Genomic DNA, 44,222 nt, shown 5'->3' with positions numbered 1-44,222 from the left:
CTACGACCAATTGGTTAAAAGCCAACTGCTCTACCGACTGAGCTAACGACCCAACGCGGAGCGCATGATACTGATTTAATTCAGGAAATCAACACCCCGCGAGAAAATTTTAGGCGTAACGGGTCGGATCTGCCACTCCAGCCGCCACGAAACCGGCCGCACGCAGGCGGCAGCTGTCGCATTTGCCGCAGGCGCGGCCGTCGTCATCGGCCTGGTAGCAGGACACCGTCAACCCGTAATCAACACCATGCTGCAGGCCGATCTGCACGATCTGCGCCTTGGACAATTCCTGCAGCGGCGCCTGGATGCGGAAGCCCTCGCCCTCCACACCCTCGCGGGTCGCCAGATTGGCCATGCGCTCGAAGGCGGAGATGAACTCGGGGCGGCAATCCGGGTAGCCGGAATAATCCACCGCATTGACCCCGATGAAGATGTCATGGGCGCCCAGCACCTCGGCCCAGCCCAGCGCCAGGGAGAGGAACACCGTGTTGCGCGCCGGCACATAGGTCACCGGGATACCTTCGGTGGGCGCCTCCGGCACGGCAATGCTGCTATCGGTCAGGGCCGAGCCACCCATGCCGTTGAGGTTGAGGCCGATCACCTTGTGCTCGACCACGCCCAACTGCTGGGCCACGCGCTCGGCAGCCTGCAGCTCGGCGCGATGGCGCTGGCCGTAATCGAAACTCATGCTGTAGCAGGCGAAGCCCGCCGCCTTGGCCTGGGCCAGGACGGTGGCCGAATCCAGGCCACCGGAAAGGAGTACAACGGCTTTCTTGTCAGTCATTTCAATGCACCCCATCAGTGGCCAGGCTCGTCATTCCAGAGAATCTTGTGCAGCTGCAGCTGGAAACGCACCGGCAGGTTGTCGGCAACGATCCAGTCGGCCAGGGCGCGACTATCCACCTGCTTGTGGCTTGGCGAGAACAGCACCTCACCGGCACGCTCGGCCAGGTGGTATTCGATCAGCTTGGAGACAGCCCAGTCGTAGTCTTCGCGCGAGCAGATGACGAACTTGACCTGATCATTGCCAGTCAGCTCGTTCATGTTGCTGTAGAGATTGCGCGAGACCTCCAGGGAGCCCGGAGTCTTGAGGTCGACCACACGACTGACGCGGCGGTCGGTCGGCGCGATATCCATGGCGCCGCTGGTCTCCAGGGAGACCTGATAGCCGGCGTCGCACAGGCGCTCCAGCAGTGGCACGCAGTTGGGCTGGGCCAATGGCTCGCCACCCGTGACACAGACGTAACGCGGCTTGTAGCCCGCCACCTGCTCGAGGATGGCATCCAGGCTCATGATTTCGCCGCCACTGAAGGCATAGGCGGTGTCGCAGTACTGGCAGCGTAGCGGGCAGCCAGTCAGGCGGACGAACACAGTGGGCAGGCCACTGGTCGAAGTCTCGCCCTGCAACGAGTAAAAAATCTCGGTAATGCGCAGGGTTGTTTGCATATCGGCACCGGGCGTGACGGCGAAACAGGCCATCCGCCTCCGTTGCGGGTGAATCGGGGCGGCGATTCTAAACGAAAAAACAGTGGGAGTGATTTCCGCCGCCGCGCAGGCGACGACACGTCAGCGCCACAAGAAGCAAAAAGCCCGCGACTAGCGCGGGCTTTTCGGTGGAGGGCTACGCCGAGTCAGGGCAGGCGCTGCAGATCGCGCTGCGCCAGCTGGGCGGCCGACGAGCCAGGATACTGGGCGATCAGCTGCTGCAGGATGCCCTTGGCTCGGTCAGTGTTGCCCATGCGCTGTTCGACATCGGCCAGCTTGAACAACGAGTCCGGCACCTTGGCATGGGTCGGATAGCTGGCAGCCACTTGAGCGAAGGCCTTGCCGGCGCCCTGCAGGTTGCCTTGGGCCAGGTTGACCTCACCCAGCCAGTACTGGGCGTTGCCGGCGTACTGACTCTGCGGGAACTTGCGCAGGAAACCTTCGAAAGCCTGGCTGGCCTTGGCGAAGTCCTTGGCCTTGATCAGGTCGAAGGCAGCGTCGTAGTACAGCTTTTCCTTCGCCGGGTCGGCCGGTTCGTTGCTGGCTGCCGGAGCCTGCTGGGCAGGGGCAGCTGGAGTGCCGGCGGCGTTGATCGCGCCATCGGCCGGGGGATTCTGTGCAGGTGCCTGTTGTGCACCGGCGGCACCGCCTTGCAGGCGGCTGTCGAGATCCTGGTAGCGCGCCTGGCTCTCTTGCTTGAGGCGTGCGATCTCGTTCTGCTGCTCTTCAACCTGACCGCGCAGTTGCGCAATGTCCTGTTGCATCTGCTGCAGTTGCATGAACAGTTCGCCCTGCGCCGAAACCGGGGCGGCTGCCCCAGTTCCGGCGTAGGCGCCGCTCGTACCGTAACCGACTGGCGGATAGCTGCTACCGGAGCCGCCATCTACCACGGGAACCTCCGCCACTGCCGCGAGCGGCAGGGCGAAAACCAGAGAGGTCAGGATACGAGGGCACTTACGCATAGCGAATTACTTGCGCAGTTCGACGCGGCGGTTCTGAGCCCAGGAGGACTCGTCGCTGCCGGTAGCAACCGGACGCTCTTCACCGTAGGAAACCAGTTCCAGCTGAGCCGGGGAAACGCCCTGCAGAACCAGGTAGCGCTGAACGGCCTTGGCACGACGCTCGCCCAGAGCCATGTTGTACTCGCGGGTGCCGCGCTCGTCGGTGTGGCCTTCCAGAACGACGCGAGCGCCGTTGCCTTTCAGGTCCTTGGCGTGTACGTCCAGAGCGCGCATGGCTTCCGGCTTCAGGTCGGAGCTGTCGTACTCGAAGTAGAAGGTGGTGATGGCGCGCAGAGCGGCTTCTTCGCTCAGAGCACCGTCAACGCCGCTGCCGCCAGCGTTGTAGCCAGCGTTCGGGTCAACAGCGCCTTCGCCGGAAGCGTCGCCGCCTTTGGACGAGCAACCAACAGCCACGGCCAGAGCCAGGCTCAGAGCGGCAAATTTGCCAAATTTCAGCATTTCCATGGTGTAGCTCCTAATGATTTCTAGGTGTGTTTACAGCAGAAAGTCTTGGTACCGCATCAGTTCAGGAAAGGCGACCAGGAGGGTTCCCGGACATCACCTTGCGCGGTGGGAATCGGGAGCCTGACACGCCCATTGGTGGACACGAGCATTAGCACTCCACGGCCCTGCTGGCGGGTGGCGTAGATTAGCATGGTGCCATTGGGCGCAACAGTGGGCGAGTCGTCCAGGCTGGTCTCGGAAAGGATGCGCAGGCGGCTGGTTACCAGGTCCTGTGCAGCCACCTTGAAGTTGGTGAAGCCGTCCTGACGATGGATCATCACCAGGGTCTTCTCGTCGGCCGACAATTTCGGGTTGGCGTTGTAGTTACCGGTGAAGGTCACACGCTGGGCGCTGCCGCCGGAGATGCTCTGCTTGTAGATCTGCGGCTTGCCGGCGCGGTCGCTGGTGAAGTACAGGGTCTGGCCGTCTTTACCCCAGAACGGCTCGGTCTCGATCGAGCCGGAGTTGGTCACGCGCTGGATCTGGCGCGAGCCCAGGTCCATCACGTAGATCTCCGGATTGCCGTCCTTGGACAGCACGAAGGCCAGGCGATTGCCATCCGGCGAGAAGGCCGGGGCGCCGTTGAGGCCTTCGAAGTTGGTCAGCTGCTCGCGGCGACCAGTGTCGATGTGCTGCATGAAGATGCGCGGGCGACGCTGCTCGAAGGACACGTAGGCAATGCGGCGGCCATCCGGCGCGTAGCGCGGCGACAGGATCGGCTCGCGCGACTGCAGCAGGGTCACACCGCGGGCACCGTCGTAGTCGGAGCGCTGCAGGGTGTAACGGGTGTTGTTCACGCCGAAACGCTCGGCAGTGACATAGAGCATTTTGGTGGAGAAGGCGCCCTTGATACCGGTCAGCTTCTCGAAGGACTGGTCGGCAATGTGGTGCGCCATGTCTCGCAGTTGGTCGGTGGTACCGCCAACGGTGCCAGCCACGACCTGCTGCTGGGTCGCGACGTTGAACAGAGCGAACTGCACCTGCAGGCGCGCGCCATTCGGCACGATGCTGCCGACCATCACGTACTGGGCACCCAGGGCCTGCCAGTCGCGGTAGATGATCTCGGCGGCCGAGGTCGGCAGGCTGATCATGTTCTGCCGCGGGATCGGCTCGTACATGCCGCTGTTGCGCAGGTCATTGCCGATGATGGTGGACAGGTCCTCGGGCAGCACGGTGCCGCCCTGCCAGCCGAAGGGCACCACGGCGATAGGAATGGCGCGATCGCTACCGGTGGTCACCACCAGCGGGTCCGCCGCCTGCACCGAGCCGACCAGCATGGCCAGGCCGAGCAGAGCAATACGAATCAAGGTATTCACAGAGACAAATCCTCCGGTTTGAAAATCATCCGCCGCTGACGGTACATGGCGTTGAAGGTTGCACTATCCAGCTGTTGCATTTCCGGAATACGAACGACGTTCTTCACTGCCGCCACGGCGGAATTGTCGAACGGCGCATCGCCGCTGGAACGGGTGACCGAGGCGTTGACGATGGTGCCATCGGGCAGCATCTGGATCATCACTTCGACACTCATGCCATTGCGCGCCGATGGCGGACGCTGCCACTGCTCACTGACCAGCTTGATGATCAAGTCGTCGAGGCTACCGGCCACCTGATCGCCCACCTCGTCGGCCAGCGCCTGCTGACGCTCGGTGGTATCACCCAGCAACTCCGCCAGCGCCTGCGCCTTTTTGTCTTCGGCGGCCTTGCGTGCGGCTTCCTGGGCCTTTTTCTTCTTCGCAGCCTCGGCAGCCGCCGCTTTCTTCTTGGCGTCTTCCGCAGCTTTCTTCTTCGCCTGCTCGGCCGCTTTCTTGCGAGCCTCCTCGGCGGCAGCCTTTTTCTTCTCTTCTTCGGACTTCTTCTTGGCGATGTCGGCCTGCTTCTTCTGCTCGGCCGCCTTCTTCGCCTCTTCGGCTTTCTTGGCCTCGGCCTGCTTCTTGGCCTCAGCCTGTTTGGCCGCCTCGACTTTCTTTTGTTCCGCCGCTTCCTGCTTCTGCTGCTCTTCCTTCTTGGTCTCGAGCTGCTCCACCTCGTACTGGCGCGCCTTGGTCTTCTGGGCTTCGCCGGCAATCTTCTGATTGGTCTGGGTGGTCGCCTGGCTCTGCGACTTCAGCTGATACAGGGTAGCCTGCACGATGGGACGCGCCGGCGGCAGCTCCGGGGCGAAGTGGAAGCTGACGAACAGCATGGCGAACAGCAGGACGTGGATGGACACCGCCCAGACCGTTGGCCAGAAGTAGCTTTCCGAGGAGGAGCGAACGCTCTTCTGCTGCATCAGGGCGCCTCGGTGATCAGCCCGACGTTGCCCACGCCGGCTTCCTGCAGGCCACCCATCACGGCCATGACCGAGCCGTAGTCCACGGCCTTGTCGCCGCGCACGAAGACCTGGACCTTCTTACCCTGGGCGGCGTTCTGATTCATGATCGCGCCGACCGTCTGCACCAGCGCAGGCAACGCAGTGGCAGTCTCGCTGGCCTTGCCCTGGTCCGGGTCGACTTCCTCGCCCATGTTCCAGTAGTAGGTCTTGTCGGCCTTGATCGAGATGGTCAGCACGCGAGAGTTGTTGTCCTGCGGCAGCGCTTCACTGGAAACCTTGGGCAGGTCGACCTTGACGCCCTGGTTGAGCATCGGCGCGGTCACCATGAAGATCACCAGCAACACCAGCATCACGTCGATGTAAGGCACGACGTTCATCTCGGCGACTGGCTTGCGTCTGTTGCGAATTCTGGCCATGGGCTGAGCCTCAGTCCTCGCTGGTGTGCACTTTGCGGTGCAGGATCGCCTGGAACTCGTCGGCAAAGGTGTAGTAACGGCCGATCAGGCGCTCGCCTTGCGCCGAGAAGCGGTTGTAGGCGATTACTGCAGGAATGGCGGCGAACAAGCCGATGGCGGTAGCGATCAGCGCTTCGGCGATACCCGGAGCCACGGTGGCCAGGGTGGCCTGCTGGACCTGGGCCAGACCGCGGAAGGAGTTCATGATGCCCCACACGGTACCGAACAGACCGATGTACGGGCTGGTGGAACCGACGGTAGCGAGGAACGGCAGGCTGGTTTCCAGTTTTTCCTCTTCACGCGAGATGGCCACGCGCATGGCACGGGCCACGCCATCCATCACCGCATCCGGATCGACGCCCGATTGCTGACGCAGGCGAGAGAACTCCTTGAAGCCGGCACGGAAGATCTGCTCGACGCCGCAGTCCGGGTCCGGGTTGCTGCCAGCCTGGCGATACAGCTTGGACAGATCGATACCCGACCAGAAGCGCTCCTCGAACACCTCGAGGGACTTCTTCGCTGCACGCAGCATGGTGCTGCGCTGGAAGATCATGATCCAGGAGGTGACCGAGGCGGCCACCAGGGCGAGCATGACCAGTTGCACCACCAGACTGGCATTGCTGATCAGGCTCCACATCGACATATGGTCAACGGCGTTGGCTGTTGCTTCCACGCTACTCTCCTACCGATCCTGCTGTGACTGTACCCATGCCCGCCGCGAAGGCTGTACGCAGCGCTTCGGGGATGGCACGGGGTTTCAAATTGTCGGCCCGCACGCAGGCCACCACGAACTGCCCCTCGCAGAGCAGTGCCCCATCCGTTGCCCGCCGTACCTGTTGACGAAAGCGCAGGCTGGCACGGTTTAACTCGATCACCTCGGCGGTGATAAAAAGTTCGTCGTCCAGCTTGGCCGGCGCGTGATAGCGCGCTTCGGCGGAATGCACGACGAACAGGAGGTTCTCGCCCACCAGCTGCGACTGGGCAAAACCCAGATTACGCAGGCACTCGGTACGAGCCCGCTCCATGAATTTGAGGTAATTGACGTAGTAGACGATGCCGCCAGCGTCGGTGTCCTCGTAATACACCCGACACTTGAGGGCAAAAGGCTGGGCCTCGTTTTGCGCGCGCATACTCTAGTGTTTACTCCTGGCCTTGCCAATCCGGGCAAGCCGTTGTTTTGCAACTATTCGTCGCCGCCGAACAGGTCCGCTACCGGGGCATCGCCCAGGCGCTTCGGCAGATTCAGGCCGAAATGCAGGTAGGCATGGCGAGTCACCACCCTCCCCCTCGGCGTGCGCATGATGTAGCCCTGCTGGATCAGGTACGGCTCCAGCACGTCCTCGATGGTACCGCGCTCCTCGCCGATGGCGGCGGCCAGGTTGTCGATGCCTACCGGGCCGCCATCGAACTTGTCGATCATGGCCAGCAGTAGACGGCGGTCCTGGTGGTCGAAGCCACGTTCGTCGACATCCAGCATGTTCAGCGCCTGATCGGCGATCTCTCGACTGATCTGACCGCTGGCGCGCACCTCAGCGAAATCGCGTACGCGGCGCAGCAGGCGGTTGGCGATACGCGGTGTACCACGGGCGCGGCGGGCGATCTCAAAGGCACCTTCCGGGTCGATGGTCAGGCCGAGAATGCCGGCCGAACGGCTGACGATAGTGGCCAGGTCAGCACTGGAGTAGAACTCCAGGCGCTGAACGATACCGAAGCGGTCTCGCAGCGGGTTGGTCAGCATGCCGGCGCGAGTCGTGGCGCCGACCAGGGTGAAGGGCGGCAGGTCGAGCTTGATCGAACGTGCAGCCGGACCTTCGCCGATCATGATGTCGAGCTGGAAGTCCTCCATGGCCGGGTACAGGACTTCCTCGACCACCGGCGACAGGCGATGGATCTCGTCGACGAACAGCACGTCGCCCGGCTCCAGGTTGGTCAGCAGCGCAGCCAGATCACCCGGGCGCTCCAGCACCGGCCCCGAGGTGCTCTTGATCGATACGCCCATTTCCTGAGCGATGATGTTGGCCAGGGTGGTTTTACCCAGACCGGGCGGACCGAAGATCAGGGTGTGGTCGAGGGCTTCCTGGCGATTCTTGGCGGCCTGAATGAACAGCTCCATCTGTTCGCGCACCACCGGCTGACCGATGTACTCGGCCAGCTTGAGCGGGCGAATGGCACGGTCCAGCTGTTCGTCGCGCTCACGGGCGCTGGCGGTGATCAGGCGGTCGGCGTCTATCACTTCTTACACCATTCCTTTCAGGGCACGGCGGATCAGCTCTTCGCTGGACAGCCCTTCTTCCTGTACGACGGCCACGGCCTTGCTGGCCTCCTGCGGCTTGAAGCCGAGCGAGATCAGCGCGCTGACGGCATCGCTCTCCGCGCTTGAGACTGCCACGCCGGCGCGGGGTTCCACTACCAGTGGCGCGATGGACGGCATGGTCTCCCAGGCCTTGAAGCGATCCTTGAGCTCCACCAGCAGGCGCTCGGCGGTCTTCTTGCCGACACCGGGAATCTTCACCAGGGTCGAGGTGTCCTGGGCCTGCACGCAACGCACCAGTTCATCTACTTCCAGGCCGGACATCAGTGCCAGGGCCAGCTTGGGGCCGACGCCGTTGAGCCGGATCAGCTCACGGAACAGCTCTCGCTCGCGCTTCTCGGCGAAGCCATAGAGCAGATGAGCGTCTTCGCGCACCACCAGATGGGTATGCAAGGTCACCGGCTGGCCCACGGACGGCAGGCGGTAGAGGGTGGTCATCGGCACTTCCACTTCGTAGCCGACACCATTGACGTCGAGGATCAGGTGCGGCGGCTGCTTCTCCGCCAGATTGCCCTTGAGGCGTCCGATCACGAATTGGTTTCCTTATGTTTACAGGCGCAGGCGCCCGCTACGACGCTTGGCGCCGAGCAGGTTGTGGGGAATCAGGCTCTGCCGGTGATGGGCATGGCAGAGGGCGATGGCCAGGGCGTCGGAGGCGTCGATCTGCGGCTTCTGCACCAGCTTGAGCAGGTGCATCACCATCATCATTACCTGCTGCTTGTCGGCGCCGCCGGTGCCGGCAATCGCCTGTTTGACCTGGCTGGCGGTGTATTCGTTGACGTCCAGCCCCGCCTCGATGCTGGCGACGATGGCCGCACCGCGGGCCTGGCCAAGCTTGAGCGCGGAGTCGGCATTCTTGGCCATAAACACCTGCTCGATGCCCATGGTCACTGGGCCGTGCTGGCGAATCACCTCGCTGACACCGCGGAACACCACCTGCAGGCGCTCAGCAAGCGAGCCGTCACCGGTGCGTATACAGCCAGAAGCGACGTACTCGCAGCCGCGCCCGGTGTCGCGCACCACGCCATAGCCGGTGATGCGCGAGCCGGGGTCGATGCCAAGGATCAGGGTCATGCAGCGTTGCGCTCCGCAGGCCGTAGCACTGTCTATTTATCCAGCCGCGAGTATACGGAGCGGCGCGCATATAAAAAAGCCGGAAGCGCATGAGCGGCTTCCGGCTTTTTCGTACGACGAGAGCGCAGCGGACGTCAGTCCAGCTGCTCCATGAGCTCGTCGGGGATTTCCGCGTTGTGGTAGACGTTCTGCACGTCGTCCAGGTCCTCAAGCATGTCGATCAGCTTGAGCACCTTCTTGGCGGTTTCCAGGTCGGTGATCGGCGCCATGGTCGAAGGGATCATCGCCACTTCGGCCTCTTCGCCCTTGAAGCCGGCAGCGGTCAGCGCCTCGTTGACCGCGAGGAAGTCGGCGAAGCTGGTGGACACCAGCGCGGAGCCGTCCTCGCCCATCTCCACGTCATCTGCGCCGGCCTCCAGGGCCGCCTCCATCAGGGCATCTTCGCTGACGCCCGGAGCGAAGCTGATCTGCCCCTTGCGCTCGAACATGTAGGCCACCGAACCGTCGGTGCCGAGGTTGCCGCCGCACTTGGTGAAGGCGTGGCGCACGTCGGCGGCGGTGCGGTTGCGGTTGTCGGTCATGGCTTCGATGATGATCGCCACGCCACTCGGCGCATAGCCCTCGTAGCTCAGCTCGATCATGTTGTCGGCTTCGGTGTTGCCGGCGCCACGGGCGATGGCGCGGTCGATCACGTCACGCGACATGTTGGCCGTGAGGGCCTTATCGACCGCCAGACGCAGGCGCGGGTTGTCCGCCGGCACGCCACCGCCATGCTTGGCGGCCACGGTCAGCTCACGAATCAGCTTGGTGAAGATCTTGCCGCGCTTGGCGTCCTGGCGCCCCTTGCGGTGCTTGATGTTGGCCCATTTGGAATGACCGGCCATAACTCACTCCGTTTCTTTCGGTTTTGTAGTGCCTGAAATGCAAGGAGCCTGGCATGCCAGGCTCCTATTGCTACCGCTTACTCAGCCTTGGGCTGTTCGCGCAGGCGGATATGCAGCTCGCGCAGCGCCTTGGCATCGACGATGCCCGGAGCCTGGGTCATGACACAGGCAGCGCTCTGGGTTTTCGGGAAGGCGATCACTTCACGAATCGAGCTGGCGCCGGTCATCAGCATCACCAGGCGATCCAGGCCGAAGGCCAGGCCACCGTGGGGCGGAGCACCGAACTTCAGGGCGTCGAGCAGGAAGCCGAACTTCTCCTGCTGTTCGTCTTCGCTGATGCCGAGCACGCGGAACACGGTCTGCTGCATGGCCTTGTCGTGGATGCGGATGGAGCCGCCACCCAGCTCGGTACCATTGAGCACCATGTCGTAGGCACGCGACAGGGCGGCGGCCGGGTTGGCCTCCAGCTCTTCCGGGGTGCACTTCGGCGCGGTGAACGGGTGGTGCATGGCGGTCAGGCTGCCGTCATCGTTCTCTTCGAACATCGGGAAGTCGACGACCCACAGCGGCGCCCACTCGCAGGTGAGCAGGTTCAGATCGTGGCCGACCTTGATACGCAGGGCGCCCAGGGCGTCGCAGACGACCTTGGCCTTGTCGGCACCGAAGAACACGATGTCGCCATCGACGGCGCCAACGCGGTCGAGGATGACCTTGAGGTTGTCTTCCGGGATGAACTTGACGATCGGCGACTGCAGGCCTTCCACGCCCTTGGCGCGCTCGTTGACCTTGATGTAGGCCAGGCCCTTGGCGCCGTAGTTGCCGACGAACTTGGTGTAGTCGTCGATCTGGCTACGCGGCATGGAGGCGGCACCCGGTACGCGCAAGGCGGCGACGCGGCCTTTCGGGTCGTTGGCCGGGCCGGAGAACACCTTGAACTCGACGCCCTGCAGCTGATCGGCAACGTCCACCAGCTCCAGCGGAATACGCAGGTCCGGCTTGTCGGAACCGAAGCGACGCATGGCTTCGGCCAGAGTCATGTGCGGCAGCTCGCCGAACTCCAGATCCAGCACTTCCTTGAACAGGTTGCGGATCATGGTTTCGGTGATGCCCATGATGTCGCTTTCATCGAGGAAGCTGGTCTCGATGTCGATCTGGGTGAATTCCGGCTGACGGTCGGCACGCAGGTCTTCGTCGCGGAAGCACTTGGCGATCTGGTAGTAACGGTCGAAGCCGGCCACCATCAGCAGCTGCTTGAACAGCTGCGGCGACTGCGGCAGGGCGAAGAAGCTGCCAGCGTGGGTACGGCTCGGCACCAGGTAGTCGCGCGCGCCTTCCGGAGTGGCACGGGTCAGGATCGGGGTTTCGACGTCGAGGAAGCCGTTGTCGTCGAGGTAGCGGCGGATGCTGCTGGTGATGCGCGAACGCAGCTTCAGCTTCTCGGCCATTTCCGGGCGACGCAGGTCGATGAAGCGGTAGCGCAGGCGGGTTTCCTCGCCGACGTCGGTGTATTCGTTGAGCGGGAACGGCGGAGTTTCCGCCTCGTTCAGCACTTCGAGCTCGTAACCCAGCACTTCGATGGCGCCAGACGCCATGTTGGCGTTGCGCGCGCCCTCGGGGCGCAGGCGCACCTTGCCGGTGATCTTCACCACGTACTCGCTGCGTACGCGGTCGGCCTTGGCGAAGGTCTCGGCGCGATCCGGGTCGAACACCACCTGGGCCAGGCCTTCACGGTCACGGATATCGAGGAAGATCACGCCACCATGGTCGCGACGGCGGTGGACCCAGCCGCAAAGGGTGATTTCCTGGCCGTCCAGGCTCTCGTTCAACTGGCCGCAATAGTGGCTGCGCATCATGGTCGTGGTTCGCTTCTCTAGATCAGTCTTGAATTCGCACCCGGCCGGCCCGGGCTCGCCCTGCAGGTAAATAGCAGGCATTTTCTGCAATTTGCAGGGGAAAGCCGACCAATGGCGCCAAGCGCCTGGATCGCTGCACTTCCCGCATCCGCAGACAAGGGGCGGGATTATATAGGGTTAATCGCACCGGTGCAGCCGGGCTTTCTATACTGAGAATCCAGCCCCGCGGAGAGATGCCATGGCCCTGCCCCGCCCCGCCGACGTTCCCAGCGACCTGCTGGAGGAATTCCGCCTCGATACCGCCGAGCACCTGCCGCGGTGCGAGCAACTGCTGATCGAGCTGGAGAGCCACCCGCAGGATGGTTCGCGCCTGCGCGAACTGTTCCGCCTGGTGCACACCATCAAAGGCAGCCTCGGCTATGTGGAGCTGAATCACCTGCTCCCCCTGCCCCAGGCCATGGAAGACGTGCTGGACCGCCTGCGCGAGGGCAGCCTGCAGTTCGACAGCCTGCTCGGCGACATCCTGCTGCTGAGCCTGGACCAGCTACGCAACCTGATAGAAGCAGCCCTGGGCAGAGCCGAGCCCCCCGACCAGAGCCAGATCGCCAGCCAGTGCCAGGCCCTGCAGGCCCTGACCAGCGCCCCCGAAGCGCGGCAGACCGAGATTCGCCGCACCCTGCTCCTGCACCTAGCCCCCGAAACACGCCTGCAGCCGGTCGAAGTGGGGCCAGGGCAGCTGTCCCAGCTACTGGCGGAATACGGTATCGCCGAGAACGCCGACCTGACCTTCTTCGCCGAGCTGATGAGCGCCGGTGAGCATCGCTCCCCCTTCTGGCATGGCCGCGGCCTGCGCCTACTGAGCCTGGCCCTGGGCATGAACGAGACCGCAGGACAGCCGGTGGAGCCCGAACAGCTGGTCGCCGCGGTATGCCTGCACGACCTGGGCATGGCCTTCCTGCCCCTGGACCTGCTGCACAAGGAGGGCGAGCTGAGCCGCGAGGAGCGCAAACAGATGCAGTCGCACCCGCGCCAGGCCTGCGAGCTGCTCAAGCGTATGCCCAACTGGAGCAGCGCCAGCGAGATCATCCTGCAGCACCAGGAACACGCCGATGGAAGCGGCTACCCCAAGGGTCTGCACGAAGACGAGATCCACCCAGGTGCCCTGCTGCTGAACATCGCCGACACCTTCGACGCCCGCACCCACGAGCGCGCCCACCAGACCCTGAGCAAGCGCCCGCGCCTGCGCGCTATCCTCGAAATCAACAACCTGGCCGACCAGCAGTTCAGCGCCTACTGGGTGGAAGTCTTCAATCGCACCCTGCAGCTGCGACCGGAACTAGCACACCGGTGATAGACGGAACCGCAGCGGCACTCATAGTTTCCAAGCATTGCCTTCATTGACATAGATCGGGCAGGACGGCGCATACCCTGTGATAGGCTCCCAACCATCACGGGAGCGCCTAGCCCGGCTACTTTTAAGAGCCTGAAGAGGAGTAACAAGGTATGGAAATCAATATCGGCATCGCCGAACAGGACCGCGCAGCCATCGCCGAAGGCCTGTCGCGCCTGCTGGCCGACACCTACACCCTGTATCTGAAGACCCACAACTTCCATTGGAACGTCACCGGCCCGATGTTCAATACCCTGCACCTGATGTTCGAAGGGCAGTACACCGAGCTGGCCCTGGCCGTTGACGCCATCGCCGAACGTATCCGTGCGCTGGGCTTCCCGGCGCCAGGCACCTACGCGGCCTACGCCCGCCTGTCCTCGATCAAGGAAGAGGAAGGCGTGCCGACCGCGGACGAGATGATCAAACTGCTGGTCCAGGGCCAGGAAGCCGTCGTGCGCACCGCCCGCGGCATCTTCCCGCTGCTGGACAAGGTCAGCGACGAGCCGACCGCCGACCTGCTGACCCAGCGCATGCAGGTACACGAGAAGACCGCCTGGATGCTGCGCAGCCTGCTGGCTGCCTGATCGCACCAGCTATCGGTAACAGAGGCCCGGCTAGTCCGGGCCTTTTGCTAGGCGAAGCCCCCATGACTACTCTATCCTTTGCCTATCTCCTCCATTGCCACAGTGACGTGCATGAGCCAGCCCCCGAAAGCCCCCTCACTTCTCGAGCTCTACCCCGAAGAGACCCGCGAGGCTGCCGATCTGCTCAAACAAGCCGTCCCTCAGATGGTGCGCCACGACATCCCACCGAATCCGGTGCACTACGCGCTCTGGTACACCTACTGCCAGGGTGGCAATCCCGACCTTAATCGGCGCCTGGACAAGATCGTCAAAGACTTCACCAGCTTCCCGCCGGAAACGGCAGTCAAACTGTTCCGCGAATTCGTGATTCGCGGCGAACTGGAAGAGGCGCGTGCTGGCCAGCAGCAGGTGATCACGCTGGTCGACGACATAGAAGTTGACGTACAACGCAGCGTGAGCGGTAGCCAGCACTACCAGACCAGCCTGTCCCAGGGCCTTGCCGCACTGCAGGAGCCGATCGTCGACGACCTGCCTGGCGTACTCAACGATCTACAGCTGAGCACTCAGCAGATGCAGGAGCAGCAGGAGAAGTTTCTCTACCGCCTGCGCTCGGCCCAGTCGGAAATCCAGAACCTGCGCAGCCAGCTGGAACGAGCCCAGGCCGCCGCCACTCTGGACAGCCTGACCCATGTATTCAACCGCCATGCGTTCACCCGCCTGCTGGAACAGGCCCTGACCGGCGACACCAAAGGCCTGGCGCTGGTAATGCTGGATATCGACCACTTCAAGCAGTTCAACGACCAGTACGGACACCCGCTCGGTGATCGCGTGCTGCAGCACGTCGGCCAACTCCTGCGCGAACTGCTCCCGGCTCGCGGCGTGGCTGCGCGCTATGGTGGCGAAGAGTTCTGCGTAATCCTGCAGGACTGCTTCGATCTGGAGACTGCCGGCGAATTCGCCGAGCAGCTGCGCTTGAAGATCCAGGCCCTGCGGGTCAAGGTGCGTAGCACCGACAAGGTACTCGACACCATCACTGCCTCCTTCGGCCTGGCCCTGGCCGAAACCGGAGATAACTTCGAAAGCCTGGTCACTCGGGCCGACGATGCGCTCTATCAGGCCAAACGCAACGGCCGCAACCAGATCCACCCCGCGACCCCAGAACCCGCCCTAACCGCTTGATTTGAGTGGGCATCGCATCCCCTTTGCGGTTAAATAGCCGCGGTGTCGCATTGCTGCGACATAGGCGGTGCACCTCGTCCATTCACCGGACCGGCTCCGCTCCTCGATAGCCATCTCGAACAAGCGAGTTCCTTGACCATGTTGAAGATCGTCCACCTGATCACAGGCGGCGGCGCCCTGCTGCTGTCCTTCGCCCCCAGCCTGCGCAACGATGCCCTGCCGTACCTGCAACAACCCGATGCTATTTATCTGGCCCTGCTTGGCCTGACCAACCTGATCGCCGCGCCTCTTCTGTCGACTCGTCACGATGGTGCGCGCAACCAACTGCAAGCCCTGGTATCGGCGCTGCTGGTATTTGCCTGCGTGCTGCAAGCGCTGATTCTGCTCGCCCCACTGCCGCAGATCGGCAACCAGCCGGCCGTAGCCCTGACTCTCGCCACTCTGCTGGCCGCCACCGTGCTGCACCTGGCCATCAATCTCGGCAAGCGCACCTCACGCGCGATCTATACAGCCCCTCGCGAGAGCGACGACAACCGCGAGAGCGGCACCGTCAAATGGTTCAACACCTCCAAGGGCTTTGGCTTCATTTCGCGCGACAGCGGCGATGACATCTTCGTGCACTTCCGCGCCATCCGCGGCGAAGGCCACCGCATCCTGGTCGAAGGCCAGCGCGTCGAGTTCTCGGTGATGCAGCGCGACAAGGGCCTGCAGGCCGAAGACGTGATAGTCGCCCTGCCCGGTCGCTGATAACCTCGCAAAACAAAAAGCCCGCTTGATGCGGGCTTTTTTATGAGTTCAATAGTGCGGTGGCGGCGCCTCACCTTCGGCAATCCCGAACTGCCCCGCCATGTCTTCCTGTCGCCGCGCCAGGGCAGCGATCTGCAACTGCAAACGATCCAGCGCGAGCTGCTGCTCCACCACTACATCGTTCAGCGTGGCGATCACGTCATCCTGAAACGCCAGACGAGTCTCCAACTCGATGACACGAGACTCCAGATCCATGCTTCAGCCCTCCACGAATTGAAAGTGGCCGCCAAGCACCAGGCGCAGACGCCCGCGAACATCCGCAATCTCTACATCGGAATAGGCCCGAGCCGGGTGCTTGCCCCATACAGGAGCAGGCCAGGCCAGATCCTCACGGCGCCGTACTATCACATGCATGTGCAGCTGGCTCACCACATTACCCAGAGTAGCGACGTTCATCTTGTCGGCAGCGAACACATCCTTGAGAACCTCAGCCAAACGCGTGGTCTCCAGCCAGAGCTGCACCTGGTCGGCTGCATCCAGCTGGAACAGCTCACTCACCGCCTCACACCGAGGCACCAGAATGAACCATGGGTAGTTGGCGTCATTCATCAGCAACAAACGACACAGAGGGAAATCGCCCAGGACCAGCGTGTCCTGCTGCAAGCGGGAATCAAGGCTGAACATCTATATATCCTCCAACCGAACAGGCCGCGCAGCATATCGGTATGAGCCGAGCAATTCACCCACCCACGCTGCGACCAGACCACTGCACCGGAGTACCTCTTCAGGACGCCCACCAAGCACGCCCCAAAATCGAGCAACAGCCGATTTATTTCGCACAAAAACCGATCAACCACCACAGGTTGCACGTTACCTGCGAGTAAATTCCGCCACCACGACAGCTCCCGGTAACACCGTCGCAGACTGCAAGAGTGGAACTACCCCCTGCTGCCTTGCAATCAGCCCTGCGCCAGCCTCTCAGCCAGCACACTCTCAAGCAACGACAAAAGAATTATCGGCTTAACTACGAAAAAATCACTTTGTGCATGGAAGTTGCTTAGAGAGGAGCACCGTCGACATCGGCGCGCCTGAGAATGACTTGCAACGCCCTAAGCGATTGGATTTGCAGTCTTTTTCACAAGCGCCCGAAACGGGAAGATGGGCGGCAAAAATCTACAGAAATGCGACGTCGAAAATGTAAATTTGCGACGCACGCGTGAAGAACTTGTAGAGAATCAATGATATCTGTCGCCAACTTAAGTCCCCGTGCTATAAGTTAGCGCCGACACAAAAAGAAAGAGCCGCCCATACAAAAAGATATCGGGTAGCACAACTCTTCTAAACCAAAGGAGCAATCACAATGCAAGTGATGAAGTGGAGCGCACTGGCTCTGGCCGTGACCGCCGGTACCACCCAACTGGCGTTCGCCAGCGCACAGTCCGAGTCCAAGGGCTTCGTTGAAGACAGCAGCCTGAACCTGCTGCTCCGCAACACCTACTGGAACCGCGACTACAACAAAGGTGAATACGACCGTAACACTTGGGGTCAAGGCTTCATCGGCACCTTCGAGTCCGGCTTCACCCAAGGCACCGTCGGTGTCGGTGTTGACGCTTTCGGCCTACTGGGTCTGAAACTCGACGGCGGCCAAGGCGACATGTTCCCGGGCGAGCGCAAAGACTGGGACGATTCCGTTGGCCAAGCCGGCGCCGCTGTCAAAGTCCGCCTCTCCAACACTGTGATCAAATACGGCGACCAAATGCCGAACCTGCCGGTTCTGGCCTATGACGACTCCCGCCTGCTGCCGCAAAGCTTCACCGGCACCATGATCACCAGCAACGAGATCGAAGGTCTTGAGCTGAACGCTGGTCACTTCACTGCGGAAAGCCCAATGGCCAGCGCCGCTCGTGACGACGGCCGCCTGAAGTCCACCGATGTCGTTGGTGGTAGCTACCAATTCACCGACAACTTCAGCGCCGCCCTGTATTTCTCCGACGTTGAAGACGTCTACAAGAAGAAATATGCCAACGCTAACTGGACCATTCCGCTGGCCGAAGAACAGGCTCTGAACTTCGACTTCAACATCTACAAAACCGATTTCGACAAAGATTTCGTATCTGCCCTCGATACCACTGAAGACCCAGTGACCGGCGATGAAATTCCGGGCGCTCGCGAAAGCCAAGACAACACCATCTGGAGTCTGGCCGGTAAGTACAGCGTTGGTTCCCATGCATTCATCCTGGCCTACCAGCAGAACAGTGGCGACCGCGGCTACAGCTACGACTACGGTGACGGTGGCAGCTCCATCTGGCTTGCCAACTCCTACTACTCCGACTTCAACGCCAAAGACGAGAAATCCTGGCAGGCTAGCTACGAGCTGGACTTCGCCGGCTACGGCGTACCGGGTCTGAGCTGGAAAACCGCTTATGTCTACGGCTACGACATCGACGTAGGCGCTGGCAGCGACGCCAAAGAGCGCGAAATCTTCAACCAGGTCAAGTACACCATTCAGGAAGGCGCTGCCAAGGACCTGTCCTTCAAGGCTCGTAACTCGATCTACCGTACCGACAACCGTTACGGTACCGACCTGAACGAGTGGCGTCTGTTCGTCGAATACCCGCTGGAAATCCTGTAAGGATTTCTTCGAGTACACTCGAAGCAGTAAAAGAAACCCGGCCTAGGCCGGGTTTCTTGTTTTACGCGCAGGGATTTTATTGCGCAAATACCTGCCACATCAGAGTGGCAAGGCATAGGTCCCGGTGACATGCGCCACTAGCTCACCCTCCTCGCCCAGCGAGAAGAGCTGCACCTCGCACACCGCCTGGCGCCGCGACAAGCGCAGGATACGCGCCTCGGCAATCAGATCGACCGGCTTCGGCCGGGCCAGGAAGTTGATGTTGAGATTGGCCGTCAAGGCCATTTCCACCCGACCCAATCGACCCAGCACCACCGCATACATCGCCGCATCGGCGAGTGACATGATGGTCGGACCCGAAACCGTGCCCCCAGGGCGCACCAGCTTGCCCTGAAATGGCACCCGCGCCACCGCCCTCTCCGCATCCAGATGATCGATGCGCAGATCGATATCCTCGGCCATCGGCACTCCAGCGCGAATCAGCGCCTGCACCTGATCAGCGGTCAACTCCGCCATGCTCAACTCCCGGTCCGTCCTGTACGCCACATGGCTGGCACCGTACAATGCCGAGTCATTATTTGCCCTCGCAACCGACATAACGGCCAAACATGCGTACCAGTCAGTACCTGCTCTCGACCCTCAAGGAAACCCCCTCCGACGCCGTGGTGATCAGCCACCAGCTGATGCTGCGCGCCGGCATGATCCGCAAGCTGGCCTCTGGCATGTACACCTGGATGCCCATGGGCCTGCGCGTGCTGCGCAAGGCCGAAGCCGTGGTGCGCCAGGAGATGGTCGCCGCCGGCGCACTCGAAGTGCTGATGCCGGCCGTGCAGCCAGCCGAGCTGTGGCAGGAGTCCGGACGCTGGGAGCAGTACGGCCCCGAGCTGCTGCGCATCAAGGATCGCCATGATCGCGCCTTCTGCCTCGGCCCGACCCACGAGGAAGTGATTACCGATCTGGCCCGCAACGAGCTGAACAGCTACAAGCAGCTGCCGATCAACATGTTCCAGATCCAGACCAAGTTCCGCGACGAGATCCGTCCGCGCTTCGGCCTGATGCGCGGCCGCGAGTTCATCATGAAGGACGCCTACTCCTTCCACCTGGACCAGGCCTCGCTGCAGGAAACCTACGACCGCATGCACCTGGCGTACTGCAACGTGTTCAGCCGCCTGGGCCTGAATTTCCGTCCGGTACAGGCCGACACCGGTTCCATCGGCGGCACCGGCTCCCACGAATTCCACGTGCTGGCCGAGTCTGGTGAAGACGATATCGCCTTCAGCGACACTTCCGACTACGCCGCCAACATCGAGAAGGCCGAAGCCATCCCGCGCGAAACCGCACGCGGCGCCGCCAGCGAGGAGCTGCGTCTGGTCGATACGCCGGATGCCAAGACCATAGACGAGCTGGTCACCCAGTTCGGTCTGGCCATCGAGAAGACCATCAAGACCCTGGTGGTACATGCCGCCGAGGAAGGCAAGCTGATCGCCCTGATCGTTCGCGGCGACCACGAGCTGAACGAGATCAAGGCCGCCAACCACGAGCTGGTCGCCAGCCCGCTGGTGTTCGCCTCCGAAGCCGAGATTCGCGCCGCCATCGGTGCCGGCCCTGGTTCGCTAGGCCCGCTGAACCTGCCGATCGCCTGCGTGATCGACCGCTCGGTGGCGCTGATGAGCGACTTCGGCGCCGGTGCCAACGTCGACGATAAGCACTACTTCGGCCTCAACTGGGAGCGCGACCTGCCGCTGCCGGCCATCGCCGACCTGCGCAACGTGGTTGCCGGTGACCCCAGCCCGGACGGCCAGGGCACTCTGGTGATCAAGCGCGGCATCGAGGTCGGGCACATCTTCCAGCTCGGCACCAAGTACAGTGAGGCTATGGGCTGCAAGGTCCTGGGCGAGAGCGGTAAGCCGGTGACCCTGACCATGGGTTGCTACGGCATCGGCGTTTCCCGCGTGGTGGCCGCCGCCATCGAGCAGAACTGGGACGAACGCGGCATCCTCTGGACCGACGCCCTGGCGCCCTTCCAGATCGCCATCGTGCCGATGAAGTACGAGAACGAAGCAGTGCGCGAGGCGACCGACAAGCTCTACGCCGAGCTGACCGCCGCTGGCTACGAAGTGCTGCTGGATGATCGCGACAAGAAGACCAGCCCCGGCGTGAAATTCGCCGACATGGAGCTGATCGGCATCCCGCATCGCATCGTTGTCAGCGAGCGTGGCCTGACCGAGGGCACCTTCGAGTACAAGAACCGCCGCGAGAGCGACAACCAGCAGGTGGCCAGCGCCGACCTGTCGGCCTTCCTCGCCACGCGCATCAACCGCTGAGCCCCGACCAAGAAGCCCGCATGTTCCAGCGTCATATCCTCCGCACCGGCGCCGCCCTAATCGGCGCCCTCCTTCTGGTCGGCTGCGCCAACCATTTGCCGCAGCGCAGCGAACACGAAGAGCGCTTCGAGCGGCGCCTGCTCGACCATAGCCTGCAGATCGAAGTGGGCGAGCCCCGAGTGTTGGAGCTGCCGCAGCGCCGCGTGCGCATTCAGGAACAGAAGACCTTCGAGGTCACCGAGTTCGAGGTCACCCGTCGCTACGACCGCTACACCCCCTACCAGCCCTGGCGCGAGCTGTATGAAGTGCCGCTGGGCGCGGTAGCGATCGTTGCGGGGGTAGGCGCTAACGTGCTCAACGTGGTCATGCTCGGCCGCCTGCCAGACAGCGTCACCAAGGACTGGATCAGCTACGGCTTCGCCGGCATCAACCCGGCAATGAACGTCGAGTCCAACGGGCGCTCCCAGCAGAACCTGGCAACTATCGAAGAGACTCAGCGCGACCGACGCATGGAATACTCCAGCCTGCCCTGGGCCGAGCGCCCGGTGCTGGTCAAGGCCGGCCAGGACAGCCACGAGCTGACCACCGACCGCAACGGTATCCTGCGCCTCAACCTGCTCGACGGCCCCTTCGCCGACCACGACGCCAGCAAGGTCGGCGCCCTGGTGCTCAGCGTGGAAGACCCTCAGGACAGCGCCCGCGCCGAAGCCACCCTGCTGGTCAGCCGCGACCTGCGCGGCAAGCTGCGTGAAGCCCATGCACTGATCTACGACGACCTTGAGGACGACGAAGTCAGCCAGTGGGTCTATCGGGTCAAGCGCCTTTCCGACCTGGGCCTGGAAGAAGAAGCCAGCGAACTGGAACAGAGCCTGATCGAGCTGACGCGCAACGATCCGGAACTGCAGGAAGAGTTTCTCAAGAGCCTGATGAAGGACGCCGGTCGCCTGGCCGCAGACCCCGGCGAAGACTGATCAGCGCCGAATCACGAAGCCGGTGACGCCTTGCACCGGCTGCGACTCCAGCTCCAGCGCATCGACCCGCGCCCGCTCCGGGCCCGACTCCAGCCAGGCTGCCAGTTCGCGTACCGCGACCTCATCGCCCTCGACCAGCACCTCGACCCGGCCATCGGCCAGGTTGCGCACCCAGCCATTCAGATCGAGACGCTCAGCCTCTTCCAGAGTGTGCTGGCGAAAGCTCACGCCCTGCACCTTGCCGCTGACGAAGCCGTGCAAACAGATCGGCATATTCCTTACTCCTCAGCCTGCCAGTGAGCCAGGCGTGCCTGCAGGCCGGCGGCAGTCTGCTCGCCAACCAGGCGTTCGCGCAGACGGCCGCTGGCATCGATGATGTAGGTGACCGGCAACACATCGTTGCGCGGTAGTTCCAGCCGTGGCGCCGGGTCCTGCGCCAACACGGTGAAGCGGATATCGAAGGCGGCGGCAGCCTTGCTGAGCTGCTCGCCCTGCAGGGCGTCGAAATTCACGCCGAGCACGCGCGCGCCCGTGCCCTGCAGCTCAGCTTCGAGCCGATTGAGTTGCGGAATCTCGGTACGGCAGGGCTTGCACCACTCGGCCCAGTAATTGACCACCAACCACTGGTCTTCCAGCTGCTCAGCCGTTACCTTTCTCCCATGCTGATCGACGCCCCAGTCTTCGGCGCAGCCGGCCAGGAGAAGCCCGGCGCAGAGTCCCATCACCATCTGGAGTGGCCTTCCCATGCAATCGCTCCTCGTGCACGCGGGGTTGATATGACGCTGGATGCCCTGCGCCTGGAAGTGCCGGACATCCTCGACGAGGATGCGACACCGCTGGCCGACCTCAACGCCAGGCTCGCCGACGCCCGTCGACAGCCTTACGAGGACGGTCTCTCGCAGGTATTGAGCATGCTGTTCCAGCTCAATCGCAGCGCCATGACCTTACTGGAAAGGCAGCGCGCCCTGCAAAGCTTCTGCGAGGAATACCGCCACTACTGCAGCGGGCTGCGCAGCGGGGCGGCGCCCTCGGCATTGTTTGTCCATCTGTGCGACGAGCTGGCCGCCGGCTTCAAGCGCCTGTTGCTGCAGATACTCCAGGGCCGCCAGCCATCGCGTCCGCACCTGGCCTGGTGCCTGTACATGGCCGAGCACTTCCTCGCCCAGAGCCTGATGCGCAACTACCAGCGCTACCAGGAGCCACCGGCCTCGCTGTGGAGCGACAGCCATCTGCTGTACTGGATCGCCGAGCACCAGGGCTGCCTGGACGAACATGTGGCCGCGCCCTTCCAACCCGCACCGGCCGGCTCTCTGCGCGGCCTCTACCAACAGATGCTGGTGCTGGCCCTGAGCAACCCGTTCCATCTCGCCGAGGGCGAATGCGAAGTGCTGTTCGGCGCCCTCACCCCCCTCGCCGACCTGGCCCGACTGCTGCCCTGGGATGACGAGGAAGAGGCGGAAGGCCCGCTGATCGACCTCAGCCAGTCGCTGCCCTGCCTGCCCTACGACAGTGAAGCCACTGGGTCGGTCGAATACCTGCGCCGCCTGGAACTGGGTGCACTACTGGTCGCCCTGCATGAGCCCGCACCACTGCAGAGCGCACGTGAGCGCGAGCTGCTGGAACGGGTTCGCCCCCATTGGCTCGGCCGTCAGCAGCGCCGCCATCCCCGCGCGGATTTCAGCGCCGATTGCAGCCTGGTGATCGGCCTGCCGGCGATTCATGCCCAACTGCTGGAGAAGCGCCCGAGCAACAGCGCGGCACAGATGCTCGACGCCAGCCCCGGTGGCGCACGCCTGCTCTGCCACGCCGACCTCGGCCAGCAACTGCCGGTCGGCCAGCTTGTATTGGTATTGCCGCATAGCGGCACCCCGACCCTGGCACTGGTGCGCTGGCGCCACCTCAACCAGCTCGGCCTGCACCTCGGCCTGCGCTACCTCAAGGGCTTGCCGCGCGCAGTGTGGCTGCGTCGCGCCCCCAGTGCCCAGACCCACCCCGGCGTGCTGCAGAGCACCCCGGAACCTGGCGCCGGCTGGCATCACGGCCTGTGGCTGCCGTGCGGGCAGTTCGTCGAGGGCGAGAACCTTTGGCTGCAACTGGCCAACGTCAACAACCAGGCCGTACTACCGCTGCCACAGGCCAATCTCAGCACACCCACGGTGATCCGCCATCCCTTGCGGTTGGCCTGAGCATTCAGCCAGGTTCTGCGACACAGGTCTCGCCGGCCGAAGCCGCAGTGCACAGTTTCCCGGCGGGCCCGCTGCCTATAATCCGCGCATTCCTATACCAATGAGTTCTGCCGGAGCCTACATGTCCCAAGCCAATGACAAGCTGATCGGTCCCGTTCCCAGCAGCATCGTCAACAGCGCGCGTCTGAGCGTGACGCCATACGAGGGACGTGTCGGCGAGTTCAATGTGGCGGTCTGGCTGCACGTACCGGGCCTGGCCAACCTGCCGGTATCGCTGATGGTGCGCTACCGCGACGGCAGCCAGGTGCGCGAAGTGGCGGTGGACCACGGCAAGGTCAACGTGCACAACAAGGTGATGCTCTCCGGCATCGCGCGCCTGCCAATGAAGACCAAGATCGAGGAAATGCAGGTGCGCCTGCGCTCGGCCGTACCGGCGCAGACGTTGATAGTCGAAGAACTGTTCGTGCAGGCTGTGGAGATGCTCGATAGCGCCTCGCGCCAGGCAATGGCCTGATCCTCTCGGCTCACTACAACCCCCGCCTCGGCGGGGGTTTTGCTTTCTGCGCTCAGTAGACGCCGAAACGCACCACCGAGCTCGGCTTCGCCGGCTCGTCCTCTTCGGCGGCCTGGCGCGCCAGCGCCGCGAGGGACTGCGGCCAACGTACGAAACGCAGGCCAGTGATGCGATTGAGCCGCTCCAGCGCCTCCTCGGAATCCCGCGGCTGCAACGGCACTATCTTGTTCTTGCTACTGCTCATCCACTCGACTTCCCTGAGTCATTCAGGCCGCTAGCAGTCTGCCAGCATATAGCTGGGTAATTGCTAGAAGCATGCCAGCCTTCCCGGGCCGATATTTATTGCGCCTCAGCGCATTCGCAGCGTCACTGAGCCCGCTGCGCCTCGCCCTAAACTGACCTTTTTCGTCACTCCTGACAAGCGCTATCCCTGCCCCGCAGCCACTGCGCCAGACTGCCGTCGAACAACGTCTCCTGCTCCTGGTACAGCCTCTCCAATGCCTCGCGCAGCTCTGGATACCAGGCCTCGTTCAGCTCGTTCGGCAACTGGTTCGGCCGCGGTAGAGGCCAGGGGCTGTGGCTGATCAGGCGATACAGGCTGTAGTGCTCGAGGTCGCGGCAGAGCACCCAGGTGTCGCCACTGGTGCGGCAGATCAGTTGCTCGCGCTCGAGGAAGTCGATGAACTCCTCCCACTCGCTCTCCGGCAGCCGCCAGCCCTGGCGCTGTACATCCAGGTGACGCACGGTACGCCCACGCTGCTGGCGCTCATGGAACACCCGCAAGATGCCCAGTAACACCAGCAGGCGCGGCAACGCCTGGCGACGCCAGGTGCGCGAGGCCGACAGGTTGCACACCAGTTCGGCACCGAACAGCACGATCAGCCAGGACAGATAGACCCAGAGCAGGAACAGCGGCACCGTGGCGAAGGCGCCATAGATCAGTTGGTAACCGGGGAACAGGCTGACGAACAGGCCGAACATCTTCTTCGCCACTTCCACCAGCACCGAGGTGAACAGCCCGCCGAGCAACGCATGGCGCACCGGCACCCGGGCGTTGGGCACCGCCGAATAGATCAGGGTGAAGGCCGCCGTACTGAACAACAGCGGCGCGAAACCGAGCAATGTCTTGGCGCCGATCACTGCATCGGGCCCGGACAGCAGCGATAGCGAGGCGATGTAGGTGGTCACGGCAAAGCCGGCGCCCAGCAGCAATGGTCCCAGGCTGAGGATCGCCCAGTACAGCAGGAAGCTGGAGATGCCGCGACGCGGCTGGCGCACCCGCCATATCGCATTGAAGGTCTTCTCGATGGTCACCAGCATGAAGAATGCGGTCACCGCAAGCAGCGCCACACCCGCCCAGGTGAGGTGGCGCGCCTGGGTGGTGAACTCGCGCAGGTACTGCTGCACCGTCTCGCCGGATGAGGGCACGAAGTTGCGGAAGATGAAGCTCTGGATCTGCTCACCGGTGTCCTGGAAGGCCGGCACCGCGGAGAGCGTGGCAAAGGTCACGGTCATCACCGGCACCACGGCGAACAGCGTGGTGTAGGTCAGCGCCGCGGCGCTGTTGATGGCGCGATCGGCGAGGAAACGCTGCAACAGGAAGTGCCAGAACTCCAACCAGTCAGCCAACCGCTGTCGCATGCCCTCTCCTTAGCCCGTTATGCCTTCTAGGCGGCTAGAATAGCGCCCTCATTCGCCAATGGGCACTGTCATGACCGACCTCACCCTCTACCACAACCCGCGCTGCTCCAAGTCGCGCGGCGCGCTGGAGCTGCTCGAAGCTCGCGGCCTGGCCCCCAACGTGGTGCGCTATCTGGAAACTCCGCCCAGCGCCGATGAGCTGCGCGAGCTGCTGGCCAAGCTGGGCATAGGCGCACGCGAGCTGCTGCGCACCGGCGAGGACGAGTACAAGGAGCTGAACCTGGCCGATGCCAGCCTCAGCGACGAGCAATTGATCGCCGCCATGGCCAGCCATCCCAAACTGATCGAGCGGCCGATTCTGATCGCCGGCAATCGCGCGCTGATCGGCCGGCCGCCGGAGAAGGTACTGGAGTTGCTGGCATGAGCGCACCCTACATCCTGGTGCTCTACTACAGCCGCCACGGCGCCACGGCCGAGATGGCCCGGCAGATCGCCCGCGGCGTGGAGATGGCCGGCCTGGAGGCGCGCCTGCGCACCGTGCCGCCGGTATCCAGCGACTGCGAGGCCACGGCCCCGGCGATTCCCGAGGACGGCGCCCTCTACGTCGAACTCGACGACCTGAAGAACTGCGCCGGCCTGGCGCTGGGCAGCCCGACCCGCTTCGGCAACATGGCCGCACCGCTTAAGTACTTCATCGACGGCACCAGCAGCCTGTGGCTGACCGGCGAGCTGGTCGGCAAGCCGGCAGGGGTGTTCACCTCCACCTCCAGCCTGCACGGCGGCCAGGAGAGCACCCTGCTGTCGATGCTCCTGCCACTGCTGCACCACGGCATGCTGGTGTGCGGCCTGCCCTACAGCGAAGGCGCTCTCTTGGAGACCCGTGGCGGCGGCACGCCTTATGGCCCCAGCCACCATGCCGGCGCCGACGGCAAACGCAAACTCGACGAACACGAAATCGCCCTGTGCCGCGCCCTCGGCCAGCGCCTGGCGGCCACCGCCGCAAAACTGGAGACCCCACGTGGCTAAAACGCCCAAGCCCCTGCCCAGCCTGGAATGGCTGGCCCCGCGCCTGAAACTCAGCCGCGCCCTCAGCCTGTTCAGCTTCTTCGCCCTGATGCTCCTGCTGCTGGTATGGAACCTGACCCTCGCCGACCTGCACGGCGCACGTATCTGGGTGGTCCTGAGCATCCAGCTGGTACCGCTGCTGCTGCTCGCTCCCGGCCTGCTGCTGGGCAACGCCCGCGCCCACGCCTGGGCCTGCTTCGTGGTGAATATCTACTTCATCCAGGGCGTACTGGCCGCCATCGACCCGGCCCGCGCCCTGTTCGGCGTACTGGAGACGGTGATCAGCTTCAGCCTGTTCTGCAGCGCCCTGCTCTACGTGCGCTGGAAGTTCCAGCACGACCGCAAGCTGGCGGGCGAGTAAGGCGTCAACCCTGGGCTACCAGCCCAGGGTTTCCTTGAGGAAAGGAATGGTCAGCTTGCGCTGGGCCTGCAGCGAGGCCTGATCGAGACGCTCGAGCAACTCGAACAGCGCACTCATGCTGCGCTCGCCACGGGTGAGGATGAAACGGCCGACCTCGTCGGTCAGGTGCAAGCCACGCCGCGATGCGCGCAGTTGCAGGGCGCGCAGCTTGTCCTCGTCGGACAGCGAATGCAGCTGGAATACCAGCGCCAGCGTCAGGCGCGACTGTAGATCCGGCAGCTGGATCGGCAACTCGCGCGGCGACACGGTGGCCGCTAGCAGCAGGCGTCGACCGGAATCGCGCAGGCGATTGAACAGGTGGAACAACGCCTCCTCCCAATCCTCGCGACCGGCCACCGCGTCCAGATCGTCCAGGCAGACCAACTCGGACTGGTCCAAGCCGTCGAGCAGCTCCGGGCCGTACTCGGCCACTTCGGCCAGTGGCAGGAACACCGCCTGCTCACCGCGCTGCTCGAAACGCAGGCAGGCCGCCTGCAACAGATGGCTGCGCCCGACACCCTCGCCACCCCAGAGGTAGATCAGGCTTTCGGTCCAGCCGGCATCGGCCTCGCACAGCCGCTCGACATAGCCGAGGGCCGCAGCATTGGCGCCGGGGTAATAGTTGGCAAAGGTGGCGTCGTCACGCAGACGCACGCCTAGGGGAAGCTGAACAGGTTTCATGCACTGGACGGCGGTTCTTGCGAATCGCCGGAAGACTCTCCGTAAAGTGCGGAAAGTTTATAGCCTTCCGCGACGCTGCGCATTATCCCGCATATTGACGCAATAGTCAGGGGAATCAGACATTTACCAATGTATTGGCGGGCTTTGCGCGGCTACTTTCAGCTGTGTTTTCGACAGATTTTCGACACTAACCCATGGGGCTGAAGCTTCTTGCCGCAGAGCAAAACCGCTGCTGCATTCTGTAGCTCCCGTCCTCTCTGTCGCTGTCGTATCGCGCACGCCAAGCTTTGCATTGGTCATGGAAGTGCTGCTTGGCTGCCTTCCGGCACTCTCGATACTCGATTGATCCGCGCCTGTGGTTGGCGCATACCGATCGGCCATCTATTGAGTTGTTCACCGCAATCCATTCGGCCAGGAACAGCCCCTCGCCACTCCACTCCCTTAGCCACTCGCTCTCGTGCTCAACAGTGCGATTTACCGTTTTGTTCTCCTGCCGAATTGGGCTCTGGTATGCAGCAGACTGCCTTATCCCTTCCGTGCTGACGACATTGTCGGCGCCTCTTGGCGTGTAGTTGTTGTCATTGAAAACGGTCTGTCTGGGCTGGTTTTGCTGCTTACGCTGCTCTTGGTCTTTCCAGAACAGCTCTTCAGCTGTCGGACCAGTGGGCTCCGCAGACTCGCTGAAGTCATATTTCGGCTTATATGGTTCGGGCTCTGTGGGTACTGGTGTTGAGTGAGGCCAGTATGCCAACCCGATAAAGAAGGCAGCTGCAATGGCAGTAGCGCCTATGTAGGCGATAACGATCGGACTGATGCCGGGACCCTTCCGGCGTAGGTGGTCTGGTGCGTCGTCCCAGTCTGCTTTCATCCTTGTCATTCCTTCCGGGCGTGCCAGCGCCTAGCTACTTCCTGAGTAATGGCTATCCCGCGCTTTGATTGGGCAAGTTTGAATGGGCCTCGTCGTACTCGGGGCTTGTCTGACCGCATTCTGGCGCAATTTGGCCACTAGCCAGCCAAAGGGCATAGCGCGGGAATACGCCAACGACCGCATCAATCTCTGCGTCAGATAAACGCGCTTTGCCGCTGCGGATATTTCCCCAGCGATACCTATCGATGCCCGTCTCTTTCTCGAACCAAGCGCTGGTTCGTTCCTTGTTGAAAAGGCTTATAAGCCGGTCTCTTATCATTCCAATAAATTCTACTAAGTAGATTGTACTGAGTAGCCACTATGGCATACTGCTCGCCAGTTAGTAATTTTTACTAAGTAGCTAGTAATGCAGGGTGTCCGTACAGGGTGGCCTGTAAAGCTGAACATAGTGGAGTAATGCGGACCATGTTGGAAGGGATCAATCCTCAGATGCTGTACGGCGCGCCCCCGGTAATGCCTTGGGAAACGTTCGTAGATTGGATCGGCATGGGGGATGAGCCTGGAGTCGCTAAAGCGTGGCTTGAACGCGGCTACATCCCTACCAAAAAGATCGGCAAGCGCCTGATGGTCAACGTTGCTCTCTTCACCCGCCAGCTGCTGGAAGAGGAGTAACCGAGGTGGCCATCCATGATGAGCAAGTATCTGCGCCAGCCCCACGCCGTGAGCTGCGACTGCTCTGTCTGCTGGTCCCGTCGCGTACCGATGGAACCCGCGCACTCCCCGTCCACACATTGCGACCAATGCCGCCCCGCGTCTCTAGCCAAGGTCGATGGAATATGGCGAGCGAAACCGGCTTTTACATGCGCGAAACACACGCCCGCGCGCCATCCCCCGAAGTACTGGAACTGTGTGTACGACAGCGGCCCGCCTACGCCCTTCGTTCCTGTTCGTGAGCCGTTCCAACTGGAGTAACTGACCAATGATCCCGCCCCGCCAAGCCGCTGTTGAAGACAAAGACGTTCGTTTCTACGTCACCGCCCCCGCCTCCGTGCGCCTCGCACTGACGCAAGAGGCTCATGACCGTGGAACAGACCTTTGGACTCTCGGTGGCCTGGTGCTGGCTCAGTGGCTGGAGGCTGGTTGCCCTGACGGACTTTCAGTCACCGCTGCTGCCCCATCCCCCGCCCCGTCGCCATCGTCGTCGGTCGCAGGACCACAGGAGCCCGAAGCCTGATGCCTGCAAGGGCGCGTAGCGGCGTAGCGGACCCTTGCAGGGGTCAGGTGTAGGGCTACGGTCCGCCCGCGACCGCAGATGGCAGAGGGGTGAGGGATGGGGAACCCCCGCCCTTGAGCTTGAGGCAGAGGGAAGCGGTTTTAGCTGTTGCTGGTGGCGCTCGGAGAGCAAGAGCGACAGGGATCGAAACCCGTAAGGGCCGGGACCTTAGGCCCGGTGAGCAAAGCGAATAGAGCCCGCCCCGTAAGGGGTCGCCAAAGGGGCCAAAGAACAACGCCAAAGGCCAAGGCAGATAGCCAAGAGAGGCCAAAGGCAAAACCGCCCATTGAGGGCAACCAAGAGGAAGAAAGCCATGTCGTTTGCTATTCCCGCTGCTACTTCGATCACCTCGCTGTTCGTGATCAAAACCGACTTCTACACCAACAAAGAAACCGGCGAAGTCCGTGCCTCTGTGCAGGCCCTCTCCCCCATTCCGGAAGGTGCCAACGGCAACGGCAAAGGCTATGAGGTCACCGAGTATGCGGCTGATGCCTCCGTGCTCGATGCAATCGACCTGAGCAACGGCCCGACCTCGCTCAAGTTCGAAAGCCAGATTCGCCCGATCACCAACCGTTTTGGCAAAACCACCAACACCCAGGTACTGACCAAGGCCCTCGTAGAACAGCCCCGCCAGCAACAGCAGCAGCCGAGCAAGCCCGCTGCCCAAGCTGAGCCCAAGGTTTAACCGGAGGGCGCCGCTGTGATCACTCATGGCCGGATCATCTGTAACGGCTGCTCTCGTGAGATGGGCGTTCTGCACGTCCAGTCCGACCGTGAGCAGCACTTCTGCCCGGAGTGCTCCGCCTCTGGCTCGGCCGATGTTCTGACTCCTGAGCTCGCCCTGGCGCTCTCCGATCTGATCAAAACAGGCATCAGTCGTGGCCGCCTCCCGCAGGTGCTCCGCTGATGCGCAAACTGATCGCGTGTGACGGCACATGGCAACAGTCCGCAGAGGGCTATCTGCTGTGCGCTGGCACGCTCCAAACAGTGCCCGATGAGGGCCTGTCCACCGATGAAGCACTTCAGCTTAGCGACTGGGCCTTGGCCATGTTCGTTGGGGTGTTCTGCGTCATCGCACTCAAGAAAGCACTTCCCTAGGAGTTACTCATGAAACAACGCTTCCAGACCCTGAAACGCTCCATCGGTGCCGCTGCCGCAGCTGGCCTGCTCATGACCCAGCAAGCCTACGCCGCTCTTCCGGAGGCCGTAGAGACCGAGATGGCGACCGCAAAGACCGATGCGGTCGAACTGGCCACCCTCGGCCTTCTGATCATCATCGCCATCGCTGCGGTGAAGTACCTCCGTCGCGGCGTTTAACGCAACGGCTGGCCGGCCATGAACCCCGCTCCGGCGGGGTTTATTTTTCGGGGTGGATATATGTTCGGACTTAATTCCGCTGAGTTTGTTCTTGTAGTCAGTGTTATTTGTTTTGGTCTTGCACTGTTTGGGCGGATATAGGCATGAAACTATCTCGTTATGTTCAAGCTATATGTCTCGCCATTGTTTCTTTCGCATCATCACAATCGTTTGCTGCGGTTTATAGTTGGTCCGCTAGGTTTGATGCCTACACACGCACCGGTGATAGTCCTGCCGCTGCATGTTCTGCTGCGATTGCTGCATACAACGCTGCCGCAGCGAATCGCGCAAACAGCCTTGTTTCTGTAGCTCCGGTTGCTAATCAGCCAAATCAATTTATATGCACCTGGGCAGATAAAAACGGTTATTCCGGCCAGGGTTATACGTTTGGTGCTTTTCGTAGCGGCGATAGTTGCCCTAACCCATTGCAGCAGCCTGACCCTCAAACCGGCGTTTGTAAGTACAACGACCCATTGAACTGCGCTGCAAAAAAGGGGCAGAACACCACTTGGACAAAGGAGTTCGCTTCAAAGGAAGCATATGATGCCAACCCTATTTACTGCACTACAAGTCAAGATGGCTGCGCACTAGATGTTTGTAGTGAAGTAGGCTCCTTGGAATGCGGCACTGACGGCAAAACAGGCAAGTTTGGTTGTTGGGGCGGCGGCACTTATAACGGTGATCCACAGCAGGCTTCCAATGGCGGCAATGTTGATGGCTGCGAAGGCCCTGAATGTGTCCCGCCGCCACCTCAGTCATCTAGTTCAAGTCAAAACTGTACTCCTGCCACGACTACGAACGGCGTTACCTCACACACTTGCGTCAGTGAAAGCAATAAAAATCAATTTGCTGATTCTAACTGCGCTGTCGGGAATGTTAACGGCGTACAAGGCTTGCACTGCACGAATCCGGATTATGTTCCTGAATCTAAGGACACCACAAAGACCGATAAGACTGACGTAACTAATAACCCTGACGGCGGTAAAACCACTACCACCGAAAGCAAGACGGATACAACCAAGTGCAAGGCTGGCAATTGCTCTTCAAGTTCCACTACGAATACTTCGACCAGTACAACTGATGGCAACGGTAATCAAACTGGCGGCTCAACGGAGTGTAAGGGCGACCATTGCGATGATCCTTCTACGCCAGGGAAAGATGAATCCCAGGAAGAAGAGGAAGAAGAGGGCGAGGAAGTAGAGCGCCTGGTCTCCGGTGATGCCTGTAGTGCGAGCTTGAGTTGCGAGGGCGACGCCATCGACTGCGCGATTCTTCGCCAACAGAAAGCCATGCGCTGCTCGATGGATTGGGACACTCAGAAAGGCTCCGTGCTGGCCGAGGCCGGAAAGGCTGAGTACCAGCTACAAGAGGCAGAGGTCGACGTTTCCAGTCTCTTTTCTGGCGCCTCTGCTGGTCGTTGGCTCGGCTCTTCATGCCCCGCCGACCGTACCGTGTATCTCCACTCTATCGGCAAGTCGATCAGCATCAGCTGGTCGCCGATCTGCCAGTACGCCTCGTACATGGGCTACCTGTTCGTCTTCAGCGCATCACTCTTCTTCGCCCACTACGTAGGCCGTGCCTTCGGAGGAAACTGATATGCCCGCAATCTTCATGTTCCTCAGTGCCATTGTTGGCCCACTGGTGGCCAAGGTGCTCACGTCGCTTGGCATTGGTGCTGTCAGCTACATAGGCATCACCGTGCTGCTCGCTGGCGTAAAAACCTACCTGATCGGCGAGATAACTGGCCTTCCTGGCGAGATTCTCGCCATCCTCGGATTGGCCAAGGTCGACGTTGCCGTAAACATTGTCCTTTCTGCTGTTGCTGCTCGAGCAGCGCTCTCGGGCGTGAATCTCAGTACCGGCAAAAAGACCGGTATTGGCTCGATAGGAGGCTGATGCATGTTCGTCCTTCGCACAGGCCTCCAAGGCAACGGCAAGACCCTAAACACCATCAAGGAAGTCGACCTGAAAGCGGCCAGGGAGGGGCGTACGGTCTTCTATTGCAATATCACAGGCCTAAACCCTGGGCACCCCATTCTCAAGGCGGATTGGCGCCCCTTTGACGATCCAACCAAGTGGTTTGAGCTGCCTGCTAACTCGATCATCGTGATCGATGAGGCGCAGACATGGTTCCGTGTTCGCTCTCAGGGTTCCAAGGTTCCTGACTACGCCAGCCGTCTAGAAATCATGCGTAAGGATGGCCATGAGCTTCATGCCATCACGCAGAGCCCGAAGCTCATCGACGCCCACATGCGTGAGCTGTGTAACAAGCATGTCCACTATCACCGCGGTTTCGGCGGCAAGGTGATTAAGCGCTGGGAATTCCAAAAGCCTGAGCTAACCGTCAACAGCAACAAGCTCAATTTTGAGAATGGCGAGTCCATCCGCATCACCATCGACAAGGCCTATTTCGGCACCTATGAGTCGGTGAAAGAGGGCACGGCCCATCACATGAAGTTCACGGCACCGAAGGCTATGTACGTCCTCGGCGCGTGTCTCCTGATCGGCGCTGTTCTGGTCTACCGGCTCAAGGATCGCTATGACGAGAAAGTTGCGCCTGCTGAGCCCGCCGCACAGGTCGAGCAAGTTGCGAAAGTTGAGTCCGGCTTCGGCTTGCCGTCGATCGCAGGCCCTGAGCTGCTGCACGTCACGACTGAGCAGTACATTGCCGATCGCACGCCGCGCATCGCTGGTGTGCCTTCTTCGGCTCCGATTTACGACCAGCTGACAGCGCCTCAGTCTTTTCCCAAGCCCAGCTGCTACGCGACAAAGTCAGAAGAGATCATTAACACCCGTCGCAAGTCTCTCAAGCTGGGTAACCGTCGTGGCCAGCTTCACGGCTGTTCTTGCCTCAGCCAGCAAGGCAGTCGCATGGATATCCCATTCGACGCCTGTATGGACATGGTCGAGAACGGTTACTTCGATGACACCAAGCCGGATCGTCTGCCTGGAGCCACTACAGGCCAAGGCCAGCTCAACGCCTCCGCTCCGCCCTCCTCTTCCCTTCCCACTCGACAGCCTCAGCAGGACCGCCAGCCTGCTCAGCAGCCGCTAGCTGTCGGTTTGACGGGCCTAAGAGGCCGCTATGAGTAGTTATCGCGCTGCGGCCACGGCGCGGGCTGGGCGCGCGTGCGCGGTCGGTACGCGCCGGGGCGGTAGCGCCGGGACGACCCTGTAGCACGTCTATGAATCGAAACTAAGCGACAGCAATACACAGCAGTATTCAGCAATAGGAAAGCGAGAAAATGGCGAAGCTCAAGGATCAGATTCGATTGGTGATGCAGCAGGACGGCCAGGTACTGGAAGACAGCGCGGGCCGGCTCTTTTTTGATTCCAAGCTGGCCAAGTTCACCGACCTGTCAGGCGTTCGCCTGCTCCGCTGTGGCGTCGATACCGTCCGCCAGCTCTACCGGGGCATGATTCGCCCCGAGGTGCTGGCGATGTTCGATCAGAAGCCGGGCATGGTCGATTTCGCCGGCTACCGCTTCCACATGTCCCGCGTCGGTCGTGACTCGGGCTACCAGTACAAGCTCCAGAATGCCGACCTGGGCTTGATCCTGCTGCTCAAAAACCACAACGTGAAGTCGGACGCCATCGGCTCGCACCTCAAGATTGAAGTGTCGCCGCATGCTATCGACGGCCGTTCGCCTGAGCGTTTACAGGAGCAGCTCGACTTCCTCGCTGCTGCGTCCTTGCACCATGTCGAGCGCAACCAATGCGCTGTGCACCTCGCCCTCGACTTCCAAGGCTGGACCCCGCCCGCCGACTTCGTGGCTCACCTGCACTGCAAGGCGCAGGCAGAGCGCCGCCGTGACGGTATCCAGTCCTATGGCTGGGAAGAGACTGCCGCCGTGTATGGCCGTGGCCAGTCCTTCATGTTCGGCTCTGCTGGTGGCGTCCAGCTCGCTCTGTACAACAAAACCCTTCAGGCCCGCTCGATAGACAAGCTCGACTATTGGGAAGGTGTCTGGAAACGCCGTGACAGCTTCGACGATCAGGACCCTGCCAACTATGACGCCGACGCTCCTGTGTGGCGTCTGGAGCTTCGCTATCACCACTCCGTAGTGCAGCAATTCGCCCACGGTAGCTGTTCGGTCCACTCCGGCGACTTCCTTAACACCACCAGCTTTGCCGAACTGGTCCCGCACCTCGACGGCCTGTGGCGCTATGGCCTGCAAAACTTCCGGCTCATGTCCCGCCCTGGTGTGCTGGATGCCTTTTGGCAGCTCTGCCGTGATGATGTGCGCGTCCAATCTGAGGTTGATTCGCTGCTGGATGAGACCTTCTACAAGCGCCAGTACAAGACGGCTAGGGGGTTCTCGGGAAAGGCTATCGACATCGTCATGGGCGGCCTAATTTCGCTGCTCGCTCGTGAGGGTGTCGACGCAAAGAAGGGCTTTAAGGCCATCCGCCAGCTGCCTATCTGGCCCACGATGAAAGATCACTATGCCGCTCGCGACATGACCAATCAGGACGTGCTTAAGATGATTGCCGAGCGCCTAGAAGAACGGAAAGTCCGGTTCGGGATGGCCGTCTAGATGGCTATCGAACAGCAGGCAGATGGTCGTTGGAAAGTCGATGTTGAGCCGGTCAAAGGCAAGCGCTTCCGTAAGACGTTCAAAACCAAGGCTGAGGCCATGCGTTTCGAGGCCACTATGCGTGCCTCGGTCATCAATCAGAAAGACTGGAACCCCAAGCCCAAGGATCGCCGCAAGCTCTCTGAGCTGGTTGACCGCTGGTACGCCCTGCACGGCCACTCCATTAGTAGTGGCGAGCGCCGTAAAAACACCCTGCTACTGATGTGCCAGCGGCTGGGTGATCCGGAGGCAACCAAGCTGACCGGGGCTCATCTAGTTGAGCTGCGCCGCAAGGAGCTGGAGTCGGGCGCTGTGCCAAAGTCGATCAACAACCGCTTCACCTACCTAAAGGCCGTCTTCAATGAGCTGCATCGCCTGGGCGATATCGACTATTCCAACCCATTGGCCAAGGTGAAGCCGCTCAAGTTTCAGGAGCGACAACTATCGTATCTGTCGATGAAACAGATCCCGCAATTGATCGAAGCGCTTGATGCCAGCCGCTCGCGCTGCGTCCGTCTGGTGGCGGAGGTCTGTCTGGCGACCGGTGCTCGCTGGTCTGAGGCTGAGGGTCTGACCCTGGAGCGTGTGAGGAATCAGACTGTGATCTTCACCAATACCAAGTCGAAGCGGCTTCGCGTCATTCCGGTGAGTAAGAAGCTAGAGAAACGGCTACTCGAGCACCTGGGGGAACACCAGCGCTTCACCAGCTGCAGCCGGGCTTTCCGCATAGCTGTTGAGCATTCAGGCATCGTGCTGCCTCGCGGCCAGTGCTCGCACGTGCTACGCCACACGTTCGCCTCACATTTCATGATGAACGGCGGGAATATCCTTACCCTGAAAGAGATTCTTGGCCATGCGTCGCTGACGATGACCATGCGCTATGCGCACCTCTCCCCCGCTCACTTGCGGGATGCTCTACGCCTGAATCCGCTGGATGGCTTCGACACTTCTTCGACACCAGCTAGGAAGCAAAAGAAAAACCCCAGCAAAATCAACCAGATGGTGGCGTAGCACCATAGGTGACTGATTGTTTATAGAAATCATGCGCATGGCGCAGCAATACCATGATCACGGCCGCCACCGGCAGGGCTAACAGTACGCCGGTGAAGCCAAACAGCTGACCACCGGCGAGGATGGCGAAGATCACTGCCACCGGGTGCAGGCCAATGCGATCGCCAACCAGCATGGGCGTCAGCAGCATGCCTTCGAGTAACTGGCCGATGCCGAACACCACGGCAATACCGATCAGCGGATACAGTTCGAAACCCGCGTGCTGGAACAAAGCGGCCACCACAGCAGCGCCGAAACCGACGATGAAGCCCATGTACGGCACGATGCTGGCCAGGCCGGCAAGCAGGCCGATCAGCAGGCCCAGCTCCAGGCCAACCACCATCAGGCCGACCGAGTAGATGCCGGCCAGGGCCAGCATCACCAGCAACTGGCCGCGCATGAAGGCACCGAGCACCTCGTGGCATTCGCCGACCAGCTGCACCACCAGGCTCTCGCGGGCACGCGGCAGCAGGCTGCGCAGCTTGGCGATCATCAGGTCCCAGTCACGCAGCAGGTAGAAGGCCACCACCGGGATCAGCAACAGGTTACCCAACCAGCCCAGCAGGGCGAGACCGGAGGCGGTGGCCTGGGCCAGCAGGCCGCCGACGATATCGGTGGTCTTGCCCAGGTGGCCAGACAGCGCTTCTTTGACTTGATCGAAGCGCCAGAAGCCCTCCGCCAGGCCGAATTGCGCCTGCACCCAGGGCAGCGCCTGGTGCTGCGCCCAGTCGAGGCCCTGCGGCGCCAGTTCGTAGAGGCGCACCAGCTGGCGGCCGAGCATGGGGATCAGCACCAGCAGCATGATCAGCAGCAGCAGGCTGAACAGGCTGAAGACGATGACCACGCCCCAGGTGCGCGACAGGCCGCGCTTCTCCAGGCGGTCCACCAGCGGGTCGCCCATGTAGGCCAGCAGCATGGCGACCAGGAACGGCGAGAGGATGGGGGTCAGCAGGTAGATCAGCCAGCCGCAGAGGAACAGGCCGGCCAGCCATAGCCAGCGCCGCGAATCGGTCATCTCAGGCACTCCGTCGCTACATAGATGGAATATTCGGGTTGTGCCGCCGGCCAATACCGGCGGCCGGGATTACCAGCGGAAGCGCATCAGGTTGACCGGCGCCGGAGTCGGCGCGGCCTGGGGCGCTGCGGCGGCGTCCAGCGGCGCGGCGTCGGCCGGCACTTCCTGCAGGCCGGCCAAACCCAGCTGGGCGCGCAGCTGCTCGGCGCTGGCGTTGACCTGCCAGACCATCTGGTCACCCTTGACCCGCAGCAGGCGGGCGGCGAACGGCTCGAGCAGGCGTTCCAGCTCGGCGTAGCGCCCGAGGTTGGCACCCTGGATCTCCAGAGTCATGGCACTGGCGGCACCCGGCTTGACCAGGAAACGCGGTGCCAGGCGCTCGCTAACGGCCAGCAGCACTGCGTCGGCCAGGGCCTGCTGATCGGCGCCCTGGGCCTTGCCCTGCTCACGGGCATCGCCCAGCCACAGGCGCCATTCGGCCTGCCACTGGCCGCCTTCCTCATGCGCCTGCACGGCCAGCAGGGCATCGGCTGCATAACGCTCGGAGGCCGGTTGCAGGGCATCCGGCTGGCTGGCACCGAGGTTTTCCGGGGTGGCAACCAGTTGCTCCTGCAGATCGGCCAGCGGCAGGCGCACAGGCAGGCCGCGGTGCTGGGCAGCCTGCTGCAGCGGCTTGGAAGCCTCCTGCGCATCGCCGACCAGGCTGGCGCCTTCGGTACCGCTGTTCAGCCACCAGGCCAGGATCGACGGGCGATTGGCGCCCCACATCGGCAGGCCGGCCTGGCGCAGCTTGTTCTCGGTGGTCAGCGGATCGAAGTCCACCACCAGGGTCTCGCCCTCGTAGACGTACTGGCTGACCAGTTGCTGCGGGTCCTGGCGTACCGCCTGCAGCGCCGGGCTCTGTACCGCCTTAGCGTCGCCGGTCAGGCGCAGCACCAGGGTCTCCAGGGCGCGGTTGAGGGCGGCGGTGCGCTCCTCCGGCTGCTGGCTGGTGACCGCCTCACGCACCTGATAGAGGCCGCTGACCGTCTCGGCCAGGGCCGGCAGGCTGAACAGCGGAAGGCAGAGGGCAAGCAGGCGGGCGGACAGGCGCATCGATAGGGTCTCGGCTCGGAAGGACGCGCCTGTGCGGCACGCGAAGGGCTATACCTTAAACAGCCGCCTGTCCCCCGGCAACCGTCGCGCCCGGTGGCCGCTGGCGGGCAAGCCTGATAAAATCGCGCGCCTTCGCGGACCGGCCCGCACACATGCCGGTCGCCCACAGCATTCCCCTTCTAAAGGCCTGAACCCATGAGCAAGCAACCCTCCATCAGCTACAAGGATGCAGGTGTCGACATCGACGCCGGCGAAGCCCTGGTCGAGCGCATCAAAGGCGTGGCCAAGCGCACCGCACGTCCGGAAGTCATGGGTGGCCTGGGTGGTTTCGGCGCCCTCTGCGAGATCCCGGCCGGCTACAAGCAGCCGGTACTGGTCAGCGGCACCGACGGCGTCGGCACCAAACTCCGTCTGGCGCTGAACCTGAACAAGCACGACAGCATCGGCCAGGATCTGGTCGCCATGTGCGTCAACGACCTGGTGGTGTGCGGCGCCGAGCCGCTGTTCTTCCTCGACTACTACGCCACCGGCAAGCTCAATGTCGACGTGGCCGCCACCGTGGTCACCGGCATCGGCGCTGGTTGCGAGCTGGCCGGTTGCTCCCTGGTCGGTGGCGAGACCGCCGAAATGCCGGGCATGTACGAAGGCGAAGACTACGACCTGGCCGGCTTCTGCGTCGGCGTGGTGGAAAAGGCCGAGATCATCGACGGCTCGAAAGTGGTCACCGGCGACGCCCTGGTCGCCCTGCCCTCCTCCGGCCCGCACTCCAACGGCTACTCGCTGATCCGCAAGATCCTCGAAGTCTCCGGCACCGACATCGACGCCACCGAACTGGATGGCAAGAAGCTGGCCGACCTGCTGATGGCGCCGACCCGCATCTACGTCAAGCCGCTGCTGAAGCTGATCAAGGACACCGGCGCGGTCAAGGCCATGGCCCACATCACCGGCGGCGGCCTGCTCGACAACATCCCGCGCGTGCTGCCGCAAGGCGCCCAGGCGGTGATCGACGTGGCCAGCTGGAACCGCCCGGCCGTGTTCAACTTCCTGCAGGAAAAAGGCAACGTCGACGAGCACGAAATGCACCGCGTGCTGAACTGCGGCGTCGGCATGGTCATCTGCGTCGCCCAGGACCAGGTCGAGGCCACCCTGGCCAGCCTGCGCGCCTCCGGCGAAGCCCCATGGGTCATCGGCCAGATCGCCCAGGCCGCCGAAGGTGCTGAGCTGGTCGTGCTGAACAACCTGAAAACCCACTGATGGCCGACTGCAATGTCGTGGTGCTGATCTCAGGGTCCGGCAGCAACCTGCAGGCCCTGATCGACAGCATCGGCAAAGACGGTAATCCGGCACGCATCGCCGCGGTGATTTCCAACCGCGCCGATGCCTACGGGCTGGAGCGGGCCAAGCAGGCTGGCATCGCCACTCTGGTCCTGGACCACAAGCAGTTCGACGGCCGCGAGGCCTTCGACGCCGCGCTGGTCGAAGCCATCGACGGCTTCGACCCGCAGCTGGTGGTGCTGGCCGGCTTCATGCGCATCCTCACCGGTGGCTTCGTGCGTCACTACGAAGGCCGCCTGCTGAATATCCATCCCTCGCTGCTGCCCAAGTACAAGGGCCTGCACACCCACCAGCGCGCGCTGGAGGCTGGCGACAGCGAGCATGGCTGCAGCGTGCACTTCGTCACCGAGGAACTCGATGGCGGACCACTGGTCGTACAGGCGGTAGTGCCGGTAGAGTCTGGCGATACGCCGGAGAGCCTGGCTCAGCGAGTACACAGCCAGGAACATCACATCTATCCTCTGGCGATGCGCTGGTTCGCCGAAGGCCGCCTGAAACTGGGCGCGACCGGTGCACAACTGGATGGCACGGCCCTGCCGGCCACCGGCCACCTGATCCGCACATAGGAGATTCCATGCCCCGCGTTCTGCTGATGCTACTCGCCCTGCTGGCCCTGCCGGTGCAGGCTCTGGAGCTCAAGCCCTTCTCCGCCAGCTACACCGCCGACTGGAAGCAGGTACCGATCAGCGGCACCGCCAGCCGCAGCCTCAAGGCGCTGGACAACGGCCGCTGGGAGCTGAATTTCGAAGCCTCCATGCTGGTCGCCAGCCTCAACGAGACCAGCACCTTCCGCCTGGAAAACGACGCTTTCCTGCCACTGACCTACCGCTTCGACCGCAGCGGCCTGGGCAAGGCCAAGCAGATCGAGCTGGACTTCGACTGGACCGAGAAACAGGTGCTGGGCAACGACCGCGGCGAGCCAGTGCGCTTCCCGCTCAACCGCGGCATGCAGGACAAGTCGACCTACCAGTTGACCCTGCAGCACGACGTGGCCGCCGGCAAACAGAGCATGAGCTACCAGGTGGTCGACGGCGACGAGATCGAGACCTACGACTTCCGCGTGCTCGGCGAGGAGCGCGTGCGCACCAAGGCCGGCCTGGTTGACGCGATCAAGGTCGAGCGCGTGCGCGACCCGACCCAGAGCAGCCGCAAGACCGTGCTGTGGTTCGCCAAGGACTGGAACTACCTGCTGGTGCGCCTGTACCAGGTGGAGAAGGACGGCAAGGAATACCAGATCATGCTCAAGGACGGCACCGTTGACGGTCGCACCGTCGAAGGCATCGCCGAGTAAGCGCAGCGAATCGAACGAGCCGGGCAATGCCCGGCTTTTTCATGCCTGCAAGAAAGCGCTAGGCTGCAGCCATCCGCCTTCCGAGCATGACCATGAACGACAGCTATCGACCACTGGCCTGCGCCCTGTACGACTACCTGGAAGTCGCCTGCCTGCACCGTTACCGGCTGCGCATCGAACTGGTCGACGGCGGTGAACTGCTGGCCCAGGCCCTGGGCACCAGCACCTCGGCCAGCAAGGAGGAGTTTCTCGTGGTCGGCACCGATGATGGCGAGCGACAGCTGCGCATGGACCGCCTGCTGGCCATCACGCCACTGGATGCCGGCGCCAGCTTCGGCCGTGTGCTGCTTGGCGACAGCCCGAGCTGCTGAGCAAAACAGCGACAGAAAAAAGCCGGGCAGTGCCCGGCTTTTTCGTTACCACATCAGATCGTCGGGGATCTGGTAGGCGGCGTATGGATCGTCCTCGTCCGGCCCTTCGGTCTGGGTGTTAAGCAGGACGATGCGCTGCGCATCGCGCTCCTGGATCTTCAGAGCCGCCTCGCGCGGGATCACCTCGTAGCCGCCACCATGGCGCACCACGGCCAGCGAGCCGCGACTGAGCTTGTCGCGCATCAGGTTGTTCACCGCGATGCGTTTGACCTTCTTGTCGTCGACGAAGTTGTAGTAGTCCTCGCCGCCGATCTTCGGCAGGCGGGCACTCTCGATCAGCTGCTTGATCTGCGCGGAGATGGCCTTCTGCTGGGCCTTCTCCTGCTGCTGGCGATTCAGCTCCTGGTCCTTGGCCTGTTTGTCGGCCTTGGCTTGCAGGGCGGCCTGCTGCTGCGAATCGTCCACTTCGACCTGGCCCTTCTTCTCCAGGCGGGTCTGTTTCTGTTTCTGCTTGCCGGCCTGCTTGGCCTGCTTTTCATTGACCAGGCCGGCTTTCAGCAACTGGTCGCGGAGGGAAAGGCTCATGGGGTTCTCGTCACTCAGCAGCCAGGCTGCAGTTTTTCCAGTTTCTTGGCTTCGCCCCACAGGGCATCCAGCTCTTCCAGGCTGCAATTCTCGATGGGCCGGGCGGTATCGCGCAATGCCTGTTCGATATAGCGGAAGCGCCGCTCGAACTTGGCATTGGCCGCGCGCAGGGCGCTTTCCGGGTCGACCTTGAGATGCCGTGCCAGGTTGACGCTGACGAACAGCAGGTCGCCGATCTCCTCGGCGATGGCCTCGGCATCGTTCTCGCTCATGGCCTCAAGGACTTCGTCGAGCTCCTCGCGCAGCTTGTCCACCACCGGCAACGCCTCCGGCCAGTCGAAACCGACCTGGGCCGCGCGCTTTTGCAGCTTGGCCGCGCGCGATAGCGCCGGCAGTGCACCCGGCACATCGTCGAGCAGCGACAGCTGCTCCGGCGCGGCAGCCTTCTCCGCCCGCTCCTCGGCCTTGAGCTCTTCCCAGCGCTGTTTGACCGCCGCTTCCTCCAGCTTCGCCGCATCCGGCGCGCCGTACAGATCGCCATCGGGGAACACGTGCGGGTGGCGGCGAATCAGCTTGCGGGTGATGCCATCGACCACCTGGGCGAATTCGAAGCGCCCCTCCTCCCTGGCCAGCTGGCTGTAGTAGACGACCTGGAACAGCAGGTCGCCCAGCTCGCCGGGCAGGTGGTCGAAGTCGCCGCGTTCGATGGCGTCGGCCACCTCGTAGGCTTCCTCGATGGTGTAGGGCACGATGGTCGCGTAGCTCTGCTTGAGGTCCCAGGGGCAGCCGTGCTGCGGGTCGCGCAGGCGGGCCATCAGGTGCAGCAGGTCGTCGAGCTGGTACATGGGGCTTCCGTGTGGTCGAGGGCGCCCCGCCTGGACGGGGCGCGCCTGTTAGGTGCCGGAACGGTTGCGGCGAACTTCGATGATGTTCGGCAGCTGGGAAATGCGCCCCAGCAGCCGCGACAGGGCATCCAGCCCCGGAATCTCGATGGTCAGCAACATGGAGGCGGTGTTGTCCTCCTTGTTCGAGCGGGTGTTCACCGCCAGCACGTTGATGCGGTCGTTGAGCAGCACCTGCGACACGTCGCGCAGCAGACCGGAACGGTCGTAGGCCTTGATCACGATATCCACCGGGTAGGTCTGCACCGGCACCGGGCCCCAGCTGACCTGGATGATCCGCTCCGGCTCACGACCGGCCAGTTGCAGCAC

Annotated in this window: 54 protein-coding genes and 1 pseudogene (1 of these 55 only partly in view); 27 read left to right on the top strand and 28 right to left on the bottom strand. The window is 62.5% G+C overall.

Going from position 1 to position 44,222, the window contains the following annotated elements; translation table 11 throughout:
• Positions 1 to 109 precede the first annotated feature (109 nt).
• From queC to aspS, 14 genes are all read right to left on the bottom strand, one after another.
• Entirely contained in the window at positions 110 to 784 is a 675-nt protein-coding gene (gene queC, locus IP89_RS20120; protein WP_043311506.1) for a 7-cyano-7-deazaguanine synthase QueC, read from the bottom strand.
• A 14-nt stretch (positions 785 to 798) separates the two neighbouring features.
• Positions 799 to 1,446 carry a 7-carboxy-7-deazaguanine synthase QueE gene (gene queE, locus IP89_RS20115; RefSeq protein ID WP_177326907.1) on the bottom strand — a complete coding sequence of 216 codons (648 nt, stop codon included), beginning with the start codon at positions 1,444 to 1,446 and terminating at the stop codon, positions 799 to 801.
• Positions 1,447 to 1,631: 185 nt separating this feature from the next.
• Positions 1,632 to 2,447 (bottom strand): tol-pal system protein YbgF, encoded by an 816-nt coding sequence (gene ybgF / locus IP89_RS20110; protein ID WP_043311503.1) that lies wholly within the window; start codon positions 2,445 to 2,447, stop codon positions 1,632 to 1,634.
• A 6-nt stretch (positions 2,448 to 2,453) separates the two neighbouring features.
• On the bottom strand, positions 2,454 to 2,951 hold the full coding sequence (gene pal, locus IP89_RS20105; protein WP_043311502.1) for a peptidoglycan-associated lipoprotein Pal: 498 nt from the start codon (positions 2,949 to 2,951) through the stop codon (positions 2,454 to 2,456).
• A gap of 56 nt (positions 2,952 to 3,007) precedes the next feature.
• A complete protein-coding gene (tolB, locus tag IP89_RS20100; RefSeq protein WP_043311501.1) occupies positions 3,008 to 4,306 on the bottom strand; it encodes a Tol-Pal system beta propeller repeat protein TolB in 1,299 nt (432 codons plus the stop codon).
• On the bottom strand, positions 4,303 to 5,262 hold the full coding sequence (gene tolA, locus IP89_RS20095) for a cell envelope integrity protein TolA (protein ID WP_043311500.1): 960 nt from the start codon (positions 5,260 to 5,262) through the stop codon (positions 4,303 to 4,305). The genes tolB and tolA overlap by 4 nt, the downstream gene beginning before the upstream one ends.
• Entirely contained in the window at positions 5,262 to 5,720 is a 459-nt protein-coding gene (gene tolR, locus IP89_RS20090) for a protein TolR (RefSeq protein ID WP_043311499.1), read from the bottom strand. The genes tolA and tolR overlap by 1 nt, the downstream gene beginning before the upstream one ends.
• A gap of 10 nt (positions 5,721 to 5,730) precedes the next feature.
• The gene (tolQ, locus tag IP89_RS20085) at positions 5,731 to 6,402 is read right to left on the bottom strand and encodes a protein TolQ (protein ID WP_043311498.1); all 672 of its coding nucleotides are present in this window, start codon (positions 6,400 to 6,402) and stop codon (positions 5,731 to 5,733) included.
• A 31-nt stretch (positions 6,403 to 6,433) separates the two neighbouring features.
• Positions 6,434 to 6,889 carry a tol-pal system-associated acyl-CoA thioesterase gene (gene ybgC, locus IP89_RS20080; protein ID WP_043311497.1) on the bottom strand — a complete coding sequence of 152 codons (456 nt, stop codon included), beginning with the start codon at positions 6,887 to 6,889 and terminating at the stop codon, positions 6,434 to 6,436.
• A gap of 53 nt (positions 6,890 to 6,942) precedes the next feature.
• The gene (gene ruvB, locus IP89_RS20075) at positions 6,943 to 7,992 is read right to left on the bottom strand and encodes a Holliday junction branch migration DNA helicase RuvB (protein ID WP_043311496.1); all 1,050 of its coding nucleotides are present in this window, start codon (positions 7,990 to 7,992) and stop codon (positions 6,943 to 6,945) included.
• A gap of 3 nt (positions 7,993 to 7,995) precedes the next feature.
• On the bottom strand, positions 7,996 to 8,601 hold the full coding sequence (gene ruvA / locus IP89_RS20070) for a Holliday junction branch migration protein RuvA (protein WP_043311495.1): 606 nt from the start codon (positions 8,599 to 8,601) through the stop codon (positions 7,996 to 7,998).
• Positions 8,602 to 8,619: 18 nt separating this feature from the next.
• Positions 8,620 to 9,144, bottom strand: coding sequence for a crossover junction endodeoxyribonuclease RuvC (ruvC, locus tag IP89_RS20065; RefSeq protein WP_043311494.1), 525 nt, complete (start codon positions 9,142 to 9,144; stop codon positions 8,620 to 8,622).
• 134 nt (positions 9,145 to 9,278) lie between these two features.
• Positions 9,279 to 10,028, bottom strand: a complete 750-nt coding sequence (locus IP89_RS20060; protein ID WP_043311493.1) for a YebC/PmpR family DNA-binding transcriptional regulator — start codon at positions 10,026 to 10,028, stop codon at positions 9,279 to 9,281.
• A 77-nt stretch (positions 10,029 to 10,105) separates the two neighbouring features.
• Positions 10,106 to 11,881 carry an aspartate--tRNA ligase gene (gene aspS, locus IP89_RS20055; protein ID WP_043311492.1) on the bottom strand — a complete coding sequence of 592 codons (1,776 nt, stop codon included), beginning with the start codon at positions 11,879 to 11,881 and terminating at the stop codon, positions 10,106 to 10,108.
• A gap of 238 nt (positions 11,882 to 12,119) precedes the next feature.
• Between aspS and IP89_RS20050 the strand changes: the two genes are divergently transcribed.
• From IP89_RS20050 to IP89_RS23780, 5 genes and pseudogenes are all read left to right on the top strand, one after another.
• A complete protein-coding gene (locus IP89_RS20050; RefSeq protein ID WP_043311491.1) occupies positions 12,120 to 13,232 on the top strand; it encodes an HD domain-containing phosphohydrolase in 1,113 nt (370 codons plus the stop codon).
• A gap of 152 nt (positions 13,233 to 13,384) precedes the next feature.
• Entirely contained in the window at positions 13,385 to 13,855 is a 471-nt protein-coding gene (locus IP89_RS20045; RefSeq protein WP_043311489.1) for a Dps family protein, read from the top strand.
• Positions 13,856 to 13,966: 111 nt separating this feature from the next.
• A complete protein-coding gene (locus tag IP89_RS20040) occupies positions 13,967 to 15,034 on the top strand; it encodes a GGDEF domain-containing protein (protein ID WP_043311488.1) in 1,068 nt (355 codons plus the stop codon).
• 138 nt (positions 15,035 to 15,172) lie between these two features.
• Positions 15,173 to 15,448: pseudogene (locus IP89_RS23825) on the top strand (cold shock domain-containing protein membrane protein); the annotation flags it as partial.
• Positions 15,449 to 15,535: 87 nt separating this feature from the next.
• Positions 15,536 to 15,781: a cold-shock protein gene (locus tag IP89_RS23780; RefSeq protein WP_256203172.1), complete on the top strand. Its 246-nt coding sequence runs from the start codon at positions 15,536 to 15,538 to the stop codon at positions 15,779 to 15,781.
• Positions 15,782 to 15,829: 48 nt separating this feature from the next.
• On the opposite strand, the gene IP89_RS20030 is transcribed toward IP89_RS23780, so the two are convergent.
• Together IP89_RS20030 and IP89_RS20025 are read right to left on the bottom strand one after the other, a co-directional pair.
• Complete coding sequence (locus tag IP89_RS20030; RefSeq protein WP_043311486.1) at positions 15,830 to 16,036, bottom strand: SlyX family protein; 207 nt, start codon at positions 16,034 to 16,036, stop codon at positions 15,830 to 15,832.
• 3 nt (positions 16,037 to 16,039) lie between these two features.
• The gene (locus tag IP89_RS20025; protein ID WP_043311485.1) at positions 16,040 to 16,465 is read right to left on the bottom strand and encodes an HIT domain-containing protein; all 426 of its coding nucleotides are present in this window, start codon (positions 16,463 to 16,465) and stop codon (positions 16,040 to 16,042) included.
• A 676-nt stretch (positions 16,466 to 17,141) separates the two neighbouring features.
• On the opposite strand from IP89_RS20025, the gene IP89_RS20020 reads away from it, so the two are divergent.
• On the top strand, positions 17,142 to 18,413 hold the full coding sequence (locus IP89_RS20020; protein WP_043311484.1) for an OprD family porin: 1,272 nt from the start codon (positions 17,142 to 17,144) through the stop codon (positions 18,411 to 18,413).
• A 99-nt stretch (positions 18,414 to 18,512) separates the two neighbouring features.
• Here IP89_RS20020 and IP89_RS20015 read toward each other — a convergent pair whose 3' ends face one another.
• Positions 18,513 to 18,920, bottom strand: a complete 408-nt coding sequence (locus IP89_RS20015; protein WP_256203171.1) for a PaaI family thioesterase — start codon at positions 18,918 to 18,920, stop codon at positions 18,513 to 18,515.
• Positions 18,921 to 19,021: 101 nt separating this feature from the next.
• On the opposite strand from IP89_RS20015, the gene IP89_RS20010 reads away from it, so the two are divergent.
• A complete protein-coding gene (locus IP89_RS20010) occupies positions 19,022 to 20,737 on the top strand; it encodes a proline--tRNA ligase (protein ID WP_043311482.1) in 1,716 nt (571 codons plus the stop codon).
• A gap of 20 nt (positions 20,738 to 20,757) precedes the next feature.
• On the top strand, positions 20,758 to 21,708 hold the full coding sequence (locus IP89_RS20005; protein WP_043311481.1) for a hypothetical protein: 951 nt from the start codon (positions 20,758 to 20,760) through the stop codon (positions 21,706 to 21,708).
• Here IP89_RS20005 and IP89_RS20000 read toward each other — a convergent pair whose 3' ends face one another.
• Positions 21,709 to 21,981 carry an acylphosphatase gene (locus IP89_RS20000; RefSeq protein ID WP_043311480.1) on the bottom strand — a complete coding sequence of 91 codons (273 nt, stop codon included), beginning with the start codon at positions 21,979 to 21,981 and terminating at the stop codon, positions 21,709 to 21,711. It lies immediately after the preceding gene.
• Positions 21,982 to 21,986: 5 nt separating this feature from the next.
• Positions 21,987 to 22,454 (bottom strand): TlpA disulfide reductase family protein, encoded by a 468-nt coding sequence (locus IP89_RS19995; RefSeq protein ID WP_043311479.1) that lies wholly within the window; start codon positions 22,452 to 22,454, stop codon positions 21,987 to 21,989.
• 30 nt (positions 22,455 to 22,484) lie between these two features.
• On the opposite strand from IP89_RS19995, the gene IP89_RS19990 reads away from it, so the two are divergent.
• Entirely contained in the window at positions 22,485 to 23,894 is a 1,410-nt protein-coding gene (locus IP89_RS19990) for a PilZ domain-containing protein (protein WP_043311478.1), read from the top strand.
• A gap of 121 nt (positions 23,895 to 24,015) precedes the next feature.
• The gene (locus tag IP89_RS19985; RefSeq protein WP_043311477.1) at positions 24,016 to 24,408 is read left to right on the top strand and encodes a hypothetical protein; all 393 of its coding nucleotides are present in this window, start codon (positions 24,016 to 24,018) and stop codon (positions 24,406 to 24,408) included.
• 52 nt (positions 24,409 to 24,460) lie between these two features.
• On the opposite strand, the gene IP89_RS19980 is transcribed toward IP89_RS19985, so the two are convergent.
• The gene (locus IP89_RS19980) at positions 24,461 to 24,652 is read right to left on the bottom strand and encodes a hypothetical protein (protein WP_043311476.1); all 192 of its coding nucleotides are present in this window, start codon (positions 24,650 to 24,652) and stop codon (positions 24,461 to 24,463) included.
• A 164-nt stretch (positions 24,653 to 24,816) separates the two neighbouring features.
• On the bottom strand, positions 24,817 to 26,049 hold the full coding sequence (locus IP89_RS19975) for a YihY family inner membrane protein (RefSeq protein ID WP_043311475.1): 1,233 nt from the start codon (positions 26,047 to 26,049) through the stop codon (positions 24,817 to 24,819).
• A 70-nt stretch (positions 26,050 to 26,119) separates the two neighbouring features.
• Here IP89_RS19975 and arsC point away from each other — a divergent pair, with 70 nt between their 5' ends.
• The 3 genes from arsC to IP89_RS19960 are packed head-to-tail and all read left to right on the top strand — an operon-like array spanning position 26,120 to position 27,475.
• Positions 26,120 to 26,473 (top strand): arsenate reductase (glutaredoxin), encoded by a 354-nt coding sequence (gene arsC, locus IP89_RS19970; RefSeq protein ID WP_043311474.1) that lies wholly within the window; start codon positions 26,120 to 26,122, stop codon positions 26,471 to 26,473.
• Positions 26,470 to 27,075: an NAD(P)H:quinone oxidoreductase gene (wrbA, locus tag IP89_RS19965; RefSeq protein ID WP_043311473.1), complete on the top strand. Its 606-nt coding sequence runs from the start codon at positions 26,470 to 26,472 to the stop codon at positions 27,073 to 27,075. The genes arsC and wrbA overlap by 4 nt, the downstream gene beginning before the upstream one ends.
• Positions 27,068 to 27,475, top strand: coding sequence for a DUF2069 domain-containing protein (locus IP89_RS19960; protein ID WP_043311472.1), 408 nt, complete (start codon positions 27,068 to 27,070; stop codon positions 27,473 to 27,475). Before wrbA ends, IP89_RS19960 begins: the two co-directional genes overlap by 8 nt.
• A gap of 15 nt (positions 27,476 to 27,490) precedes the next feature.
• On the opposite strand, the gene hda is transcribed toward IP89_RS19960, so the two are convergent.
• A complete protein-coding gene (gene hda / locus IP89_RS19955; protein ID WP_043311471.1) occupies positions 27,491 to 28,195 on the bottom strand; it encodes a DnaA regulatory inactivator Hda in 705 nt (234 codons plus the stop codon).
• Between the two features lie 187 nt (positions 28,196 to 28,382).
• Positions 28,383 to 29,063 carry a hypothetical protein gene (locus IP89_RS19950; protein WP_043311470.1) on the bottom strand — a complete coding sequence of 227 codons (681 nt, stop codon included), beginning with the start codon at positions 29,061 to 29,063 and terminating at the stop codon, positions 28,383 to 28,385.
• Between the two features lie 465 nt (positions 29,064 to 29,528).
• Here IP89_RS19950 and IP89_RS19945 point away from each other — a divergent pair, with 465 nt between their 5' ends.
• The 10 genes from IP89_RS19945 (at position 29,529) to IP89_RS19905 (ending at position 37,280) form a co-directional block, all read left to right on the top strand.
• Positions 29,529 to 29,735 (top strand): DNA-binding protein, encoded by a 207-nt coding sequence (locus IP89_RS19945; protein ID WP_371261968.1) that lies wholly within the window; start codon positions 29,529 to 29,531, stop codon positions 29,733 to 29,735.
• 15 nt (positions 29,736 to 29,750) lie between these two features.
• Complete coding sequence (locus IP89_RS23570) at positions 29,751 to 30,035, top strand: DUF5447 family protein (protein ID WP_081963325.1); 285 nt, start codon at positions 29,751 to 29,753, stop codon at positions 30,033 to 30,035.
• A gap of 614 nt (positions 30,036 to 30,649) precedes the next feature.
• Positions 30,650 to 31,021, top strand: a complete 372-nt coding sequence (locus tag IP89_RS19940) for a hypothetical protein (RefSeq protein WP_052081150.1) — start codon at positions 30,650 to 30,652, stop codon at positions 31,019 to 31,021.
• Positions 31,022 to 31,242: 221 nt separating this feature from the next.
• Positions 31,243 to 31,434, top strand: a complete 192-nt coding sequence (locus tag IP89_RS19935; RefSeq protein ID WP_043311468.1) for a hypothetical protein — start codon at positions 31,243 to 31,245, stop codon at positions 31,432 to 31,434.
• Between the two features lie 9 nt (positions 31,435 to 31,443).
• A complete protein-coding gene (locus IP89_RS19930) occupies positions 31,444 to 31,653 on the top strand; it encodes a major capsid protein (protein WP_043311467.1) in 210 nt (69 codons plus the stop codon).
• 143 nt (positions 31,654 to 31,796) lie between these two features.
• Entirely contained in the window at positions 31,797 to 33,287 is a 1,491-nt protein-coding gene (locus tag IP89_RS23435; RefSeq protein WP_156115090.1) for a virulence factor TspB C-terminal domain-related protein, read from the top strand.
• 1 nt (position 33,288) lies between these two features.
• Positions 33,289 to 33,588: a DUF2523 domain-containing protein gene (locus IP89_RS19920; protein WP_043311466.1), complete on the top strand. Its 300-nt coding sequence runs from the start codon at positions 33,289 to 33,291 to the stop codon at positions 33,586 to 33,588.
• Between the two features lie 3 nt (positions 33,589 to 33,591).
• Complete coding sequence (locus tag IP89_RS19915) at positions 33,592 to 34,785, top strand: zonular occludens toxin domain-containing protein (RefSeq protein WP_043311465.1); 1,194 nt, start codon at positions 33,592 to 33,594, stop codon at positions 34,783 to 34,785.
• A gap of 152 nt (positions 34,786 to 34,937) precedes the next feature.
• A complete protein-coding gene (locus tag IP89_RS19910; protein WP_043311464.1) occupies positions 34,938 to 36,230 on the top strand; it encodes a hypothetical protein in 1,293 nt (430 codons plus the stop codon).
• Positions 36,231 to 37,280 carry a tyrosine-type recombinase/integrase gene (locus tag IP89_RS19905; RefSeq protein ID WP_052081148.1) on the top strand — a complete coding sequence of 350 codons (1,050 nt, stop codon included), beginning with the start codon at positions 36,231 to 36,233 and terminating at the stop codon, positions 37,278 to 37,280.
• On the opposite strand, the gene IP89_RS19900 is transcribed toward IP89_RS19905, so the two are convergent.
• Together IP89_RS19900 and IP89_RS19895 are read right to left on the bottom strand one after the other, a co-directional pair.
• On the bottom strand, positions 37,261 to 38,334 hold the full coding sequence (locus IP89_RS19900; protein ID WP_043311462.1) for an AI-2E family transporter: 1,074 nt from the start codon (positions 38,332 to 38,334) through the stop codon (positions 37,261 to 37,263). The two genes, IP89_RS19905 and IP89_RS19900, sit on opposite strands and share 20 nt — an antisense overlap.
• Before the next feature lie 69 nt (positions 38,335 to 38,403).
• Complete coding sequence (locus tag IP89_RS19895) at positions 38,404 to 39,429, bottom strand: DUF2066 domain-containing protein (RefSeq protein ID WP_043311461.1); 1,026 nt, start codon at positions 39,427 to 39,429, stop codon at positions 38,404 to 38,406.
• A 195-nt stretch (positions 39,430 to 39,624) separates the two neighbouring features.
• Between IP89_RS19895 and purM the strand changes: the two genes are divergently transcribed.
• The 4 genes from purM (at position 39,625) to IP89_RS19875 (ending at position 42,426) form a co-directional block, all read left to right on the top strand.
• A complete protein-coding gene (gene purM / locus IP89_RS19890) occupies positions 39,625 to 40,683 on the top strand; it encodes a phosphoribosylformylglycinamidine cyclo-ligase (protein ID WP_043311460.1) in 1,059 nt (352 codons plus the stop codon).
• Entirely contained in the window at positions 40,683 to 41,330 is a 648-nt protein-coding gene (gene purN / locus IP89_RS19885) for a phosphoribosylglycinamide formyltransferase (protein ID WP_043311459.1), read from the top strand. The genes purM and purN overlap by 1 nt, the downstream gene beginning before the upstream one ends.
• A gap of 8 nt (positions 41,331 to 41,338) precedes the next feature.
• Positions 41,339 to 42,055: a DUF3108 domain-containing protein gene (locus IP89_RS19880; protein WP_043311458.1), complete on the top strand. Its 717-nt coding sequence runs from the start codon at positions 41,339 to 41,341 to the stop codon at positions 42,053 to 42,055.
• Between the two features lie 92 nt (positions 42,056 to 42,147).
• Positions 42,148 to 42,426 carry a Rho-binding antiterminator gene (locus IP89_RS19875; protein ID WP_043311515.1) on the top strand — a complete coding sequence of 93 codons (279 nt, stop codon included), beginning with the start codon at positions 42,148 to 42,150 and terminating at the stop codon, positions 42,424 to 42,426.
• A gap of 45 nt (positions 42,427 to 42,471) precedes the next feature.
• Here the strand turns inward: IP89_RS19875 and IP89_RS19870 are convergent, their stop codons facing one another.
• The 3 genes in view from IP89_RS19870 to relA are tightly spaced (at most 48 nt apart) and all read right to left on the bottom strand, a layout consistent with a single transcriptional unit that may run on beyond the window.
• Complete coding sequence (locus tag IP89_RS19870; RefSeq protein ID WP_043311457.1) at positions 42,472 to 43,011, bottom strand: DUF2058 domain-containing protein; 540 nt, start codon at positions 43,009 to 43,011, stop codon at positions 42,472 to 42,474.
• A gap of 14 nt (positions 43,012 to 43,025) precedes the next feature.
• On the bottom strand, positions 43,026 to 43,856 hold the full coding sequence (gene mazG, locus IP89_RS19865) for a nucleoside triphosphate pyrophosphohydrolase (protein WP_043311456.1): 831 nt from the start codon (positions 43,854 to 43,856) through the stop codon (positions 43,026 to 43,028).
• A 48-nt stretch (positions 43,857 to 43,904) separates the two neighbouring features.
• A protein-coding gene (gene relA / locus IP89_RS19860; protein WP_043311455.1) for a GTP diphosphokinase crosses the window boundary here: on the bottom strand, positions 43,905 to 44,222 show its end. The gene runs 1,929 nt beyond the window's last position; the window shows 318 of its 2,247 coding nt (coding positions 1,930-2,247); its start codon lies off the right edge, out of view; its stop codon occupies positions 43,905 to 43,907.

It is taken from the genome of Pseudomonas sp. ML96, from assembly GCF_000761545.1.
Lineage (GTDB): Bacteria > Pseudomonadota > Gammaproteobacteria > Pseudomonadales > Pseudomonadaceae > Aquipseudomonas.
The sequence above is the reverse complement of the archived record's forward strand: the minus strand, read 5'-3'. Positions and strand labels throughout refer to the sequence as shown.

Excerpts from the sequence above, each read along its gene's own strand:
- purM (WP_043311460.1), top strand. The coding sequence starts at position 39,625 with ATGAGCAAGCAACCCTCCATCAGCTACAAGGATGCAGGTGTCGACATC.
- IP89_RS19920 (WP_043311466.1), top strand. The coding sequence starts at position 33,289 with ATGCCCGCAATCTTCATGTTCCTCAGTGCCATTGTTGGCCCACTGGTG.
- IP89_RS20010 (WP_043311482.1), top strand. The coding sequence starts at position 19,022 with ATGCGTACCAGTCAGTACCTGCTCTCGACCCTCAAGGAAACCCCCTCC.
- IP89_RS19980 (WP_043311476.1), bottom strand. The coding sequence starts at position 24,652 with ATGAGCAGTAGCAAGAACAAGATAGTGCCGTTGCAGCCGCGGGATTCC.
- IP89_RS19945 (WP_371261968.1), top strand. The coding sequence starts at position 29,529 with ATGTTGGAAGGGATCAATCCTCAGATGCTGTACGGCGCGCCCCCGGTA.
- IP89_RS19930 (WP_043311467.1), top strand. The coding sequence starts at position 31,444 with ATGAAACAACGCTTCCAGACCCTGAAACGCTCCATCGGTGCCGCTGCC.
- IP89_RS20045 (WP_043311489.1), top strand. The coding sequence starts at position 13,385 with ATGGAAATCAATATCGGCATCGCCGAACAGGACCGCGCAGCCATCGCC.
- IP89_RS19915 (WP_043311465.1), top strand. The coding sequence starts at position 33,592 with ATGTTCGTCCTTCGCACAGGCCTCCAAGGCAACGGCAAGACCCTAAAC.
- IP89_RS19880 (WP_043311458.1), top strand. The coding sequence starts at position 41,339 with ATGCCCCGCGTTCTGCTGATGCTACTCGCCCTGCTGGCCCTGCCGGTG.
- IP89_RS19950 (WP_043311470.1), bottom strand. The coding sequence starts at position 29,063 with ATGAAAGCAGACTGGGACGACGCACCAGACCACCTACGCCGGAAGGGT.
- IP89_RS20000 (WP_043311480.1), bottom strand. The coding sequence starts at position 21,981 with ATGCCGATCTGTTTGCACGGCTTCGTCAGCGGCAAGGTGCAGGGCGTG.
- IP89_RS19875 (WP_043311515.1), top strand. The coding sequence starts at position 42,148 with ATGAACGACAGCTATCGACCACTGGCCTGCGCCCTGTACGACTACCTG.
- hda (WP_043311471.1), bottom strand. The coding sequence starts at position 28,195 with ATGAAACCTGTTCAGCTTCCCCTAGGCGTGCGTCTGCGTGACGACGCC.
- IP89_RS23435 (WP_156115090.1), top strand. The coding sequence starts at position 31,797 with ATGAAACTATCTCGTTATGTTCAAGCTATATGTCTCGCCATTGTTTCT.
- tolA (WP_043311500.1), bottom strand. The coding sequence starts at position 5,262 with ATGCAGCAGAAGAGCGTTCGCTCCTCCTCGGAAAGCTACTTCTGGCCA.
- mazG (WP_043311456.1), bottom strand. The coding sequence starts at position 43,856 with ATGTACCAGCTCGACGACCTGCTGCACCTGATGGCCCGCCTGCGCGAC.
- IP89_RS20025 (WP_043311485.1), bottom strand. The coding sequence starts at position 16,465 with ATGTTCAGCCTTGATTCCCGCTTGCAGCAGGACACGCTGGTCCTGGGC.
- purN (WP_043311459.1), top strand. The coding sequence starts at position 40,683 with ATGGCCGACTGCAATGTCGTGGTGCTGATCTCAGGGTCCGGCAGCAAC.
- tolQ (WP_043311498.1), bottom strand. The coding sequence starts at position 6,402 with ATGTCGATGTGGAGCCTGATCAGCAATGCCAGTCTGGTGGTGCAACTG.
- IP89_RS23570 (WP_081963325.1), top strand. The coding sequence starts at position 29,751 with ATGATGAGCAAGTATCTGCGCCAGCCCCACGCCGTGAGCTGCGACTGC.
- IP89_RS20020 (WP_043311484.1), top strand. The coding sequence starts at position 17,142 with ATGCAAGTGATGAAGTGGAGCGCACTGGCTCTGGCCGTGACCGCCGGT.
- IP89_RS19995 (WP_043311479.1), bottom strand. The coding sequence starts at position 22,454 with ATGGGAAGGCCACTCCAGATGGTGATGGGACTCTGCGCCGGGCTTCTC.
- IP89_RS19935 (WP_043311468.1), top strand. The coding sequence starts at position 31,243 with ATGCGCAAACTGATCGCGTGTGACGGCACATGGCAACAGTCCGCAGAG.
- IP89_RS19990 (WP_043311478.1), top strand. The coding sequence starts at position 22,485 with ATGACGCTGGATGCCCTGCGCCTGGAAGTGCCGGACATCCTCGACGAG.
- IP89_RS19910 (WP_043311464.1), top strand. The coding sequence starts at position 34,938 with ATGGCGAAGCTCAAGGATCAGATTCGATTGGTGATGCAGCAGGACGGC.
- IP89_RS19975 (WP_043311475.1), bottom strand. The coding sequence starts at position 26,049 with ATGCGACAGCGGTTGGCTGACTGGTTGGAGTTCTGGCACTTCCTGTTG.
- IP89_RS19870 (WP_043311457.1), bottom strand. The coding sequence starts at position 43,011 with ATGAGCCTTTCCCTCCGCGACCAGTTGCTGAAAGCCGGCCTGGTCAAT.
- wrbA (WP_043311473.1), top strand. The coding sequence starts at position 26,470 with ATGAGCGCACCCTACATCCTGGTGCTCTACTACAGCCGCCACGGCGCC.
- IP89_RS20030 (WP_043311486.1), bottom strand. The coding sequence starts at position 16,036 with ATGGATCTGGAGTCTCGTGTCATCGAGTTGGAGACTCGTCTGGCGTTT.
- IP89_RS19940 (WP_052081150.1), top strand. The coding sequence starts at position 30,650 with ATGTCGTTTGCTATTCCCGCTGCTACTTCGATCACCTCGCTGTTCGTG.
- ybgF (WP_043311503.1), bottom strand. The coding sequence starts at position 2,447 with ATGCGTAAGTGCCCTCGTATCCTGACCTCTCTGGTTTTCGCCCTGCCG.
- ybgC (WP_043311497.1), bottom strand. The coding sequence starts at position 6,889 with ATGCGCGCGCAAAACGAGGCCCAGCCTTTTGCCCTCAAGTGTCGGGTG.
- IP89_RS20050 (WP_043311491.1), top strand. The coding sequence starts at position 12,120 with ATGGCCCTGCCCCGCCCCGCCGACGTTCCCAGCGACCTGCTGGAGGAA.
- tolR (WP_043311499.1), bottom strand. The coding sequence starts at position 5,720 with ATGGCCAGAATTCGCAACAGACGCAAGCCAGTCGCCGAGATGAACGTC.
- IP89_RS20060 (WP_043311493.1), bottom strand. The coding sequence starts at position 10,028 with ATGGCCGGTCATTCCAAATGGGCCAACATCAAGCACCGCAAGGGGCGC.
- queE (WP_177326907.1), bottom strand. The coding sequence starts at position 1,446 with ATGCAAACAACCCTGCGCATTACCGAGATTTTTTACTCGTTGCAGGGC.
- aspS (WP_043311492.1), bottom strand. The coding sequence starts at position 11,881 with ATGATGCGCAGCCACTATTGCGGCCAGTTGAACGAGAGCCTGGACGGC.
- IP89_RS20040 (WP_043311488.1), top strand. The coding sequence starts at position 13,967 with ATGAGCCAGCCCCCGAAAGCCCCCTCACTTCTCGAGCTCTACCCCGAA.
- IP89_RS19905 (WP_052081148.1), top strand. The coding sequence starts at position 36,231 with ATGGCTATCGAACAGCAGGCAGATGGTCGTTGGAAAGTCGATGTTGAG.
- pal (WP_043311502.1), bottom strand. The coding sequence starts at position 2,951 with ATGGAAATGCTGAAATTTGGCAAATTTGCCGCTCTGAGCCTGGCTCTG.
- arsC (WP_043311474.1), top strand. The coding sequence starts at position 26,120 with ATGACCGACCTCACCCTCTACCACAACCCGCGCTGCTCCAAGTCGCGC.
- IP89_RS19900 (WP_043311462.1), bottom strand. The coding sequence starts at position 38,334 with ATGACCGATTCGCGGCGCTGGCTATGGCTGGCCGGCCTGTTCCTCTGC.
- ruvC (WP_043311494.1), bottom strand. The coding sequence starts at position 9,144 with ATGACCCTGATCCTTGGCATCGACCCCGGCTCGCGCATCACCGGCTAT.
- IP89_RS20005 (WP_043311481.1), top strand. The coding sequence starts at position 20,758 with ATGTTCCAGCGTCATATCCTCCGCACCGGCGCCGCCCTAATCGGCGCC.
- IP89_RS19985 (WP_043311477.1), top strand. The coding sequence starts at position 24,016 with ATGTCCCAAGCCAATGACAAGCTGATCGGTCCCGTTCCCAGCAGCATC.
- IP89_RS19895 (WP_043311461.1), bottom strand. The coding sequence starts at position 39,429 with ATGCGCCTGTCCGCCCGCCTGCTTGCCCTCTGCCTTCCGCTGTTCAGC.
- queC (WP_043311506.1), bottom strand. The coding sequence starts at position 784 with ATGACTGACAAGAAAGCCGTTGTACTCCTTTCCGGTGGCCTGGATTCG.